Consider the following 57,671-nt stretch of genomic DNA (forward strand, 5'->3'; position numbering starts at 1 on the left):
CGTAATGCGATCGGTACACGGCGGTGGCGCAGTGCCCGGAAGATCAGCAGGAAGAAGTTGTCGGTTTTTACTGGCGTGGGCCGGTTCACTTGAGCTCGGCTCTTTAGTCCGTGAAGTTGACGCGCAGTATAGCGACAGGCCCAAGACCGGCAAAGCGCTGGCTGTGCCCGATGGTCACTGAAAGTGGGTAGAATGCGGTTTTTTTCCAGCCTGGGGGTGCGCTTTGCGCGAAATTGTCCTGATTAACATCACGGGGGAAGACCGGCCAGGTCTGACCGCCGCCATTACCGGGGTTCTGGCCCAGGGTGGTGTGAACATTCTCGACATCGGCCAGGCGGTGATCCACGACACCCTGTCCTTCGGGATTCTGGTGGAAATCCCCAGCACCGAGCAGGCGTCGTCTGTCCTCAAGGACATCCTGTTTACCGCGTACAAGCTGGATCAGCAGGTGCGTTTCACCCCGGTGTCCGAAGAGGATTACCGGCATTGGGTGTCCGGCCAGGGCAAAAAACGCCATATCGTGACCTTGCTGACCCGCAAGGTGACGGCCGAGCAGTTGCAGCGCGTCAGCTCGATCACCGCGCAATATGGCTTGAATATCGACCATATCGACCGTCTGTCGGGCCGCATGCCATTGGACACGCCAGATGACCAGGGCAAGGGCTGCATCGAGTTTTCCGTGCGCGGCGAACCGGCCGATCCCCAAGCCTTGCGTGCCGACTTCCTGAGCGTGGCCCAAGAGCTGAATGTCGATATCGCCTTCCAGGAAGATTCGCTGTTCCGCCGCAACCGCCGCCTGGCGGTGTTCGACATGGACTCCACGCTGATCGAAGCCGAAGTCATCGACGAACTGGCCAAGGCTGCCGGTGTGGGTGAGCAAGTCTCCGCGATCACCGAGCGCGCCATGGCCGGCGAGCTGGATTTCCGCGCCAGCTTCAAGGAGCGCCTGGCGTTGCTTAAGGGCCTGGATGTCAGCGTGCTGGATTCGATCGGCGCCTCCCTGCGCCTGACCGAAGGCGCCGAAACCCTGTTCGCCGAACTCAAGCGCCTGGGCTACAAGACTGCGATCCTGTCCGGCGGCTTCAGCTACTTCGCCAAGCAATTGCAGGCCAAGCTGGGCATCGACTATGTGTTCGCCAACGAGCTGGAAGTGGTGGATGGCAAGGTGACCGGCGTGGCCGTGGAGCCGATCGTCGACGCGCAGCGCAAGGCCGACTTGCTGCGGGAATTGGCTCACAAGGAAGGTTTGCGTCTGGAGCAGACCATTGCGGTCGGCGACGGTGCGAATGACTTGCCGATGCTGGCGATTGCCGGGTTGGGCGTGGCGTTCCGCGCCAAGCCGCTGGTCAAGCAATCGGCCAAGCAGGCGATTTCGACCCTTGGGTTGGACGGTGTGTTGTATTTGCTGGGCTTTCGCGACCGCGACGGGCAGCTCTAACTGAAACAATGCGCTTAAAAATGTGGGAGGGGGCTTGCCCCCGATGGCGGTGGTTCAGCTACAAATAAGTGACTGACCCACCGCTATCGGGGGCAAGCCCCCTCCCACATTGGATCTTTGCAGGTTTCGGATCAGGCTTTCGGCAATGCGATACCCTGGCCCATCTGCACTGGCGAACCCGCCACCAGTGTTTCTGCCCACTTCACCTGATCCGGCCCGAACAGCACGATCGCGGTCGAACCCAGCTTGAAGCGACCCAGCTCTGCGCCTTTCTCCAGGTGAATCGGCGCACGCGCGGCTTCGTCGTAGCGGAAGGTTTTCAGCTCGCGCTTGGGCGGCGTGACCAGGCCGGCCCACACGGTTTCGATCGACGCCACAATCATCGCGCCCACCAACACCACGGCCATCGGGCCGCGTTCGGTGTCGAACAGGCAGACAACCCGCTCGTTACGCGCAAACAGCTCCGGCACGTTTTCGGCGGTGGTCTGGTTGACCGAGAAAATCCGCCCTGGCACGTAGACCATCTCGCGCAAGGTGCCCGCCAGTGGCATATGCACCCGGTGGTAGTCTTTCGGCGACAGGTAAATGGTGGCGAAATCGCCGCCCATGAACGGTGCAGCCATGGCCGCATCGCCGCCCAGCAATTCCAGCACGCTGAAGCTGTGGCCCTTGGCCTGGAACACGCGACCATGCTCGATCGGGCCGAGCTGGCTGACTGCGCCATCGGCTGGGCTCAGCACGGCGCCCGGGGTTTGATCGAGTGGGCGCGCGCCGTCTTTCAGGGCGCGGGTGAAGAACGCGTTGAAGTGTTCGTAGGCGCTCAGGTCTTCAACCAGGGCCTGGGACATGTCCACTTGATAGCGCTTGGCGAACCAGGCGGTGAAGGCGTTCTTGAACCAGCGCACGCGGCACTCGGCAATGCAGCCGGCCAGGCGCGACAGCAAGTGGTGCGGCAGCAAGTACTGGCTGAGGATGAACAACTGCTTTTTCATTAACTGTCCTTAAACCTTAAATCTCGACGGGGGTGTCGGGGTGGTTGCCCCATTCGCCCCAGGAACCGGCATAACCTTTGACTCGCGGATAACCGAGCGCCTTGGCCACCAGGTAGGTGAAGCCAGAGCGGTGATGAGTCTGGCAGTGGGTGATGATTTCTTTGTCGCGGGTCAGCCCGAGGTTTTCGAGGATCTGCGGCATGTCGCGGCGGATGCGCAGGTTGCGCGCCTTGTCCATGCCGGCAGTCCACTCGAAGTTCACGGCGCCGGGGATGTGACCGCCCTTGGCTGCCAGGACCTTTTCGCCGGAATATTCCAGCGGGCCGCGTGCGTCCCAGATGCCCAGGTCGGCGGCGCCGAGACGGCTTTGCAGGTATTCGCGGGTCGCGGTGGGGCCGTCATGCAGGGTGAGGCTGACAGGCCCGCCAGCCGGGGCCGGCACCTCGGTGGACAGCGGGAGCGGGTCTGCCAGCCACGCCAGCAGGCCGCCGTCGAGGTAGTGGTATTTCGTGTGGCCGATCACGTCGAGCAGCCAGATGAAACGTCCGGCCCAGCCACCGCCTTCGTCGTCGTAGACCACGTAGGTCGCGTCCGGGGTGTGGCCCAGCTCTCCGAACAGTTTTTCCAGGTCTGCCTTGTTCGGCAACAGGCCGGGGGCTGGCGGCTGGCCCAGTTGGGTGCGCTTGGGGTCAACGAAATGCGCGCCGGGGATATGCCCTTCGGCGTAGCGGGCGGCGCTGGTGAGGTCCACCAGAATCAGTTGGTCGGCATCAAGGCGGCCAAGCAGGTCGCTGGGTTCGATCACCAGCGGCAAGCCAGAGAAGTCAGGCATGTGAGGTCTCCTGGGCACAAATGTTGGCGATAAAAGAGGGCGATTGTAGCGCAAGCATCAGCCGGTGCGGTTGGTAAAGCTGTGCAGGGCTTTCTCGATGCATTGAGCGGTTTTGCCGAAGGCCTGCACGGTGGTTTCCGAGAACGGCCCGCCGCCCTGGTCGGCGATCATCAGCATGACCACCCGGCCGTTGCAGCTCAGTGAGCGCAACAGCAGGTGTTCACCGTTGAACAGGCGACGCAGGATCGGCGGCAACAGGGCGGCAAATTGCGCGTGATTGTCGGGCATGAGGCGCACCTGGGCGGATTTTTCCAGCATGCGTTGCAGCAGCGTGCTGTTGACCACGTCGAGGCTCAAGTTGGCGGCGTCCTTCGGCAGGCCGGCGGCCTGGTGGACGCGCAGGGTGCTCAGGGCGCGATCGGCCATGAACAGCAAGACGCGCTGCATGCCGCTGGCCTCCAGGGCTTCCTTGGCGCAGGTGGTCAGGTGCATGGCGTTGGCGAAGCGGCTTGGCTCCACCAGCAGTTCGGTGCAACGGCTGCGCCAGACGGCCAGGGCCTCGGCGGTCGGCGGCGGTGCGGGCAGCAGGCCGCGATGGATTTTCTGTACATTCCACGGCCAGATCAGCGACAGCGCCGGGTGCCAGAGGTCGGGCATCAGGGTTGCGCGAGCGCTGATCACCGCTTGCTGGTGAACCTGTTGCTGCACCTCGCTCAACGGCTGTTGCAGGTACAGCGCGGTGAGGTATTGCCAGCGCTCGGTATGCGGGCAGGTCCAGGATTCCTGGGCCGACATCGCCAGGCCGTTGGCCAGCAACACCGTATTGGCCGGCTGGTTCAGCCAGCGCCGCAAACTGGGTTCGGCATCCAGCAGTTGTTGCTGGCGCAGTGGGTCGTCTTCCCGGGCGATGCGCAATGCCTTGACCAGCAAGCGTTGCTCGGTCAGCAGCAGGTGATAGCCCTGGGATACCCAGATCGGCAGGTGCCAGGTTTCGGTCAGGCCAAGGCACAGGTCGAGCAGGCGCACGCCGAACAATTCCTGTTCGACCTGACGCGCCGATTGGCCTTTGTGGATCACCCGCAGTTCCCATTCTTCCAGGAGCTTGGGGTAGGCCACCGCCATTGGCCACAACGGCGCCAGGAACAGCAGGCTGCCCCAATGAATGTCTTGCCACAACCGCGCCAGGCGGCTGGCGAACAAGCCGCTGGCTTGCTGCGACGCGTGGCGGCTGACCAGCACCAGTTGGCGAAAGGCGACGGGGATTTCATTCATCGGCACCGACGGCAGCCGTTCCAGCAGGTCCTCGGCGCGTTTGAGGCCGAGACGGTTAAGCGCCACCTCAAGGTTTTCTGCCGGTTCCGCCATGCTGCCATGGGTGTGGCTGTTGGCCTCGCGCATTACGCTGAGTACCAGCGACGGGCTGTTCTGCATCAGCTCGGCAATATCTCGCAAAGAACTGCGGCTATCGCGGATGGCTTTGCACACGCGCTCGTGGCTGGCCTGGGGGACGGGCAACCGGACTTCGTCCAGGCACTTGATCCAAGCGGCGAGAGAGATGGGTCTTACAGATGGGGCTGTCTTTTCATTGGCCATGATTGGGGCGCGATCATCACTTACTTCAACACGCCCTGAACGGGCCGAACTGGCTTTTCGCCTTGACGGCCTATAGTCTGGCGCAGTTTTGCCGATAAGTAGAACAAGAGTTTTTCAGTTACCCCAAATATGTCCATGAACCCGACGGCGCAAGTACAAAACCCCTATGGCTAAAATAATCGGCATCATCGTCGTCCTTGCAAGTGTGCTCGGTGGCTATGTCCTGTCTCACGGCAAGATTGCTGCGTTGATCCAGCCCTTCGAAGTGATGATTATTGGCGGCGCGGCATTCGGCGCATTCTTGCAGGCCAACCCCGGCTACATGACCATGCACGTGATCAAGAAGTCGCTGGGCATGTTCAGCTCGCGCTTCTCCCACACCTTCTACATGGAAGTGCTGGGCCTGGTTTATGAGATCCTCAACAAGAGTCGCCGTGAAGGCATGATGGCCATCGAAGCGGACATCGAAGACGCTGCAGCGAGCCCGATTTTCGCCAAATACCCGGCAGTGCTCAAAGACGAGCGCATGACCGCCTACATCTGCGATTACCTGCGCATCATGTCCTCCGGCAACATGGCTCCCCATGAGCTGGAAGGCCTGTTCGACATGGAACTGTTCAGCCTCAAGGAAGAGCTGGAGCACCCGTCCCACGCCGTCACCGGTATTGCCGACGGCATGCCCGGCTTCGGTATCGTTGCGGCGGTACTCGGTATCGTGGTGACCATGGCCTCCCTCGGCGAGGGCGACCAGGCGGCCATCGGCATGCACGTAGGTGCGGCGCTGGTGGGTACGTTCTTCGGTATTCTCGCGGCCTACGGTTTCTTCGGTCCGCTCGCCACCTCCCTGGCCCACGATGCCAAGGAAGAAGTCAATCTGTATGAAGCGATCAAGGCCAGCCTGGTGGCTTCGGCCTCCGGCATGCCGCCTTCGCTGGCGGTGGAATTCGGTCGCAAGGTGCTGTATCCGAAACATCGCCCGAGCTTTGCCGAGTTGGAACAAGCGGTTCGCGGTCGCTAAGCCATGGAAAACAACCAGCCGATAATCATCAAGCGCGTCAAGCGCTTCGCTGCGGGGCACCATGGTGGCGCCTGGAAAATCGCCTTCGCCGACTTTGCAACGGCGATGATGGCGTTCTTCCTGGTGCTGTGGCTGATGTCCACCGCGACCCCCGAGCAGAAGATCGCCATCGCCGGTTACTTCAAGGACCCGATTGGCTTCTCGGAAAGCGGTACGCCCTTCGTGATCGACCTGGGCGGTTCGCCGCAGTTGGCGCCGGAGCGCACCATCAACCCTGAGGTCAAGACCGAGGCGCCGCAGGAAAAAATTCCGATCGAGCGCGACACCGTCGAGAGCCTGGCCGAACAGGTCGAGCAGGAACGCCTCGAATTGTTGCTGAAGGAATTGCAGACCAAGGTCGAAGAAAACCCGCAGTTGCTGAAATTCAAGGACCAGATTTCCTTCGAGATCACGCCGGATGGCTTGCGCATCCAGATCACCGACGCCGCCAACCGGCCGATGTTCGACTCTGGCAGTGCGCGGTTGAAGCCGTACTTTGAAGACATCCTGCTGGCCATGGCCGATACCATCAAGGCGGTGCCGAACAAGATCAGCATCAGCGGCCACACCGATGCCAAGCCGTATTCGGGGCAGGGCGACTTCGGCAACTGGGAGCTTTCGGCCAACCGCGCCAACGCCGCCCGACGTGCGCTGGTGGCCGGCAGCTACCCGGACTCGCAGGTGGCGCGGGTGGTGGGTTTCGCCTCGTCGCAGCTGTTTGATCCGAAGGACCCGTTCAACCCGATCAACCGTCGGATCGATATCGTCGTGCTGACCAAAAAGGCCCAGCGCGCGATTGAAGGTGATCAGCCGCCACCGCCCCCAGATACGGGCACGCAGGGCGGTGCACCGGCCGACCCGAACGCGATCCCGCCGGGGCAGGAGCCGTTGCCGGCGCATGAGCTGCGGCAGAAGCTGAATCTGTTCGAAGGTGGCGGGATGAAAGACCCTACGGTGCCGGGTACGGGATCGTAAGCTGTATACGACAAGGCCGCGATAAACGCGGCCTTGTCGTATGTGCTGTTTAGTAACTGCTCTCGGGCAAACTCGCAATAATCGACCGATAGCTGTTCATCCGTTGCTGCTGCACGCGGCCATCTTCCAACGCCTTGAGCAGAGCACAACCGGGTTCGCGGTCGTGTTTGCAGTCGCGGAAGCGGCAGGTGCCGATCAGGTCGTTGAACTCGATGAAGCCGGCTTCCACGTCGCTGCGGCTGACATGGCCGAGGCCGAATTCACGAATGCCCGGGGAGTCGATCAGCTCACCGCCGCCAGGGAAGTGGAACAACCGCGCGGTGGTGGTGGTGTGGGTGCCCTGGCCGGACAGCTCCGACAGCGGGCCGACACGGGTGTCGACTTCCGGCAGCAGGCTGTTGACCAGCGAGGACTTGCCCACGCCAGACTGGCCGACGAACACGCTGATGCGCCCGTCCAACTGGTGTTGCAGCTGTTCCATGCCATTGCCGTGATGGGCCGACACTTCCAGCACCGGGTAACCCAGGGTGCGGTAGACCGCCAGCAACGCGTTGAGCGCCGGGGCGTTCTGTTCGTCGATCAGGTCGAACTTGTTCAGCAGCAACAGCGGGCGAATGCCGGCATGCTCGGCGGCGACCAGGTAACGGTCGATCAGGTTGGCATGAGGCTCGGGCAGTGGTGCGAAGACGATGACGATCATGTCGACGTTGGCCGCCACCGGCTTCAACTGGCCGCGGCTGTCGGGACGGCGCAGTTCGGTGGTGCGGGGCAGTTGCGCGACGATCACGCCGATGCCTTGGTTGCCGGCACGCCACACCACTCGGTCGCCGGTCACCAGCGCCGGCAGGTTGGCACGCAGGTGGCAGCGGAAGACCTGGCCGGCGAGTTCGCCTTCGAGCGCCTCGACCTCGACCTGCACACCAAAGTGCGCGATCACCAGGCCCGTTTGTTCGGGGCCCAGGTCGCCGCCCTCGAGCGCTTCCACGGCGGAGGATTCACGTTTGGCGGCGCGTGCGGCGCGTTCGCCCTGAATCTTTTCGATGCGCCAGTTTTGGCGACGGTTGAGCTGGCGTTTGGCCATTGGTGTTCCGTGTCGATAATGCAAAGGTTGGGTGAAACGGTCGCGAGTCTAGCACGGCCCCGCCTGCTAAACTGCGCAGCTACGCCAAGGTGCCAAGAGAATCAAGCCATGCAAAACCCACAGAATCTGATTTGGATCGATCTGGAAATGACCGGTCTGAACCCCGACACCGACGTCATCATCGAGATGGCGACCATTGTCACCGACAGCAACCTCAACACCTTGGCCGAAGGTCCGGTGATCGCCATCCACCACAGCGACGCTGTCCTCGCCACCATGGACGAGTGGAACACCCGCACCCACGGCAACTCCGGCCTGACCCAGCGCGTGCGCGACAGCCGTGTCAGCATGGCCGAAGCCGAAGCCGAAACCATCGCCTTCCTGGAAAAGTGGGTGCCCAAGGGCAAGTCGCCGATCTGCGGTAACAGCATCTGCCAGGACCGCCGCTTTCTTTATAACCACATGAAGGCGCTGGAAAGCTACTTCCACTACCGCAACCTGGATGTGTCCACGCTCAAGGAGCTGGCCGCGCGCTGGGCGCCGGAAGTCAAAGACAGCTTCCATAAAGGCAGCACTCATTTGGCGCTGGATGACATTCGTGAGTCGATCGCCGAGTTGCAGCACTACCGCAAGCACTTCATCAAGGCTTGATGCTGGGGGCGCCTCGGTCTTTCGCCAAGCGCCCTCTTTTGGTGCCGTCAGCAAATGATTAGACTGCGCGCCTCTTTGTAAGGATCGCCATCATGCTGCTGATGCTCTACCTCGTCGCCATCACCGCCGAAGCTATGACTGGCGCCTTGTCTGCCGGTCGGCGCGGCATGGATTGGTTTGGCGTGGTGCTGATCGCCTGCGTGACGGCGTTGGGTGGCGGTTCGGTGCGCGATGTGCTGCTCGGGCATTACCCGCTGACCTGGGTCAAGCACCCGGAATACCTGGTGCTGACCTCCGTCGCCGCGCTGGTGACGATCTTTATCGCGCCGCTGATGCGCCGCCTGCGCTCGCTGTTTCTGGCGCTGGATGCCGTGGGGTTGGTCGCCTTTACCCTGATCGGCTGCATGACCGCCCTGGAAATGGGCCACGGTATGTTGGTGGCGTCGGTCAGTGGCGTGATCACCGGGGTGTTCGGTGGGATCCTGCGGGATATTTTCTGCAACGACATCCCGCTGATCTTTCGCCGTGAGCTGTACGCCAGCGTGTCATTCCTCGCCGCTTGGTTCTACTTGCTGTGCCTTTACCTGCAATTGCCGGGCGAGCAGGCGATTATGCTCACCCTGTTCAGCGGCTTTCTCCTGCGCCTGCTGGCGATCCGTTTTCACTGGGAAATGCCCAAGTTCATCTACAACGACGACGTTCACTGACGCTCGGCGTGCTGTTTCAGCGCCCATTCCACATGTTCGCGCACCAGCTCCGACGGATAGTCCCGGCGCGCCTTCAAGGCTTCCAGCACCGGAATGCTCGATGGCGCATTGCCCAGGCCTACCGCCAGGTTGCGCAGCCAGCGCTCGTAACCTGCGCGGCGTAGGGGCGAGCCTTCGGTGCTGCTGAGGAATTTTTCCTCGTCCCACATGAACAGTTCGGCCAGTTGTGCGTTATCCAGGTTGTGTCGTGGCTTGAAATCGCTTTCGGCGGTGGTGCGGGCGAAACGATTCCATGGGCAAACGATCTGACAGTCATCGCAACCGAAAACCCGGTTGCCGATCAGCGGGCGCAAGTCTTCGGGGATCGCGCTCTTGAGTTCGATGGTCAGATAGGAAATACAGCGCCGCGCGTCCAGCACGTAGGGCCCGACGAACGCGTTGGTCGGGCAGATATCCAGACAGGCGGTACAGCGGCCGCAGTGCTCGGTGGCGTGGGGCGGATCGACCGGCAGCGGCAAGTCGACAAACAACTCGCTGAGGAAGAAGTAGCTGCCGGCCTTGCGATTGAGGACCAGGGTGTTTTTGCCGATCCAGCCCAGCCCGGCTTTCTCGGCGATGGCTTTCTCCAGCACCGGCGCGCTGTCGACAAAGGCGCGAAAGCCGAAGGGGCCGATTTGTGCCTGGATGCGTTCGGCCAGTTGCTGCACGCGCTTGCGGATCAGTTTGTGGTAGTCGCGGCCCAGGGCGTAACGGGAGATGTAGGCTTTTTCCGGTTGGGCCAGCCGTTGCGCCATGTGCGTGTCGCCGGGCAGGTAATCCATGCGCAGTGAGACCACGCGTAAGGTGCCCGGCACCAATTCATCGGGGTGCGAGCGTTTGCTGCCGTGGGCGCCCATGTATTCCATCTCGCCGTGGTAGCCCGCGTCGAGCCAGCGTTGCAGGTGCTGTTCATGCTCGGCCAGGTCCAGGCCGCTGATGCCGACTTGTTGGAAGCCCAGCTCGCGGCCCCAGTCTTTGATCGATTGGGCGAGCGCGGGCAGATCGGAAGTAATAGCAGGCATGAGACACGGGAAACCACAGGTTAGATGAGTATAATTCTGCCAGACATCGGAGCTTGAAGACGCATGCCGCAGACAAAACACGCAATAACCGACGTTCAGCCCCTGTTGCCCGGCAATTTGCCGCAACTGGCTGCGCGTTCCCCGGACGCCCATAAAGGCCGTTTCGGTCATCTGCTGGTCATCGGCGGCGACCGAGGCTTTGGCGGCGCTGCGTTGCTCAGTGCCGAAAGTGCGCTGCGCAGCGGGGCGGGCATGGTGTCCCTGGCGACTCGCCTTGAACATGTGCCCGCCGCGCTGGCGCGCCTGCCGGAAGTCATGAGCGTCGGCGTGAGTTCGGCCAACCAATTGATGGGTTTGCTCGAAAAGATCTCGGTTATCGTCATTGGCCCGGGCCTGGGCCATGCCGCCTGGGGCAAGAGCCTGCTGTCCGTCGCCGCCAACGCCAAGCAGCCGCAAGTCTGGGACGCCGATGCCTTGAACCAGCTGGCGACCGGCAGCGTCAGCCTTCCCGCCAACTGCGTGATCACCCCGCATCCGGGCGAAGCGGCGCGCTTGATGGGTATTTCGACAGCTGAGGTTCAGGCGGATCGTCTTAACGTGGCGCGCGCGTTGAGCCAGAAATTCAATGCAGTGGCTATTCTCAAGGGGGCGGGCAGTCTGATCGCCTGCCCGGACGGTCGCGTCGCGCGATGTGACCAAGGCCATCCGGCCATGGCGACCGCGGGGCTCGGCGACGTATTGGCCGGCCTGGTGGGCGCGTTACTGGCACAAGGCATGCCCGCTTATGAAGCCGGCTGCCTGGCCGTGTGGCTGCACGCCACGGCCGGAGCCCGGCAGGGCACCTTTGGCCGCGGCCTGGCGGCCAGTGACCTGATACCTGCCATCCGTCAATTGCTCGAGGAACAGTCGCCGTGTCTGAAGTAAACCTTTTCCTGGCGGATGAAGCGGCAATGGTCGCCTTCGGTCATCGGATTGCCCAGGTGACAGGCGGCGCGGGGCTGATCTTTCTCGAGGGCGACCTGGGGGCGGGCAAGACCACGCTGTCGCGGGGCATCATTCGCGGGTTGGGCCATGCTGGGGCGGTGAAAAGTCCGACCTTTACGCTGGTCGAGCCTTATGAGATCGGGGCGACAAGGGCCTTCCACTTTGATCTCTATCGTCTGGTGGACCCCGAAGAGCTGGAGTACATGGGGATTCGGGATTATTTCGAGGATGACGCGCTGTGCCTGATCGAGTGGCCAGATAAAGGCACAGGCTTTTTGCCAAAGCCGGACCTGACCATTACCATTACGCCGCATGAGCACGGACGTCGGCTGAAGTTGTTGCCCCAGGGTGCGCGCGGTGAGTCGTGGTGCGCTGCTCTGGCATTGGAATTCAAATAATTGGTGGGGTTAGGTATGCGCTTTCGCGCGTTGGTTGCTGTCGTAGGGGTGTTGCTTGCGGCAATGACTGTCAATGCTCTGGCTGCTTCACAGGTGAAGAGTGTTCGCCTGTGGCGAGCGCCGGATAACACGCGACTGGTGTTCGACCTGTCTGGCCCGGTCCAGCACAGCGTCTTTACCCTGACGGCGCCTGATCGCCTGGTGATCGACATCAACGGTGCGACCCTGGCCGCGCCGCTGAAAATCTCCACTGCCAACACGCCGATTACCAGCATGCGTTCGGCCCAGCGCACGCCGACCGATCTGCGCGTGGTCATCGACCTGAAAAAGGCCGTGACCCCGAAAAGTTTCTCCCTGGCGCCCAACGCCCAGTACGGCAACCGCCTGGTGGTCGACTTGTTCGACAACGCCGCCGATGCCGCACCGCCGCCCGCGCCGACGCCGAGCGTGGCGACCGTACCGGCCGTGCCGGTCAACCCGTCGCAACCGCAGGTCAAGTTGCCACCGCCGCCGCCGGCGCCAGCGGGTAAACGCGACATCATCGTGGTGATCGACGCCGGTCACGGCGGTGAAGACCCGGGCGCTTCCGGTTCGCGTGGCCAGCATGAAAAAGACGTGGTGTTGGCCATCGCCCGTGAACTGCAGCGCCAGGTCAGCGGTATGAAAGGCTATCGCGCCGAGCTGACCCGTACCGGCGACTACTTCATCCCGTTGCGTGGCCGCACCGAAATCGCGCGCAAGAAGGGCGCCGACCTGTTCGTCTCGATCCACGCCGACGCCGCGCCGTCGGCCGCCGCCTTCGGCGCCTCGGTGTTTGCCCTGTCGGATCGCGGCGCCACGTCCGAGACGGCCCGCTGGCTGGCCGACAGTGAAAACCGTTCCGACTTGATCGGCGGGGCCGGCAACGTGTCCCTCGACGACAAAGACAAGATGCTCGCCGGTGTACTGCTCGACCTGTCGATGACCGCCTCGCTGACCTCCAGCTTGAACGTCGGGCAGAAAGTCCTGAGCAACATCGGCCGTGTGACATCGCTGCACAAACAACGCGTGGAGCAGGCCGGGTTCATGGTGTTGAAATCGCCGGACATCCCGTCGATCCTGGTGGAAACCGGGTTTATCTCCAACTCCAACGAAGCCTCGAAACTGGCCAGCGCCAGCCACCAGCAGGCATTGGCACGTTCCATCAGCGCCGGCGTGCGCCAGTTCTTCCAGCAGAACCCGCCGCCGGGCACGTATATCGCCTGGCTGCGCGACTCCGGGAAAATCGCCCAGGGCCCGCGTGACCATCGCGTCCAGCCGGGCGACACCCTGGCGATGCTGGCGGTGCGTTTCCAGGTGTCGCCTGCGACGTTGCGCAGCGCCAACAACCTGAAAACCGATGAGCTGAAAGTCGGCCAGGTGTTGACCATCCCCGGCACTGAATTGGCGGCACAGTAATGAGCGAATCGATCCTCAACAGCGGCTCGCGCATCGAACTGCTCAGCCCGCGCCTTGCCAACCAGATTGCGGCGGGCGAGGTGGTCGAGCGGCCGGCGTCGGTGATCAAGGAGTTGCTGGAAAACAGCATCGACTCCGGCGCCAAGCGCATCGATGTCGACGTGGAGCAAGGCGGCGTCAAGCTGCTGCGGGTGCGTGACGACGGCAGCGGCATCTCCTCCGATGACCTGCCGCTGGCCCTGGCGCGGCACGCCACCAGCAAGATTCGCGACCTGGAAGACCTTGAGCGGGTGATGAGCCTGGGCTTTCGCGGTGAGGCCCTGGCCTCGATCAGTTCCGTGGCGCGCCTGACCCTGACCTCCCGCACGCGCAGCGCCGACCAGGCCTGGCAAGTGGAAACCGAAGGCCGCGACATGGCGCCTCGGGTCCAGCCGGCTGCGCATCCGGTGGGCACTTCGGTGGAAGTGCGTGACCTGTTCTTCAACACCCCGGCGCGGCGCAAATTCCTCAAGGCCGAGAAAACCGAATTCGATCACCTGCAGGAAGTCATCAAGCGCCTGGCCCTGGCGCGCTTCGACGTGGCATTCCACCTGCGCCACAACGGCAAGACCATCCTCAGCCTGCACGAAGCCAACGACGACGCCGCGCGCGCTCGGCGGGTGGCGGCGGTGTGCGGCGCGGGGTTCCTGGAGCAGGCGCTGCCGATTGAAATCGAACGCAATGGCCTGCGCCTGTGGGGTTGGGTGGGGTTGCCGACGTTCTCTCGCAGCCAGGCGGACTTGCAGTATTTCTTTGTGAACGGCCGGGCGGTGCGCGACAAGCTGGTGGCCCACGCGGTGCGCCAGGCGTATCGCGACGTGCTGTTCAATGGGCGGCACCCGACGTTTGTGCTGTTTTTCGAGGTCGACCCATCGGTGGTCGACGTCAACGTACACCCGACCAAGCATGAAGTGCGCTTCCGTGACGGGCGCATGGTGCATGACTTCCTCTACGGCACCTTGCACCGCGCGCTGGGCGATGTGCGCCCGGATGACCAACTGTCCGCGCCGATCGTGACGGCGGTGGTTCGTCCGAGCGGCCCGCAAGCCGGCGAGTTCGGCCCGCAGGGCGAAATGAGCCTGGCGGGCAACCTGCTGCAGTCGCCGCAACCCCAGCCGAGCTACACGGCGCCGGGCTCGGGTTCGGGGGCGGGCTATCAGTATCAATACACCCCGCGTCCGCAATCGGCGGTGCCGGCGGCCGAGGCCCAGGCGGCCTATCGTGAATTCTTTGCGCCGCTGCCGGGCGCCGAGCCGAGCGCGGTCGCGTTGCCCGAAGGTGGCGGGGATATTCCGCCGCTGGGTTATGCATTGGCGCAGCTCAAGGGCATCTACATCCTTGCGGAAAACGCCCACGGCCTGGTGCTGGTGGACATGCACGCGGCCCACGAACGGATCATGTACGAGCGTCTGAAAATTGCCATGGCCAGCGAAGGCCTGAGCGGTCAGCCGCTGTTGGTGCCGGAATCCCTGGCGGTCAGCCAGCGCGAAGCCGATTGTGCCGAAGAGCACGCCAGCGTGTTCCAGAAACTCGGTTTTGAACTGCAACGCCTGGGCCCGGAAACGCTGGCGATCCGCCAGATTCCCGCGTTGCTCAAGCAAGCCGAGGCCAACCGGTTGGTGGCCGACGTCTTGGCGGACCTGATGGAGTACGGCACCAGTGACCGTATCCAGGCGCACATCAACGAACTGCTCGGCACCATGGCCTGCCACGGCGCGATCCGCGCCAATCGCCGCCTGGCCTTGCCGGAAATGAACGGCCTGCTGCGCGACATGGAAAACACCGAGCGCAGCGGACAATGCAACCATGGCCGACCGACCTGGACCCAAATGGGCCTGGACGATCTGGACAAACTGTTCTTGCGCGGCCGCTGATGAGTGCCTTGCCCCCCGCGATCTTCCTGATGGGCCCCACGGCCGCCGGCAAGACCGACCTGGCTATCGAGCTGAGCAAAGTGCTGCCCTGCGAGCTGATCAGCGTCGACTCGGCCCTGGTTTATCGCGGTATGGACATCGGCACGGCCAAGCCTTCGAAGGAGTTGCTGGCGCAGTATCCGCACCGCTTGATCGACATCATCGACCCTGCGATGAGCTATTCGGCGGCGGATTTCCGCAGCGATGCCCTGGCGGCCATGGCCGATATCACCGCGCGCGGCAACATCCCGCTGCTGGTGGGCGGCACGATGCTCTACTACAAGGCTTTGCAGGAAGGCCTGGCGGATATGCCGCCGGCCGACGCCCAGGTGCGCGCCGAGCTTGAAGAAGAAGCGGCGCGCCTTGGCTGGCAAGCCCTGCACGAGCAACTGGCGGCGGTCGATCCGGTGTCCGCCGCGCGCATCCACCCCAACGATCCGCAGCGCCTCAGTCGAGCTCTGGAAGTCTGGCGGGTAAGTGGTCAGACCATGACCGAGCATCGGCAGCGACAATCTGCGCAAAGTGCTGACGCAGGCGCATCGGGGCGGTCACAATTGCCCTATACTGTGGCGAATCTGGCGATTGCTCCGGCAAATCGCCAGGTGCTGCATGAACGAATTGCACAAAGATTCACAATTATGTTGGAACAGGGGTTCGTGGAGGAGGTCGTAGCACTGCGTTCAAGAGGTGACCTGCATCCGGGGTTGCCTTCGATACGTGCTGTAGGCTATCGCCAAGTCTGGGATCATCTGGATGGCAAGCTGACGTCAGCCGAAATGCAGGAGCGCGGCATCATTGCCACGCGCCAATTGGCGAAGCGCCAGTTCACCTGGCTGCGCAGCTGGAGCGATTTGCACTGGCTGGACAGCCTGGACAGCGACAATCTGTCACGCGCCTTGAAATACTTGGGAACGGTCTCCATATTGAGCTGAGTCCTTGCAATTGCCGTCTATCCTTGGGGGTGTGACGGCCATAAGCTATTTATTTTCCGATTTTTTATTATTGATCCTTAAAGGAGTGCGGCACATGTCAAAAGGGCATTCGCTACAAGACCCTTACTTGAATACTTTACGTAAAGAGAAAGTGGGGGTTTCCATCTACCTGGTCAACGGTATCAAACTGCAAGGTACGATCGAATCGTTCGACCAGTTCGTTATCCTGCTGAAAAACACCGTCAGCCAAATGGTTTACAAGCACGCTATCTCGACAGTCGTTCCCGTCCGTCCAATCCGTCTGCCTAGCGCGACTGATGGCGAACAGGGTGACGCTGAGCCAGGTAACGCCTGATAGGAGTCTCCTTTGTTCTTTGAGCGCCACGGTGGTGGTGAGCGAGTGATCCTCGTTCACTTGGATGGACAGGACCCTGAGGCGCGCGAAGATCCGCAGGAGTTTCAGGAGTTGGCTAATTCGGCCGGCGCCGAGACCGTTGCGTTTTTTAACGTGCCGCGTCATCGGCCAACCGCCAAATACCTGATTGGCAGCGGCAAGGTCGAGGAACTGCGCGACCTGGTCCATGCCGAACAGGCCGATCTGGTGATCTTCAATCACATCCTCACGCCCAGTCAGGAGCGTAACCTCGAACGTGTTTTCGAGTGTCGCGTGATCGACCGTACCGGCCTGATTCTCGATATTTTCGCCCAACGCGCGCGTACCCATGAGGGCAAGCTCCAGGTTGAACTGGCCCAGCTTGACCACATGAGCACCCGGCTGGTGCGCGGCTGGACTCACCTTGAGCGTCAGGGTGGCGGTATCGGCATGCGTGGCCCGGGCGAGACCCAGCTGGAAACCGACCGGCGACTGTTGCGGGTTCGCCTGCGTCAGATCAAGGGCCGGCTGGAAAAAGTCCGCAGCCAGCGCGAACAATCGCGACGTGGCCGCAGCCGTGCGGATATCCCGACCGTTTCCCTGGTGGGTTACACCAACGCCGGCAAGTCCACGCTGTTCAACAACTTGACCAAGTCGGACGTGTACGCGGCCGACCAACTGTTCGCGACCCTCGACCCGACCCTGCGTCGCCTGGAACTGGCCGACCTGGGGCCGATCGTGCTGGCCGACACCGTGGGCTTCATTCGGCACTTGCCGCACAAGCTGGTCGAGGCGTTTCGGTCTACGCTCGAAGAGTCGAGCAACTCCGACCTGCTGTTGCACGTGATCGATGCGGCCGAGCCGGATCGCATGTTGCAGATTGAACAGGTGATGGTGGTGCTGGGCGAGATTGGTGCCCAGGACTTGCCCATCCTCGAGGTCTATAACAAACTCGATTTGCTTGAAGGCGTTGAGCCACAAATTCAGCGCGACGAGGACGGCAAGCCCCAGCGGGTCTGGCTGTCGGCGCGTGATGGCCGGGGCCTGGACTTGCTCGAGCAAGCGATTGCCGAGTTGCTCGGCAACGATTTGTTCGTCGGCACCTTGCGCTTGCCTCAGCGTTTTGCTCGACTGCGTGCACAGTTTTTCGAGCTGGGCGCGGTACAGAAAGAAGAACACGATGAAGATGGCGTCAGCTTGCTGGCCGTTCGATTGCCGCGCTCGGAGCTGAATCGGCTGGTCAGTCGCGAAGGCGTTGTACCGACAGAGTTCATCGAGCAACACACTTTGCAATAAAAGCCTGAGAAAGCGGTTGTGCCGCAGTAGCAGGCATTCTGTAGCATTGGTCGGCGCGCCGTGGGTGCGTCTTTGCTTTATCAGATGGAGAGCGCTATGGCTTGGAATGAGCCGGGTGGCAACTCGAATAATCAGGATCCTTGGGGTGGTAAGCGCCGCAATAATGGCGACCGCAAGGGGCCGCCGGATCTCGACGAGGCCTTCCGAAAGCTGCAGGAAAGCCTGAATGGGTTGTTCGGTGGTGGAAAAAAACGCGGTGGTGACGATGGCGGTCGCACAAGCAAGGGCGGCGGCTATGGCCTGCTGGGCCTTGGGCTTGTCGTGCTCGCGGCCGTGTGGCTGTACAGCGCGGTCTACGTGGTGGACGAGCAGGAGCAAGCCGTGGTGCTGCGCTTCGGCAAATACTACGAGACTGTCGGCCCGGGCCTGAACATCTACTTCCCGCCGATCGACAAGAAGTACATGGAGAACGTCACGCGTGAGCGTGCCTACACCAAGCAGGGCCAGATGCTGACCGAAGACGAGAACATCGTCGAAGTGCCGCTGACCGTGCAGTACAAGATCAGCAACCTGCAGGACTTCGTGCTGAACGTCGATCAACCTGAGATCAGTCTGCAGCAGGCGACTGAGAGCGCCCTGCGCCACGTGGTGGGTTCCACCGCGATGGATCAGGTGCTCACCGAGGGTCGTGAATTGATGGCCAGCGAGATCAAGGAGCGCCTGCAACGGTTCCTCGACACCTATCGCACCGGTATCACCGTCACCCAGGTCAACATACAGAGCGCAGCGGCACCGCGTGAAGTGCAGGAAGCCTTCGATGACGTGATCCGCGCCCGTGAAGACGAGCAGCGTTCGCGCAACCAGGCTGAAACCTACGCCAACGGCGTCGTGCCGGAAGCCCGTGGTCAGGCCCAGCGCATCCTTGAAGATGCCAACGGTTACCGCGATGAAGTGGTCTCCCGCGCCAAGGGTGAGGCGGATCGCTTTACCAAGCTGGTCGCCGAGTACCGCAAGGCACCGGAAGTCACGCGTGAACGTCTGTACCTGGACACCATGCAGGAAGTCTTCAGCAATACCAGCAAGGTTCTCGTGACCGGCGGCAAGGGTGGGCAGAACAACCTGCTGTACCTGCCGTTGGACAAGATGATCGAAGGTGGACGTAGTGGCGCCAGCGCACCGGCCACCGGTTCGAATGCCGCTGCCAACGAAGCGAGCGCCCGTGCGGCTGCTGACTTGCTGCAACAGCAAACACGTACCAGGGAGAGTCGTTGATGAACAATAAATCGCTGACCGCCCTGATTGTGGGCGTCGTCGTGGTCATCGCTGCCTGGAACTGCTTCTACATCGTCGCTCAGACCGAGCGTGCGGTGCTGCTGCAATTCGGTCGCGTGGTCCAGGCAGACGTCCAGCCGGGCCTGCATGTGAAAGTCCCCTACGTCAACCAGGTGCGCAAGTTCGACGCGCGCCTGATGACCCTGGATGCACCGACACAGCGTTTCCTGACCCTGGAAAAGAAAGCCGTGATGGTTGACGCCTACGCCAAGTGGCGCGTCAAGGATGCCGAGCGCTTCTACACCGCGACCTCCGGTCTCAAGCAGATTGCCGACGAGCGTTTGTCGCGTCGTCTGGAATCGGGCCTGCGTGACCAGTTCGGTAAACGCACCCTGCACGAGGTGGTGTCCGGTGAACGTGATGCGCTGATGGCGGATATCACCCGTTCGCTGAATACGATGGCGGAAAAAGAGCTGGGGATCGAAGTTGTCGATGTCCGGGTCAAGGCCATCGATCTGCCGAAGGAAGTGAACCGCAGCGTGTTCGAGCGCATGAGCACCGAGCGTGAGCGTGAAGCGCGTGAGCACCGCGCCAAAGGTAACGAACTGGCCGAGGGTATCCGTGCGGATGCCGACCGTCAGCGTCGCGTACTGCTGGCCGAGGCCTATCGCGAGTCTGAAGAGGCGCGTGGTGACGGTGATGCGCAAGCCGCGTCGATCTACGCCAAAGCCTACGGCCAGGACCAGGAGTTCTACGCGTTCTACCGTAGCCTGCGTGCCTACCGTGAAAGCTTTGCGAACAAAACCGACGTCATGGTGCTGGACCCGAGCAGCGACTTCTTCCGCTACCTGGAAAAGTCCAAGTAACTCATTGTTCACTCCCGTCGGGCGGCTAAAACGCCTGGCGGGGTGATCCTTTGAGAAAACGGGTGTATGATGCGGCAGCCGGGAAATTCCCGGCTTTTTTGCGTCTGCATGTTTGATTCGGCAGGCGCGACAGGTTTTTCGAGGAAAGTGCCCGACGAGGCCGTTTGCAGGCCGTTCGTCACGTCGCTCTTGCGCGTGGTTTATGCCGGGGGCGGGCATTTTCTGCTTCACTCAAGGCTCGGCCGAGGGCTGGCCGCCCGGATCATAGGGGAATGGCGTAATGGCAACGGTAGACCGCTGGCTGCTGCCAGATGGCATCGAAGAAGTACTGCCACCAGAAGCTGCGCGCATTGAAGTAGCGCGTCGCCAGGTGTTGGATCTGTTCCAGAGCTGGGGTTACGAGTTTGTCGTGACCCCGCATATCGAGTACCTGGAATCCCTGCTGACCGGCGCGGGCCAGGACCTCGATCTGCGCACGTTCAAGGTCATTGACCCGCAATCGGGCCGGCAAATGGGGTTCCGTGCCGACATCACGCCGCAAGTGGCGCGCATTGATGCACACACCCTGCGTCGCGAAGGCCCGAGCCGCCTGTGCTATGCCGGCAGCGTGCTGCATGCAAAACCGCGGGCGTTGTCGTCGTCGCGCAGCCCGATCCAGTTGGGCGCCGAGTTGTATGGCGATGCCAGCCCGAGCAGCGACGTGGAAGTCATCAGCCTGATGCTGGCCATGCTGCAACTGGCTGACGTGCCGGATGTCCACATGGATCTGGGCCACGTCGGTATCTACCGTGGCCTGGCGCGTGCGGCCGGTTTGTCCGGTGAAGTGGAGCAACAGTTGTTCGATGCCCTGCAGCGCAAGGCAATCGATGAAGTCGTCGCCTTGACCGAAGGCGTGCCGGCCGAACTGGCTGACATGCTGCGTGCGCTGGTGAACCTGTGCGGCGGCCGCGAAGTCCTGGACGCTGCCCGTGAGCGCCTGGCCAATGCGCCGGCGCCGGTATTGGCGGCACTGGATGACGTGCTGGCGATTGCCGCGCAGTTGTCGGCGCGGTTCCCGCAACTGCCGCTGTATTTCGACCTGGGCGAGTTGCGCGGTTACCACTACCACACCGGTGTGGTGTTCGCTGTGTTTGTGCCGGGTGTTGGCCAGGCCATCGCCCAGGGCGGTCGTTATGACGATATCGGCGCCGACTTCGGTCGTGCGCGTCCGGCCACCGGTTTTTCCACCGATTTGAAAACCCTGGTGACCCTGGGGCGTGCTGAGGTCGAGCTGCCGTCTGGTGGCATCTGGATGCCCGACAGTACGGACGCAGCACTCTGGCAGCAGGTTTGTCAGTTGCGCGGTGAGGGTCAGCGTGTCGTCCAGGCGTTGCCTGGGCAGCCATTGGCCGCCGCCCGTGAAGCGGACTGCGACCGGCAATTGATTCTGCAGAACGGGCTTTGGCAAGTATCGCCACTGGCTTCTTGAGTTTTCCTGCCGGCCATCGCCGGCACCAAGTTTGCGCGAATGAGGACAAGTGTTATGGGTAAGAATGTCGTAGTCCTGGGCACCCAATGGGGTGATGAGGGCAAAGGCAAGATCGTTGATCTGCTGACCGAACATGCTGCCGCCGTAGTGCGCTACCAAGGTGGCCACAACGCTGGCCACACCCTGGTCATCGATGGCGAAAAAACCGTCTTGCACCTGATCCCGTCGGGCGTCCTGCGCGAAGGCGTGCAGTGCCTGATCGGCAACGGCGTGGTGGTTGCACCCGACGCCCTGATGCGGGAAATCACCAAGCTGGAAGAGAAAGGCGTACCGGTGCGCGAGCGCCTGCGTATCAGCCCGGCCTGCCCGCTGATCCTGTCCTTCCACGTCGCGCTGGACCAGGCCCGTGAAAAGGCCCGTGGCGAGCTGAAGATCGGTACTACCGGTCGCGGTATCGGCCCAGCCTACGAAGACAAGGTTGCGCGTCGTGGCCTGCGTGTTGGCGACCTGCTCAACATGCCGCGCTTTGAAGACAAACTGCGTGAACTGGTGGATTACCACAACTTCATGCTGGTGGGTTACTACAAAGAGCCAGCCATCGAATTCGACAAAACCCTGGCCGAATGCAAGGAATACGCTGAGCTGCTCAAGCCGCTGATGCTGGACGTGACGGCCGAGCTGCACGACCTGCGTCGCGCTGGCAAAGACATCATGTTCGAGGGCGCCCAAGGTTCGTTGCTGGACATCGACCACGGTACCTACCCCTACGTGACCAGCTCTAACACCACCGCTGGTGGCGTCGCTACCGGTTCGGGTGTTGGCCCGATGTTCCTGGACTACATCCTGGGCATCACCAAGGCTTACACCACGCGGGTCGGTTCGGGTCCATTCCCGACTGAACTGTTCGACGAAGTGGGCGCGCACCTGGCTAAACAAGGTCACGAGTTTGGCGCGACTACTGGCCGTGCTCGTCGTTGTGGCTGGTTCGATGCCGTTATCCTGCGTCGCGCTATCGATGTGAACAGCATCTCGGGTATCTGCCTGACCAAGCTGGACGTACTCGACGGTCTGGAAACCATCAACATCTGTGTCGGCTACAAAGATGCAGAAGGTAAGGTCGTTGCCCCGACTGACGCTGACAGCTACGTGGGTCTGCAGCCGGTGTACGAAGAAGTGCCGGGCTGGGTCGAATCGACTGTGGGTGCCAAGACCCTGGAAGAGCTGCCCGCCAACGCTCGTGCGTACATCAAGCGCGTTGAAGAGCTGATCGGCGCACCGATCGACATTATTTCGACGGGCCCGGACCGCAACGAGACCATCGTTCTGCGTCACCCGTTCGCTTAATAAGCTGTTGATGTAAAACGCAAAGGGCTCCTCAGGGAGCCCTTTGTCGTTTAAGTTCGCCAAGCGGCACGACCCTTGCTGTGTTTCCTTCTTTCGCGGTGCTATCAAATTAATGGCACCCGTGGTGGAGGGATTCCCGATGTCTGCCGTTCTCTCATTGTTACAAAGTCGTCTGTTGCGGCCGGTGTTCGTTACCCTAGGTATCGCTCTTTTGGTGCAAGTGCTGGTGGCGGTCGCTCTTACTCGGAGCACAGTCACGGCGCTGGAAGCTGATTTGGGCAATCGCCTGGGGGTCGACAGTCAGAAACTGTCCGGCGAATTGGCCCAGGCCGGCAAGGAAGTCACATCCAGCCTGGACAGCTTGTCCAGCAGTACCCGTCAGCGTCTGACCGTCGGGCTTTCCACGCGCCTGCAGGAAGAGCAGAAGCAACTGCGTGCGACCCTGGAAAAAGACCTGCAGGACTCCGCTAACGACATGGCGCAACTGCTGGCCTCCGTGGCGCCTCGCGCCATGTGGGACAACGATGTGCCGACGCTGTCGGAGTTCGCCCGACGGGCCCAGCGCAATCCCAACGTGTTGTTCGTGGTTTACGACGACGCCGCCGGTGAGCATCTGACCCGCTATCTGAACCGGGAAAACCCGATCAACCAGGCGCTGCTGGAAAAGGGCAAGGGCGACCGCGCCCTGGATAAAGTGCTGGACGCCGCCAAGGCGGACCCTTCCGTGTACTACGTCGAAGCGTCCATCAGCCCCAACGGTGTCGAGATCGGTAAGGTTCGCATGGGGGTCTCGACCGCATCGGTGGAAGCCAACCTGCAGGCGCTGGATAAGCGCTTTGCGACACTGATCGCCAGCGGCGATCAGTTGGTGGGCGATAGCCTCAAAGGTGCGGCGGCCGATAGCGCGGCCGCCATGGGCGCAAGGCTGCAGTCGGCGCAGGCGACCGCTACCCAGATGACCGCCAACACCACCAATGCCGTGCAGGACGCGGCGGGCACCTTGCGCTGGCGCATTGGCATGGGGCTCGCGGCGGTCGGCTTCGGTGTGCTGCTGCTGATCGCGGTGGTGCTCGGGCGGCGGGTGGTCAATCGCCTGAAACTGTTGATCGCGGCCATGGATGATCTGGCGGCGGGCGAGGGCGACCTGACCAAGCGTGTGCAGATCAACAGCAAAGATGAGATCGGCGACATGGCGTCGGCGGTCAATCGCTTTGTGGATAAGTTGCAGCCCATCGTGCGCGAGGCCGGCGATGTGGCGCAGCGTACCGGTGTGGAAATCGGCGCGATGACCTTGCGCAATGCCGGCGCCGACGCGGCTGCCGGTTTGCAGCGCGACGAAGTGGCCGAGAGCCTGCGCGCGTTGTCGCAGATGGCGGATGAGGCGCAGGCCGAAAGCCATGCGATGCAGGCCGCGCTGCAGCAGGTGGTGGATATACGCCAGGCCACGGATGAAAACTCACGCACTTCGGCTGAAGTCGGCAGCTTGATCGAAGCGCTGGCGGGCCAGGTGCAGGCCGGTTCCAAGGTCATCGAGCGCCTCGCCGCGCAAAGCGAGCAGATCGAAGTGGTATTGACGGTGATCCATGGCATCGCCGAGCAGACCAACCTGCTGGCGCTCAACGCGGCCATCGAAGCGGCGCGTGCCGGTGAGACCGGGCGTGGCTTTGCGGTGGTGGCGGACGAGGTGCGTGCGCTGGCGAGTAAAACCCAAAGCTCCACCGGCGATATCCAGGCACATATCGTGGCGTTGCAGCAGGGCGCGCGCGAGGCGGTCGAAACCATTGGCAAGGCCGGGCGCCAGGCCAACGAAGGCTTGCTGGTGCTGCGCGACAGTGTGCGCTTGCAGCAGACGGTGCAGGCCTCGGTGGAGCAGGTACATGCGGCGATTGGCCTGGCCACTCGTGCGGCCGAGCATCAGGCCCAGGGCGCGCATGCGGTGCGTGGGCGGGTCGAGGTGATCCATGCCCAGGCCGAGCGTGCCGCACAGGCTGTGGTGGAAACCACGGCCAGCGGCAAGGTGCTGGATGGCTTGGCGGCGCAGTTGAAGGCGAGCCTGGGGCAGTTCCGGGCTTAGTGTGGTCTGTGCCGTCGCTATCGGGAGCAAGCTCCCTCCCACATTCGACTGCATTCCAAAGCTGGAACCCAGTCAACTGTGGGAGGGGGCTTGCCCCCGATAGCGGTTTCAGCGACTCAGATACATCCGCGTCGTGAGCAAATAAACCGGCAACCCCGACACCAGAATCAACAACGCCGCATACGGCGCCGCCGCCGCGAATTCAATATTCGAGGTGTGCGCCCACACCGCCGTCGCCAGGGTATTCAGCCCGGTCGGGCTGAGCAGTAATGTCGCGGTCAATTCCTTCATCGCATCGAGAAACACCAGCGCGAATGCCGCCCCCAAAGCCGGGAAAATAATCGGCAGGGTCACTCGGCAAAAGGCACTGAACGACGACGCACCCAGCGTGCGTGCCGCATCTTCCAACTGCGGTGCCGCCTTGTTCAAGGCTGTCCGGATCGGCGCCTGGGCCAGCGGCAGAAACAGCAGCGCATAGGCAATCAGCAGCAGTGCCGACGTCTGGTACAGCGCCGGCACGTAGTGCAAGGCGAAGTACACCAGCGTCAGCGCAATCACCAGGCCGGGCAGGGCGTGCAGCAAGTACGGCAGGCGCTCGGCCCAGAGCGCCAGCGGGCCTTTGTAGCGCACCACCAGCAACCCCACCGGCACCGCGAGTGCCAGGCACAGTGCCGCACCGCCCAGCGACAGCGCCAGGGAGGACAGCAGCGCCTCACCAATCTCGGCCACCGGGAACGCGGCCGACGAGCCCACCGCCAGCCAATAGCCGAGCATCCCCAGCGGAATGCCGCTGCCGATGATCGCCAGCGCCAGGCAATACAGCTGCCCCAATGGCGCCCACTTGCCCAGTCGGATCTGTTCCGCATGCCGCGCCGCGCCCTGGCCGATCCGCACATGTCGGCCCTTGCCGCGCACGCGCAGTTCCAGCCACAGCAGTGTCAGGCACATTGCCAGCAACACCGCCGACAGCATCGCTGCATTGGCGTTGCTGAATTCCAGTTCGAATTGCTGATAGATCGCTGTAGTAAAGGTCTGCAGGCCGATGATCGACAGCGCGCCGAATTCCACCAGCATATGCAGCGCGATCAACAATGCCCCGGCCAACAGCGACGGCCACAGCAAGGGCAGGGTGATGCGCCGGAACACGCCCCAGCGATTCAGCCCCAGGGTGCGCGCGGACTCTTCGAGGGAGGGGTCGAGATTGCGCAGGGTCGCCGCCACCGGCAGAAACACCAGCGGGTATTTCGACAGGGTCATCACCAGGATCGCCCCGCCGAGCCCTTCGAAGTTAGCGCTCAGCGACACCCAGGTGAAGCTGCTGACAAACGCCGGCACCGCAAACGGCAGGCACAGGATCACGCCCCAGAGACGGCGCCCCGCCAGGTTGCTGCGCTCCAGCAGCCAGGCGAGAGATAGGCCGATCACGCCGCACGCCAGCGTCACCCCGACCATCAGCGCCAGGGTGTTGCGCAGCAGCCCGAACACATACGGGCGCCACAGCAGATGCACGGCCTCCGCCCAGCCCGCTTGCCAGGCCTTGAGCCCGACATACGCCAGCGGCAACAGGCTCAAGCCCACCAGGAGCAGCACAGGCAGCAACAGCCAGATCGACGGGCGCTTGCGTCGCGGGCTGTAGCCCCCGCGCAGGGCGGGAGCGCGGAGCGATGGGTTCATCAGTTCAGGCCAACGTCACGTTCCAGGTCCAGGGCTTCTTGCGCGTTGCCCAGGTCGGCGGGGGTGACTTTCGGCGGTTGCAGCTCGCTGAACGGCTTCAGGCCGCGACTGGACTCCATGCCCTTGCGCAGCGGATATTCGGCCGAGGTGTTGGTGATTACGCGCTGGCCTTCTTCGCTGACCATGAACGCCAGCAGTTGCTGGGCTTCTTGCGGGTGCTTGCTGGATTTCAGTGCGGCAGCGGAAGACACGGTGATCAGGCCGCCGGCATCGCCGTTGGTGAAGTAGTGCAGTTGCGAGTCCAGGTTGGTTTTTTCCTTCTTCAGGGCAAACCAGTAGTAGTTGTTCACCAGCACGCTGGCGACTTCGCCGTTTTCCACGGCTTTGAGGGCGACCATATTGTTGCTGTACACCTTGCCGAAGGCGCGCAGGCCGGTCAGCCATTCTTCGGCGGCTTCGCGACCGTGCAGCTTGATGATCGCCACGGCTTGCTCCTGGAACGCGCCGCTGGTGGGCACGAAGCCGACCTTGCCTTGCCATTCGGGGCGGGCGAAATCCAGGACCGACTTGGGCAGGTCTTTCTCGGCGATCAGTTTCGGGTTGAAGGCCACGACGCGGGTGCGTGCGGTCACGCCCATCCAGTCGCCCTGGCTGCCGATGTAATCCTTGGGCAATACCTCAAGGGTGCCAGCGTCGATTTTCGCCAGCAGGCCTTGCTCGCCGAGTTTGTTCAACGGCGGCGATTCTTCGGTGTAGATCACATCGGCCGGGGAGCGCGCGCCTTCTTCGACGACCTGGCTGGCCAGCTGGTTGCTGCTGCCTTTGCGCACGTTGACGTGAATGCCGGTCTTGGCTTCGAAGGCTTTGGCGAGTTCATCGCCGACTTCTTTGTGTTGGCCGTTGTACAGGGTCAGGGCAACCTTGTCGGCGCAATAGGCGGTGGGCGAGAGCAGGGTCAGGCCGAGCAGAGTGAGGCTAAGGCCACGCAGAAGGGATGTCTTGAGATGGGTGCCACGGATCATCATCCGGAAGTTTCCTCGCTTGAGTGCAACAAATCGTTGCAAGGATAAACGATAAAGCTTCTCAAGTGCGGATGAAGGAGAAATCCATGGGGCGGTTTTCACACCCCGGAAACGAAAAAACCCGCTTTCGCGGGTTTGATCTGAATTTGGTGCCCAGGAGAAGACTCGAACTTCCACGACCTTGCGATCACCAGCACCTGAAGCTGGCGTGTCTACCAATTTCACCACCTGGGCATTATCAAGCAACGTTGCCGCTGTTGATGGAGCGAACTATACGGAGCGCTTTTTGATCTGTAAACCCCTGATTCGAAAATATAAATCAGTTTTTCGTTAAGAATCAAAGGACTGTAACGCAAAAACCCGCTTTCGCGGGTTTCTGGATAACTCAAGGCTGACCTCGAGTTTTGAATTGGTGCCCAGAAGAAGACTCGAACTTCCACGACCTTGCGGTCACCAGCACCTGAAGCTGGCGTGTCTACCAATTTCACCATCTGGGCAGTATCTTCAACGTTGCCGTCGTCGATGGCGCGCACTATACGGAGTGGCTTTTGAACTGTAAACCCCTGCCATGAAAAAAGCCTGGAAAATTTCGCCAATGGTCGTACAAGGTGCGTGTTGGGGGTCACAAAGTGCTTTAAAACGCTTGTTGACGCCTGAAATTTCCCGTTTCAATACGCGTATGCCAAACTAACCCGCATATAGACAAGGTGAAAACTCTCTAATGGCCGATTGGCAGTCCCTCGATCCCGAGGCCGCTCGTGAAGCGGAAAAATATGAAAACCCTATTCCTAGCCGCGAACTGATCCTGGCGCATCTCGCCGATCGTGGTTCGCCTGCTAGCCGCGAGCAGCTGGTTGAAGAATTCGGTCTGACCACCGAAGACCAGCTCGAAGCCCTGCGCCGCCGTCTGCGTGCCATGGAGCGCGATGCTCAGTTGATCTACACCCGCCGTGGCACCTATGCGCCCGTGGACAAGCTCGACCTGATCCTGGGTCGCATTGCTGGCCACCGTGACGGCTTTGGCTTCCTGATCCCGGATGACGGCAGCGACGACCTGTTCATGAGCCCGGCGCAAATGCGCCTGGTGTTCGATGGCGACCGTGCGCTGGCGCGCGTGTCGGGCCTGGACCGTCGCGGCCGCCGTGAAGGCGTGATCGTCGAAGTGGTGTCCCGTGCCCATGAGTCCATCGTCGGGCGTTACTTCGAAGAAGGCGGCATCGGCTTCGTCATTCCGGACAACCCGAAGGTCCAGCAGGAAGTGCTGGTGACCCCGGGCCGCAATGGCGCGGCCAAGGTCGGTCAGTTCGTGGAGGTGAAAATCACCCACTGGCCGACCCCGCGCTTCCAGCCTCAGGGCGATATCATCGAAGTGGTCGGCAACTACATGGCGCCGGGCATGGAAATCGACGTCGCGCTGCGCACCTACGATATTCCTCACGTCTGGCCCGAAGCCGTGCTCAAGGAAGCCGCCAAGCTCAAGCCGGAAGTCGAAGAGAAGGACAAGGAAAAGCGCATCGACCTGCGCCATCTGCCGTTCGTCACCATCGACGGCGAAGACGCCCGCGACTTCGACGATGCGGTGTATTGCGAAGCCAAGCCTGGCAAGTTGCGCCTGTTCTCCGGCGGCTGGAAGTTGTACGTGGCGATTGCCGACGTCTCCAGCTACGTGAAGATCGGTTCGGCGCTGGATAACGAAGCCCAGGTGCGCGGCAACTCCGTGTATTTCCCTGAGCGCGTGATCCCGATGCTGCCTGAGCAGTTGTCCAACGGCCTGTGCTCGCTGAACCCTAAAGTCGACCGTTTGGCCATGGTGTGCGAGATGACCCTCTCGAAAACCGGCGAAATGACCGACTACCAGTTCTACGAAGCGGTGATCCACTCCCAGGCGCGCCTGACCTACAACAAGGTCAGCACCATCCTGGAAACGCCGAAGACCAGCGAAGCCAAGGCCCTGCGTACCGAGTACGCCGGTGTGGTGCCGCATCTCAAGCAGCTGTATGCGCTGTACAAGGTGCTGCTGGGCGCACGTCATGTGCGTGGCGCGATCGATTTTGAAACCCAGGAAACCCGGATCATCTTCGGTTCCGAGCGCAAGATCGCCGAGATCACCCCGACCACCCGCAACGACGCGCACAAGCTGATCGAGGAATGCATGCTGGCGGCCAACGTGGCCACCGCTGAATTCCTGAAGAAGCACGAAATTCCTGCGTTGTACCGGGTACACGACGGCCCGCCGCCGGAGCGTCTGGAAAAACTGCGCGCCTTCCTCGGCGAGCTCGGCCTGTCCCTGCATAAAGGCAAGGACGGCCCGTCGCCGAAGGATTACCAGGCACTGCTGGCCAGCATCAAGGACCGTCCGGATTTCCACCTGATCCAGACCGTGATGCTGCGTTCGCTGAGCCAGGCGGTGTACAGCGCCGACAATCAGGGCCACTTCGGCCTGAATTACGAGGCGTACACCCACTTCACCTCGCCGATCCGTCGTTACCCGGACTTGCTCACGCACCGCGCGATCCGCAGCGTGATCCACTCCAAGCAGGACACCCCGCACGTCAAGCGCGCCGGTGCCATGACCATTCCGAAGGCGCGGATCTATCCTTACGACGAAGCGGCCCTGGAACAGCTCGGCGAGCAGTGCTCCATGAGCGAGCGCCGTGCCGACGAAGCCACCCGCGACGTCGTGAACTGGCTCAAGTGCGAGTTCATGAAGGACCGCGTGGGCGAGTCGTTCCCTGGCGTGATCACGGCCGTGACCGGCTTTGGTCTGTTTGTCGAGCTGACCGATATCTACGTCGAGGGCCTGGTGCATGTCACCGCCTTGCCGGGTGACTACTACCACTTCGATCCTGTGCATCACCGCCTGGCGGGCGAGCGTACCGGTCGCAGTTTCCGCCTGGGCGACACGGTCGAAGTGCGCGTCATGCGCGTCGACCTGGACGAACGCAAGATCGACTTCGAGATGGCTGAAAAAACCATCGCCGCGCCGATCGGCCGTAAAAAACGTGGCAGCGAAACCGCCGCGCCGGCCACCCAAGGCAAGGGCGCTCCTGCGAAAGCAGCGGTTGCCGAGCCTGCGCCGGCCAAGGCCAGTCGTCGTCCGGCGGCCAAGGACAAGGTTCCCGAGGCCTACCGCCCAAGCGATGCAGCGGCGAAAAACGCCGAACTGCGCAGAAGCCGTGAGTTGAAGCAGCAGTTGCTCAACGAAGCCAAAAGCGGTGGTAAAGCGGCGTCTGGGGGAAAGCCCCACACGGCGGAAAAGCCGTCGAGCAAGCCCAGTAAACACCGTAAAGGCCCGCCAAAAGCGGGTTCGGCCCCCGCGAAAAGCGGCGGGTCGCGTAAACCTAAGGCCAAGTCATGAGTCTGGAAAAAATCTACGGCGTCCACGCCGTAGAAGCACTGCTGCGTCATCACCCTAAGCGCGTCAAACAGGTTTGGCTGGCGGAAGGTCGCAGCGAGCCGCGCGTGCAGGCGCTGGTCGAGCTGGCCAACGAAAACCGCGTGGCGATCGGCCAGGCCGAGCGTCGCGAAATGGACGTGTGGGTTGAAGGCGTCCACCAAGGCGTCGTCGCGGATGTCAGCCCGAGCCAGGTATGGGGCGAGGCGATGCTCGACGAGCTGCTCGACCGCACCGAAGGCGCACCGCTGTTGCTGGTGTTGGACGGCGTGACCGACCCGCACAACCTCGGCGCCTGCCTGCGTTCTGCGGATGCTGCCGGTGCGCTGGCGGTGATCGTGCCCAAGGACAAGTCGGCCACGTTGACGCCAGTTGTGCGTAAAGTCGCATGCGGCGCGGCGGAAGTGATTCCGTTGGTGGCCGTGACCAACCTCGCGCGCACCCTGGAGAAACTCCAGCAGCGCGGCCTGTGGGTCGTGGGCACGGCGGGGGAGGCCGAGGTCAGCATTTATGACCAGGACCTCACTGGCCCGACCATCCTGATCATGGGCGCCGAAGGCAAGGGCATGCGTCGCCTGACTCGCGAGCATTGCGATTACCTGGTTCATCTGCCGATGGCTGGCAGCGTCAGCAGTCTCAACGTGTCGGTCGCTACCGGCGTGTGCCTGTTCGAAGCCCAGCGCCAGCGCGGTGCGAAGGCCAAGACCAAGAAGTAATGTCGGGCCTGGCATAGATGCAAAATGTGGGAGGGGGCAAGCCCTCTCCCACTTTTGTTTTGTGGTGCCTGGAAGATTGTTCAAATAATCACCAATCACCTTGCGCCCTTCCTCCCCCTTCTCTACAATTGCGCCCCTTGCCTTCCTGGCAGGCACCGATGTGCCTCCCTGCGGCAAGATCCATAAGTGTCATTCACTCCTTGTCTGACCGTTTTTGAGCGGCAGGCTACAACCCGTAAGGAGCATTCATGCGTCATTACGAAATCATCTTTTTGGTCCACCCGGATCAAAGCGAGCAAGTCGGCGGCATGGTAGAGCGTTACACCAAGCTGATCGAAGAAGACGGCGGCAAAATCCACCGTCTGGAAGATTGGGGCCGTCGTCAACTGGCCTACGCAATCAACAATGTTCACAAGGCTCACTACGTGATGCTGAACGTTGAATGCACTGGCAAGGCCCTGGCCGAGCTGGAAGACAACTTCCGCTACAACGATGCTGTGATCCGTAACCTGGTCATCCGTCGCGAAGAAGCCGTTACCGGCCAATCCGAGATGCTCAAGGCTGAAGAAAACCGCAGTGAGCGCCGTGAGCGTCGCGACCGTCCTGAGCACGAAGGCGCTGAAAGCGCTGATAGTGATGACAGCGACAACAGCGATAACGCTGACGAGTAATCCACGGACCTTTTAAGGAGCCTATCAAATGGCACGTTTCTTCCGTCGTCGTAAATTCTGCCGCTTCACCGCTGAAGACGTGAAAGAGATCGATTACAAAGATCTCAACACTCTGAAAGCCTACGTATCCGAGACCGGCAAAATCGTTCCAAGCCGTATCACCGGTACCAAAGCACGTTATCAGCGTCAGCTGGCCACCGCTATCAAGCGCGCCCGCTTCCTGGCCCTGCTGGCCTACACCGACAGCCACGGCCGCTGAGACCGGGCAGTCGACAAGTAGTAAGGGATTGAATGCATGCGCGCCTTAGCTGAGTTCATCATGCGCGGTCGCGTGCAGGCCACTCTGGTAGTGGCTGGATGTGCAGCATTGCCGTTGTTGTATTGGTTGGGTGCTGCCGCGGGATGCCTTGTGCTTCTGCGGCGCGGTTTGCAGGATGCCGTTGGCGTCCTGGCCCTGGGGTTGCTGGCTGCCTTGATCTGGTGGCTGCAATTGGGCGAACCCAAAGTGCTTATGGTGCTGCTGGGGTCGTCGAGCCTTGCGTTGGTTTTACGCGCAAGTGAGTCCTGGGTCCGCACGCTGCTGGTCAGCGTGGCATTGGGGTTGGTGTTTTCAGTGTTGCTCGGCGCGGCTTTCCACCCGCAAATCGAGGCGCTGGCGCAAGAGATCGTCAAGGTCCTGCCGCTGGCTCTCGGGGAGCTCTACCAGCAATTGTCGGTAGACGAGCGAGCGCGCCTTGCGGCGCTGATAGCACCGGCCCTGATCGGCCTGATGGCGGTGGTGTTGCAGATTGTCAGTGTGCTGAGCCTGATGCTTGGGCGTTACTGGCAGGCGTTGTTGTACAACCCGGGTGGTTTTGGTCGCGAGTTTCGCAGTATCAGAATACCCGCGGGCCCGGCGATGTTGCTGCTGGCATGCATGGTGGTCGGACCGAACTTCGGTCCAGAGGCGGCCTTGTTATTGCTGTTTTGCAGCGTACCGCTGGTGTTCTCCGGGCTGGCCCTGATTCACGGGCTGGTGGCGCAGAAGCGCCTGGCCAGGTTCTGGTTGGTGGGGTTGTACGTCACGCTGATGCTGTTCATGCAGCTGATCTATCCGTTACTCGTGGTTTTGGCCATTGTCGACGGCCTGATTGATTTTCGCGGTCGTCTGGCGCCGAAAGACGCCGATAACGCGAACGGTGAAGGTTAAAAGTTAGAGGATTTTCACATGCAACTGATCCTTCTGGAAAAAGTCGCCAACCTGGGCAACCTGGGCGACAAAGTGAACGTTAAGGCCGGCTACGGTCGTAACTACCTGCTGCCATACGGCAAAGCCACCGCTGCAACCGCTGCCAACCTGGCTGCGTTTGAAGAGCGTCGTGCTGAGCTGGAAAAAGCAGCAGCAGACAAAAAAGCTTCGGCCGAAACTCGCGCTGCCCAACTGGCTGAGCTGGAAGTGACTATCACTGCCACCGCCGGTGACGAAGGCAAGCTGTTCGGTTCGATCGGCACCCACGACATCGCTGACGCACTGACCGCCTCTGGCGTTGAAGTTGCGAAAAGCGAAGTTCGTCTGCCGAACGGCACCATCCGCAACGTAGGTGAATTCGACGTAGCCGTGCACCTGCACGCTGAAGTTGAAGCCACTGTACGCGTTGTCGTGGTAGCAGCTTAAGTCGCACCTAACTGACTGGCACCTCGCGTGCCAGGCGGTTAACATCGGGCACGATCCTGTTTACAGGTCGTGCCTTTTGTTTTTTACACATCCCCCTAATTCCAAGTGGCCATGAACGATATTTCAGCTCCTGAGCAATACGATCTGCAAACCGCTGCCCTGAAGGTGCCGCCGCATTCCATCGAGGCCGAACAGGCCGTGCTCGGTGGTTTGATGCTGGACAACAACGCCTGGGAACGCGTGCTGGATCAAGTCTCGGACGGTGATTTCTATCGTCATGACCACCGCCTGATCTTCCGCGCCATCGCCAAGCTGGCCGACCAGAACTCACCGATCGACGTGGTGACCCTGGCCGAGCAGCTGGACAAGGAAGGCCAGACCTCCCAGGTCGGCGGCCTGGGCTACCTCGGTGAGTTGGCCAAAAACACGCCGTCCGTCGCCAACATCAAGGCGTATGCCCAGATCGTTCGCGAGCGCGCCACCTTGCGCCAGTTGATCGGCATCAGCACCGAAATCGCCGACAGCGCCTTCAACCCCGAAGGTCGCAGCGCCGCCGAGATCCTTGACGAGGCCGAGCGCCAGATCTTCCAGATCGCCGAAGCCCGGCCGAAAACCGGCGGCCCGGTCAGCGTCAACGACCTGCTGACCAAGGCCATCGACCGTATCGATACGCTGTTCAACACCGACAATGCCATCACCGGCATCTCCACCGGTTACACCGACCTCGACGAGAAGACCAGCGGCCTGCAGCCGTCCGACCTGATCATCGTCGCCGGCCGTCCATCCATGGGTAAAACCACCTTTGCGATGAACCTGGTGGAAAACGCCGTGTTGCGCAGTGACAAGACCGTGCTGGTGTACTCCCTGGAGATGCCAGGCGAATCGCTGATCATGCGGATGCTCTCGTCCCTGGGCCGTATCGACCAGACCAAAGTGCGCGCCGGTCGCCTGGAAGACGACGATTGGCCGCGCCTGACCTCGGCGGTCAACCTGCTCAACGACCGCAAGCTGTTCATCGATGACACCGCGGGCATCAGCCCGTCGGAGATGCGCGCGCGTACCCGCCGCCTGGTGCGTGAACACGGCGATATCGCCCTGATCATGATCGACTACCTGCAACTGATGCAGATCCCGGGTTCCAGCGGCGACAACCGGACCAACGAGATTTCCGAGATCTCCCGGTCCTTGAAAGCCCTGGCCAAGGAATTCAACTGCCCGGTGGTGGCGCTGTCGCAGCTCAACCGTTCCCTGGAACAACGCCCCAACAAGCGCCCGGTGAACTCCGACTTGCGTGAATCCGGAGCGATCGAGCAGGATGCCGACGTGATCATGTTCGTCTACCGCGACGAGGTGTATCACCCGGAGACCGAGCACAAAGGCATTGCCGAAATCATCATCGGCAAGCAGCGGAACGGCCCGATCGGCTTTATCCGCCTGGCGTTCATCGGTAAATACACGCGTTTCGAGAACCTTGCGCCGGGCAGTTACAACTTCGACGACGACGAATAATCCTTCTGTTCAATTCCTACTGTTATCGTCGGAATTGGTCAAAATTTGTGCTATATTCCGCGCCCGCGATTTTTCATCTCAACACCGGTCACCGTCATGCAAACAGCCAAGCCGTTATTTGACTATCCCAAGTACTGGGCCGAATGTTTCGGTCCTGCGCCATTCCTGCCGATGAGCAGGGAGGAGATGGATCAGCTTGGCTGGGATTCCTGCGACATCATCATCGTCACCGGTGATGCCTACGTTGACCATCCGTCGTTCGGCATGGCGATCATCGGCCGGCTGCTGGAGTCCCAGGGCTTCCGCGTCGGGATCATTGCCCAGCCGAACTGGCAGTCCAAAGACGACTTCATGAAGCTCGGCGAGCCGAACCTGTTCTTCGGCGTCGCGGCCGGCAACATGGACTCGATGATCAACCGCTACACCGCCGACAAGAAAATCCGCTCCGACGACGCCTACACCCCTGGCGGCATGGCCGGCAAACGCCCGGACCGCGCGAGCCTGGTGTACAGCCAGCGGTGCAAGGAAGCCTACAAGAACGTGCCGATCGTGCTCGGTGGCATCGAAGCGTCCCTGCGCCGCATCGCCCACTACGACTACTGGCAGGACCGGGTGCGCAACTCGATCCTGATCGACGCCACCGCCGACATCCTGCTGTACGGCAACGCCGAGCGGGCCATCGTCGAAGTGGCCCAGCGCCTGTCGTGGGGCCACAAGATCGAAGACATCACCGATGTGCGCGGCACCGCGTTCATTCGCCGTGATACGCCCGAAGGCTGGTATGAGGTGGACTCCACCCGTATCGACCGTCCGGGCAAGGTCGACAAGATCATCAACCCATACGTGAATACCCAGGACACCCAGGCCTGCGCCATCGAGCAGGAAAAGGGGCCGGTTGAAGATCCGCAGGAAGCCAAGGTCGTGCAGATCCTGGCCAGCCCGCGCATGACCCGTGAGAAGACCGTGATCCGCCTGCCATCGGTGGAAAAAGTCCGTGGTGACGCGGTGCTTTATGCCCACGCCAACCGCGTGTTGCACCTGGAAACCAACCCAGGCAACGCCCGGGCCCTGGTGCAGAAACACGGCGAAGTGGACGTGTGGTTCAACCCGCCGCCCATTCCGATGACCACCGAAGAAATGGACTACGTGTTTGGCATGCCTTACGCACGTGTCCCGCACCCGGCGTATGGCAAGGAAAAAATCCCGGCCTACGACATGATCCGTTTCTCGGTGAACATCATGCGTGGCTGCTTCGGCGGCTGTACCTTCTGCTCGATCACCGAGCACGAAGGCCGCATCATCCAGAACCGTTCCGAAGAGTCGATCATTCGCGAGATCGAAGAAATCCGCGACAAGGTTCCGGGTTTCACCGGCGTGATTTCCGACCTCGGCGGCCCGACCGCGAACATGTACCGCATCGCCTGCAAGAGCCCGGAAATCGAATCCGCGTGCCGTAAGCCGTCGTGCGTGTTCCCTGGCATCTGCCCGAACCTGAACACCGACCACTCGTCGCTGATCCAGTTGTATCGCAGCGCCCGTGCGTTGCCGGGTGTGAAGAAGATCCTGATCGCCTCCGGCCTGCGCTACGACCTGGCCGTTGAGTCGCCAGAGTATGTGAAGGAACTGGTCACCCACCACGTCGGTGGTTACCTGAAGATCGCCCCGGAACACACCGAGGAAGGTCCGCTCAACCAGATGATGAAACCGGGCATCGGCAGCTATGACAAGTTCAAGCGCATGTTCGAGAAGTACACCAAGGAAGCGGGCAAGGAGCAGTACCTGATCCCGTACTTCATCGCCGCCCACCCCGGCACCACCGATGAAGACATGATGAACCTGGCCCTGTGGCTCAAGGGCAACGGCTTCCGCGCCGACCAGGTGCAGGCGTTCTACCCGTCGCCGATGGCCACCGCCACCGCGATGTACCACTCGGGCAAGAACCCGCTGCGCAAGGTCACCTACAAGAGCGACGCGGTGACCATCGTCAAGAGCGAAGAACAGCGCCGTCTGCACAAGGCGTTCCTGCGCTACCACGACCCGAAAGGCTGGCCGATGCTGCGCGAAGCACTGACCCGCATGGGCCGCGCCGACCTGATCGGGCCGGGCAAGGATCAACTGATCCCGTTGCACCAGCCGGCCACCGACAGCTACCAGAGCGCGCGTCGCAAGAACTCGACGCCGGCCGGCAGCCACAAGGTCGCCAAGGAAACCACCACCAGGATCCTCACCCAGCACACCGGCCTGCCGCCCCGTGGCAGCGACGGCAGCAACCCGTGGGACAAGCGCGAGCAAGCCAAGGCCGCGGCCATGGCGCGCAACAAGCAGGCCGCCAAGGAGCGCGCTGATGCGGCCAAGGGCAAGGGTGGCAAGCCAGCCCGCAAGCCGGTGGTACCGCGTTGATCGTTGCCTGAATATGCCAAACGCCAGCCTCGTGCTGGCGTTTTGCTTTCTAGCCGGTGGGGAGTCTGTTTGTTAAGGTGGCGGCCATTAAATCGCTATCGGGAGCAAGCCGAATCGTCGCACCGGCCCTCCCACATTTTGAATGTATTCACACTTCAAATGTGGGAGGGGGCTTGCCCCCGATGGCGTCAGTCCAGTCCCCAACTTTTCAAGGAAGAACACCCCCATGAGCAACCCCCTGCTCAACATCGGCATGGACTCCAACCGCTCGCAGTTCATGGCGCGCCAGCGCATCGAGAGTGAAGTCGACCTGCCTCGGCTGTTTGCCATCATCGACGCCGACCCCGGCATCGTCGGCGCGGGCGTGGTGTATATCGACGCTGACTTCAACGTCGTGACCCTGCGCGAGTTCAAGCCGATCTGCAGCATTCGACCCAAGCGCATCATTGTGCGCGAGGCGCAGAAATACATCGCCCCGGCGCAGTTCGCCGACCAAGTGCTGAACAACCCGCGCGAGTCGCGACTGGTGAGTGAAGCCTTCAACACCACGTTGTCCTGCGGCGGCGCGGTCATTGGCTGGCTGGTGGTGTTGAGCGGCACCATCGCTATCCCGTTCACCGCCGGCGCCAGCACGGTCGTGACGGCCATCGGCTATACCGCCGCCTCGGCGAGCACCGTGTCGTGCCTGGTCGGTGGGTTCCGCACGCGCAACGAAATCGTCAACCCGTCGATGAATGATTACCTGGATAACGAAGAGTGGTACCAGACGGCGACCAAAGTCCTCGACGGTGCCGCCTTGGTCGGCGTGGGCGCCTCGGCGCTGACGACAGTCAAGCTGGTCAACGTCACTCGTGCGGCCACGGGTAAAAGCCTGCGTCAGGTGCTCAAAGGCCTGAACGGGCAGGAGCGGGAGAAACTCACCAAAGAGCTGCTGAAAGTGGCCGACCCGCAAATGTCGAACAAGATGCGCAAGCTGCTGCAACTGAGCGGCGAGTTGCCCAAACGCTTTACGCCGACCCAGCTCAAGCACGCCACCTATGTCCAATTGGGCGATGCCTTCAGTGCGGGGCTGAGCGTCTGGGGCTTGAAGCGTTCGGATAACTACAAACAGGCCAAGACCTTCGCGATTGGCTTGTACGAAGAGGCCGAGTGATGGGTGGTGTTCCTTCGCTTAAACCGTTTTTGCTGGAGCATTTTCCCGCATTCATCGGCGTGATTCTCGCTGGTTGCCTCGGCGGTTCGGCGGCGATTTCCCTGGCGGCCAGCACCTATTTTTCCGACGTGCCCATGGCAACCAATGCCACTGTGTCGTGGTTCGTGGTGATAGCCGCCGCACTGTTCGTGGCCAACAGCAACTTCCTGGTGGTGCGCGGCCGAGCCTGGGGCGTGTGGGCGATGGTGGCGTTTTTCGCGGTGTGCCTGTTGGTCGTGCTGCCGACACTGCTCTACCGGCCGCACTGGTTTATCTACAGTGAAAGCCTGTTCTGGCCATTGCTGGGGTTGTTGCTGATCAACAGCAAGGGCTATCGGTCGATGGTCAAGAAGTTGGTTGAAGTGCGGCGGTTGCGGGAGGCGGCCAAGGCGGGGCTGTAGCCTCGGCACGTGGTTTCAGATTTTGACGTTCTGGCGAATGTTCCAGCCGTATTTGACGGCGCCGCCGTCCTTGCCGCCGTCGGATTTCTGCGGCTGGTAGCTGACTTCGACCGTGGCGAAGTTCAGGGCTATCACCTCAGTCAGCACATCGCTGCTGGTCACCGCGTCGGTTTGGTAAGACGTGACCATCACTTCCTTCAGCGTGATCACCAGATACTCCACGGCATTGCTGCCACCGGCCTTGCGCACCACCAACCGTGCCTCCGGGTAATGCTTGCCGGTGGAGCAGGCCATCATCAGGTTGGGTGAAGACTTGTCCATGACCTTGGAGACAGACAGGTTTTCAATATTGACCTTGCCGGCACCACCGCCGCTGCCGGTATGCATCGAACCGGTCTGGGACATGCCCCAGCCCCATCGGCTGATCTCGATTTCGTCGCGATGGGCCTGGTCTTTGGACTCGCCCTTGATGTCCCCCAGCTTCAAAAACATATCAGTTGCCATTGTCACTCCCTGTTTTGGTGTGCGCCGGTAGTGGCGCGGGGCGTACTTTTTCTTATTCGGGATATGGCTTACAAGGTGCGGCATCACGATCAGGAAGTGCCTGTCCGGATAAAGCGAAGCTTCTGACATTTTTCGGGGATAGGCAGTCTTTACCCTCTGCGCTCTTGTGAACCTCAGGAGTAAAGGGATGACTTCCAGCGTATTCAGAGACAGTTTCCTCAGTCCCAATTACATGACGCGGCAGCGGCTGGAAAGCAGTATTGATCTGCGCAAGTTATTTGCGGCGATTGATGCTGATCCGGCCATCGTCGGTGCCGGCGTGGTGTACATCGACGCGCAGCTACGGATGGTTGTGCTGCGTGAATTTCAGCCGATTTGCAGTATCGCGCCGAAGAATGTGATTTTGCGCGAGGCGCCCAGCTATGTCGGGCGGGTGGAGTTCGCTCGGCAACTGGCGAATGAACCGCGAGAGTCGCAGGTGGCGTTTGAGGCGGTGAATACAGCTTTGGCGTGTACTTCTGCGGTGATCAGTTGGATCAGTGGTACTGAGTGGATCGGCGCTCAGTCCGTTCAGCTTTGGGGTTACTGGGGTGGTAGCTGCGATAAGCTTTACATCAGCAACAGCCAGTTCAATTCAGTGCTTAGTTGGCGGCCAGAGGACTCGCAACGAAATTATTGACCCGGCTCTTAACGATGCTCTGGATAGCGAGCCATGGTATCAGGCTGTGACGATTGGTTTGGACGCTGTTTCGCTACTGGGCGCTAGTGTCTCGGCACTGGCAACTATACGACTGGTTAATGCGACAAGAAAATCTACCGGAAAAACTTTGCCGCAGGTGTTGAAAGGACTGAGTCGTCAAGAGCGAGCAAAGTTGACCCAGGAGTTGTTGAGTATTCGGCACCCGGAAATGACCCGGAAAATGATCAGGTTGAAGCAACTCGCTGGAAAAATGCCAAAGCGTTTTACGCCCGCAGAAGTAAAACAGGGCACTGTTTTGCAGATTCAAGACGCTCTAGGTGCTGCCTTAGGGGTTGCTAGCAGTTCGATGTCTGGGAATATTCGCACTGTCGCGGTCGGAATTTATGAGGAGATGACCGAGTGATATTGCTGCTGCCCCTTCGCCCTTTTCTCAAGCGTTATTTACCCGTGTTTCTCGGGGGGATTTTTTCAAGCATTTTTGCTGGATCTTCCGTAGTGGTGGTAGTGCAAAATTACTATCTCAAAGCCATTTCTTTAGCTATTTCGGCACAAGTAGCGTGGTGGGCATGTGTCGTTCTGGCATGCGCCTTGAGTCTTAGCAACATTATGATTGTCCGTGGGCGACGAGACTGGGTGTGGGTCATGGTTGTCTATTTTGGAGCCTGCCTGGTTACCGCTCTTCCGGCCATTCGTTATTCCGCTCATCTGTTCATCTATGCCGAAAGTTTGTTTTGGCCATTGCTTGGTCTGCTGATTCTCAACAGCAAGCGTCATCGTGAGATGCGTGGGAAGCTTGTTGAACTTCGTTTTAGGCGAAAACGGATACAGAAAATTGCTGACAGGCTACAAAAAAGGTGATTTTGCTTTGATTAATTGGGAGCGTTGCCTCATTCCCGACAACTTACTGTTCGGGAACATCCGGATCGTCGCGGTTGGGCTGTATGAGGATATATCAGAGTGAGACTTCTCGGACGGAAACCTCTCATACCGGTGCGCCCTTTTCTTTTGCGCTACTTTCCCGTGTTTATCGGCGTAATTTTAGCGGGCATCTTCGGCAGTTCTTCTGTTGTTGTGCTGGTGGAAAACTATTATTTTCCATCGTTATCGAACGCGGCAGCTAAAAGTGCCGGCGTGCTCTTGGTCTGGTTTATCACCCACTGCAATTTCATGATCGCCTACGGGCGACCGAAGTGGGTCTGGGGAATGTATGGCCTTTTCATCGCCTGCCTGTTGGTCGCTGTGCCAGGTTTTCATTTTTCACCGAACCCATTCATTTACGCGGAATGCTTCTTTTGGCCGGTACTCGGCCTGCTGCTGCTTCGCAGCAAACGCCACCGGGAACTGCGTGCCAAATGCGTAGAACTTCGCCATATGCGCGGGAAGGTAAGGGTGGCCATTGAAAAGCGGCGTAAACACGAGCGCGCAATAATCAGAATAAAGAAATCGAGGTAATTCCCCACCCCGCCCCCAAAACCGATACCGCCCCACCCACTCCCCGCCACATATATGTGCAGCTCTTGCACCATTGCACCAACGTTGGCGCCGTTTTGGTGCTGTACTGCACCGGGTCTTACGATAAAGCGCAATGACTGCCGCTCTGGCATAAGTCTTGCGCGCGTTGTGTCCATGCCCTGGCTTGCAGGAGGCCGCCGTGTCGATTCATGTCGCGTTGCACCACGTTACGCATTACCGCTACGACCGCGCTGTCGAACTCGGCCCACAGATCGTGCGTTTGCGCCCGGCGGCCCATAGCCGCACGCGGATTTTGTCCTACGCACTGAAAGTGCTGCCCGAGCAGCACTTCATCAATTGGCAGCAGGACCCTCAGGGTAATTACCTGGCGCGCCTGGTGTTCCCGGAAAAGACTGACGAACTGCGTATCGAAGTCGACCTGGTCGCCGAGATGGCGGTGTTCAACCCGTTCGATTTTTTCCTTGAACCCTACGCGGAAAAAATCCCGTTTCGCTACGCCGCCGACGAGCAGCGCGAGCTGGCGCCGTACCTGGAAACCTTGCCGCTGACGCCGAGGTTCGCCGCTTACCTGGCGGGTATCGACCGCACGCCGCTGCCGGCCGTGGATTTCCTGGTGGGCCTCAACCAACGCCTGGCCGCCGATATCGGTTACCTGATCCGCATGGAACCCGGCGTGCAGACCCCGGAATTCACCCTGGAAAATGCCTCCGGCTCGTGCCGCGATTCGGCTTGGCTGCTGGTGCAATTGCTGCGCAACCTGGGGCTGGCGGCGCGGTTTGTGTCCGGCTATCTGATCCAGCTCACCGCCGACGTCAAAGCCCTCGATGGCCCGTCTGGCACCGAGGTGGACTTCACCGACCTGCACGCCTGGTGCGAAGTGTATTTGCCCGGCGCCGGCTGGATCGGCCTGGATGCCACCTCCGGGTTATTCGCCGGTGAAGGCCATATTCCGTTGGCCTGTAGTCCCGATCCATCGTCTGCCGCGCCGATCAGTGGCCTGGTGGAGCCGTGCGAGTGCGAATTCACCCACGAGATGTCGGTAGAGCGCATCTGGGAAGCGCCACGGGTAACCAAGCCCTACACCGAAGAACAGTGGCTGGCGATCCAGGCCCTGGGGCGGCAGATCGATGGCGACCTGCTGGCGGACGACGTGCGCCTGACCATGGGCGGCGAACCGACCTTCGTCTCCATCGACGACCCCGACGGCGCCGAGTGGAACACCGCTGCCCTGGGGCCGGACAAGCGTCGCCTGTCCGCCGAACTGTTCCAGCGCATGCGCAAGCACTACGCGCCCAAGGGCCTGGTGCATTTCGGCCAGGGCAAGTGGTACCCCGGCGAGCAACTGCCGCGCTGGTCGCTCAACTGTTACTGGCGCCGCGATGGCGAGCCGATTTGGCACAACAGCGCGCTGATCGCCGATGAGCAACAGGACTACGGCGCCGACGGCGTGCTGGCCGGGCGTTTCCTGGGCAGTGTTGCCGAGCGCCTGAAGTTGCCGGCGCGCTTTGTGTTTCCGGCCTTTGAAGACAACTTCTATTACCTGTGGCGCGAAGGCGCGCTGCCGCAAAACGTCACCGCCCTTGACCCGCGCCTGAGCGATGAGCTGGAACGCGAGCGTCTGCGCAAAGTGTTCAGCCAGGGCCTGGACAAGGTCATCGGCCAAGTGCTGCCGCTGGCGCGCACCGCTGCCAATGACCGCTGGCAGAGTGGGCGCTGGTACCTGCGCGACAATCACTGCCGACTGGTGCCGGGGGATTCGCCGCTGGGTTATCGCCTGCCGCTGGCCTCGCAGCCCTGGGTGACGGCGGCAGAGTACCCGTTTGTCCACCCGACCGACCCCAACCAGGACTTGCCCGAGCTGTCGAGCACGGCGCAATTGCAACGCCATGGCGAAGCGGCGCCGAGCGTTGAGCGCCTGCCGAAGATCGACGAGTCCGCCGACTGGTTGACCCGCACCGCACTGTGCGCCGAAGCGCGCGAAGGCCGCCTGTATCTGTTCATGCCGCCGCTGGAGCGCGTCGAGGACTACCTGGAGCTGGTGGCCGCCATCGAAGCCACCGCCGAAGAGCTGCACTGCCCGGTGCTGCTGGAGGGCTACGAGCCGCCGGCGGATTACCGTCTGAGCAACTTCCGGGTCACGCCCGACCCGGGTGTGATCGAGGTCAACGTGCAGCCGTCCGCCACCTGGGACGAGTTGGTGGAACGCACCGAATTCCTCTACGAAGAGGCGCGACAAACCCGCCTGACCACAGAAAAATTCATGATCGACGGGCGCCACACTGGCACCGGTGGCGGTAACCACTTCGTGCTGGGCGGCGCGACACCCAAGGACTCACCGTTCCTGCGGCGTCCCGATCTGCTGCGCAGTTTGATCAGCTACTGGCACAACCATCCGTCATTGTCCTACCTGTTTTCCGGCTTGTTCATCGGCCCGACGTCCCAGGCGCCCCGGGTCGATGAAGCGCGTAACGATGCGCTGTATGAGCTGGAAATCGCCTTCGCGCAAATGCCCGCGCCAGGCGAAGAATGCCCGCCGTGGTTGGTCGACCGCCTGCTGCGCAATCTGCTGATCGACGTGACGGGCAACACCCACCGCGCCGAATTCTGTATCGATAAGCTCTACTCGCCCGATGGCGCCACCGGGCGCCTGGGCCTGCTGGAGTTGCGCGCCTTTGAAATGCCGCCCCATGCGCGCATGAGCCTGACCCAGCAACTGCTGCTGCGCGCGCTGGTGGCGCGCTTCTGGCGCGAACCCTATGCGCCCCCGAAACTGGCGCGCTGGGGCACTGAGCTGCATGACCGTTTCCTGTTGCCGCACTTCATCGAGCAGGATTTTGCCGACGTGATCGTCGAACTCAACGCCGCCGGCTACCCGTTGCGCGCCGAATGGTTTGCCGCGCACCTGGAATTCCGCTTTCCCAAAGTCGGCGACTACGCCGTCAGCGGTATCGAGCTGGAACTGCGCCAGGCCCTGGAACCCTGGCATGTGCTGGGCGAGGAGGGCGCGGTGGGCGGCACGGTGCGTTATGTGGATTCGTCCCTGGAGCGCCTGCAGGTGAAGTTGAGCGGGCTGCCACCGCAACGCTATTTGCTCACCTGCAACGGCATCCCGGTGCCGCTGCAAGCGACCGGGCGCATCGGCGAGTTCGTCGCCGGCGTGCGGTATCGCGCCTGGCAACCGGCCAACTGCCTGCAGCCGACCATCGCGGTCCACGCGCCGTTGGTGTTCGACCTGCTGGACACCTGGATGCAGCGCTCCCTGGGCGGTTGCCAGTATCATGTGGCGCATCCGGGCGGGCGTAACTACGACAGCCTGCCGGTGAATGCCAATGAAGCCGAGAGCCGGCGCATGGCGAGATTTTTCCGCTTGGGGCATACCCCGGGCAAGCTCCCTGTGCCGACCGTCGTGATCAATGACGAATTGCCGATGACTTTGGATTTGCGACGTTTCCCCAATAAAAATGACTGAATGCAAGCCAAAATGTGGGAGGGAGCTTGCTCCCGATTGCGGTAAATCAGCCGATACATGAGTTGACTGACCCACCGCAATCGGGAGCAAGCCCCCTCCCACAAAGGAATTGCAGTGTTTGTTAGGTTAATCTGAGCCCCCTTGCCCCTGCCGAGCGTTCCATGTCCGACTTGCTCGACCGTTACCCGCTGACCGCGGGCACTTATCACGAACTGCTGGACGACAGTGGCGCGGTGCGTGCCCATTGGCGGCGCCTGCTCGACCATCTGCAACGCAGCACCCCCGCGCAACTGGCCCAGCGCCAGGCGTTGCTGACCCGGCAGATCCAGGAAAACGGCGTGACCTACAATGTCTACGCCGACCCCAAGGGCGCTGATCGCCCGTGGGAACTGGACCTGCTGCCCCATGTGCTGGCGGCCGATGAATGGCAGCACCTGTCGGCCGGCATCGCCCAGCGTGCGCGGCTGCTCAACGCGGTGCTGGCAGACCTCTACGGCCCGCAACGCCTGATCAAGGAAGGCCTGCTGCCGGCCGAACTGGTGTTCGGGCATAACAATTTTCTGTGGCCGTGCCAGGGCATCCAGCCGCCCGACGGTACGTTCCTGCACCTGTACGCCGTCGATCTGGCGCGCACCCCGGATGGTCGCTGGTGGGTCACTGCCGACCGCACCCAGGCCCCTTCAGGCGCCGGTTATGCGCTGGAAAACCGCACCATTGTGTCCCGCGCCTTTCCGGATCTGTACCGCGACCTGCAGGTGCAGCACCTCACCGGTTTCTTTCGCACCCTGCAGGAAACCCTGGCGCGCCAGGCGCCCAGCGATAGTCAGCCGCCGTTGATCGTGCTGCTCACCCCTGGGCGTTTCAACGAAAGCTATTTCGAACATCTGTACCTCGCCCGTCAGCTCGGCTACCCGCTGGTGGAAGGCGGCGACCTCACTGTGCGCGACAGCACGGTGTTCCTGAAAACCCTCAGTGGCCTGCGTCGGGTACACGCGATCATGCGCCGCCTCGACGACGACTTCTGCGACCCCCTCGAACTGCGCACCGACTCGGCCCTCGGCGTGCCCGGCCTGCTCGACGCCGCGCGCCAAGGCAACGTGCTGGTGGCCAATGCCCTGGGCAGCGGTGTACTGGAATCCCCCGGCCTGCTGGGCTTTCTGCCGAAGATCAACGAATTTTTGTTTGGCGAAGAACTGCTCCTGCCGTCCATTGCGACGTGGTGGTGCGGCGAAGCGCCGGTGCTTGCCGAAGCGCTGGAGAAACTGCCCGAGCTGCTGATCAAACCGGCATTTCCGTCACAGAGCTTCAACCCGGTCTTCGGCCGTGACTTGAACGACGCACAACGCGAGGCCCTGGCCGAGCGCATGCGCGCGCGGCCTTACGCGTATGTCGCCCAGGAGCTGGCGCAGCTGTCCCAGGCGCCGGTGTGGCACACCGTCGAAGACCACCTGCAACACCGCGCCATCGGCATGCGCGTCTACGCCGTGGCCAGCGCCGACGGTTACCGGGTATTGCCCGGCGGCCTGACCCGCGTGGCTGCCGAGGCCGATGCCGAGGTGGTGTCGATGCAACGCGGCGGCGCGAGCAAGGACACCTGGGTGCTCGGCGAACGCGCCGCCGGCGGCGAGCAGTGGCGCGCGCAGCGGCCGATAGGTGCCCATGACCTGGTGCGCCGCGACCCTTATCTGCCGTCGCGGGTGGTGGAAAACCTGTTTTGGTTTGGCCGTTACTGTGAACGCTGCGATAACAGCGCGCGCTGGCTGCGCATCGTGTTGGCGCGCTATGTCGACGGCGACGATCCGCTGGCGTTGCAAGCGGCGGTCGAACTGGGCGAAAACCTGCGCCTGTTGCCGGAGGAGGGCGAGTTGCCCGAACGCCTGCTCGCGGCCTTGCTTGGCGACGACTGGCCGTCGAGCCTGCGCGCCAACCTGCAGCGCTTGCAGTGGGCGGCGTCCCAGGTGCGCGGCAAGTTGTCCCGAGAGAACTGGCAGGCCCTGGTGGAGCTGCAACGCGAAGCGCTGGAACTGGAGAGCGAAAGCCCCGACTTTGGCGAGTTGCTGGACTTCCTCAACCGCCTGGTGATGTCCCTGGCGGCGCTGTCCGGGTTTGCCCTGGACGACATGACCCGCGACGAAGGCTGGCGCTTTCTGATGATGGGCCGGCGCATCGAGCGCCTGCAGTTTCTCAGCAGCAGCCTCGCGGCGTTCCTGCGCGGCGTGGCGGTGTTCGATCAGGCCGGGCTGGAATGGTTGCTGGAACTGGGCAACAGCAGCATCACCTACCGCTCGCGCTACCTGGCGGTGCCGCAACTGATTCCGGTACTCGACCTGTTGCTGCTGGATGAGCAGAACCCCCACGCCGTGTTGTTCCAGTTGAAGCTGGTGAGCCGCACCTTGCGTCGTCTCAACGATGATTTCGCGGTGCCCCGGGAAACCGGTCTGGCGCCGTTGGTCGAGCGCCTCGCGCGGTTCGACCTGGGTTGCCTGGAGAACCCGCTGTTTGGCGAGGCCAGCGTGCGTGCCGCGCTGGACGGCCTGGCCGACCTGCTGCAAGCGGTCGCCGATGAGAGCGGGCAAGTGTCGGATCGCCTGGCCTTGCGCCATTTTGCCCATGTGGATGATGTCAGCCAACAAACGGTGTCGGTGTGATGAGTGCGCGCTATCAGATTTTTCACGATACCCATTACCACTACGACAGCCCGGTGTCCCTGGCCCAGCAGTTGGCGCATCTGTGGCCACGGCCATGTGCCTGGCAGCGCTGCACCTCGCAGCAACTGGATATCAGCCCGTTGCCGTCCTCGCGCCGCGATGAGCTGGACGTGTTCGGCAACCCGATCACCCGCCTGGCGTTCGAGCGGCCCCATGATGAGTTGTTGGTGAATGCCGGGCTGACCGTGGAAGTGCTGGCGCGGCCGCTGCTGGATTTCCAACAGTCGCCGGCCTGGGACCAGACTCGCGACAGCCTGACCTACAGCAGCCAGCCGCTGTCATCGGCGTTGATCGAAGCCTGTCGCTTTCGCTTCGAATCGCCCTACGTGCATCTGAAGAAAACCTTCGTCGAGTTCTCCGAAAGCTGTTTCCCGCCCGGGCGTCCGCTGTTGCTGGGCGCTCAGGCCCTGATGGAAAAAATCTTCGGCGAATTCACCTTCGATGCCGAAGCCACCCAAGTCGCCACGCCGCTGGTGGAGGTGCTGGAGCGCCGTCGCGGCGTGTGCCAGGACTTCGCTCACCTGATGCTCGCCTGCCTGCGCTCACGGGGCCTGGCGGCGCGCTATATCAGCGGCTACCTGCTGACCCAGCCGCCGCCCGGCCAGCCACGGCTGATCGGCGCCGATGCGTCCCATGCGTGGATTTCGGTGTACTGCCCGATGTCGGGCTGGGTGGATTTTGATCCGACCAACAATGTGCAGCCAGCACTGGAACACATCACCCTGGCCTGGGGCCGGGATTTCTCCGATGTTTCGCCGTTGCGTGGGGTGATTCTGGGGGGAGGCAGCCATGACCCGGAAGTGCGGGTGACGGTGATGCCGCTCTTGTAGGAGCGAGCTTGCTCGCGAAAAAACCGAGGGCGCCGCGTTGAACCAGGCACCCCGCGTTATCGTTAACGCACTTCGCGAGCACGCTCGCTCCTACAGTGATGCTTACTCGGCCGGGTCTTTCGGTGTCTCGGTGTCGTCGGTTGCCACTTCGCCTTCCGCATCCGGGTTCAGTGCGCCGGTCTCTTCGTCTGCAGCGGCTTTCTTGCGTTGCAGCTTTTCCTCTTTCTTCTGTTCCTTGGCCAAGTCTCTTTGACGTTTGGCGAAGGAGTAATTAGGTTTGGCCATGGGCGATCCTCTAGGGTCGAAGGTGAGGGTGGGCGGCGCGCAGCTGCCTTGGGTCGCTATGGTAGCAGCTTAGCGGCGCGCTTGGCCTTCACTTACCGCAGGCGTATGCGGCCAACAGACCGCTGAACAGATGATTGAGGTGCATGGTCCGGACTCCAGTGGGTGATGGACCGATCATAGGCGGGGCGTGGCACTTTGGCTGGTTGATTGTATCGATAAGTCTGATAGCCTAAAGTTGTATACAATTTGTTGATTCAGGTCATAAGACTTTCTGCCCGCCTCGGGCACCCTTGTCGCACTATGCGTTGTTTAAACCCTGCCTTGGAGAATCACATGTTTGCCAAACTCGTTGCTGTTTCCCTGCTGACTCTGGCAAGTGGCCAGTTGCTTGCTGCAGAGTGCAAGGTCACCGTCGACTCTACCGACCAGATGTCCTACAACACCAAGGAAATCGTGATCGACAAGAGCTGCAAGACGTTCACCGTCGAGTTGACTCACTCCGGCAGCTTGCCGAAAAACGTCATGGGCCATAACTGGGTGCTGACCAGCGCAGCCGACATGCAACCGGTCGCGACCGATGGCATGGCTGCCGGCCTCGACAAGAACTACCTGAAAGACGGCGACGAGCGCATCATCGCCCACACCAAAGTCATTGGCGCTGGCGAGAAAGACGCGGTGACCTTCGATGTGTCCAAGCTGAAAGCGGGCACTGACTATGCGTTCTTCTGCTCGTTCCCAGGCCACATCTCGATGATGAAAGGTACTGTGGTCGTCAAGTAAGACCGCATTATCGTTCATCGGGGGCAAGCCCCCTCCCACATTCGACCGCATTCTCATATGGGAACTCGGTCAACTGTGGGAGGGGGCTTGCCCCCGATGGCTACCTCACAATCAACACAACACTATCTGGTTCACCTCACGGCGCAAACGGCATGACCCGCTTGTGCTCGGTCTTGCGATACGTCTCGCAAATGATCCTGAACGCTTCTTCCCGCACCGGCTCGCCGTGCAGGAACGCATCGATTTCGGCATAGGTCACGCCATGTGACGCCTCGTCCGGCTTGCCCGGCGAGAGGTCTTCCAGGTCGGCGGTCGGGATTTTCTCCACCAGCGACTCCGGTGCACCGAAGTGCCGCGCAATCGATCGCACCTGGTTCTTCACCAGCCCGCTCAACGGTGCCAGATCGCAGGCGCCATCACCGAACTTGGTGAAAAAGCCCATCACCGCTTCCGCCGCATGGTCGGTGCCGATCACCAGGCCGCTGGCCGCGCCGGCGATGGTGTACTGCGCGACCATCCGCATGCGCGCCTTGGTGTTGCCCAGCACGAAATCGCGGGACACCGCCGCCTTGCCTTCAAATGCCGCTACTTCATTGGCCAGGGATTTCACCGCTGGGCCGATGTTTACGGTGTGGCGCTCATCCGGCTCGATAAAGTCCACCGCGGCCTGGGCGTCGATTTCATCGAACTGGGTTTCGTAGGGCAGGCGCACCGCGATAAAACGATAGGCCTCGTCGCCGGTGCTGGAGCGCAGCTCCTGCATGGCGCGTTGGGCGAGCAGGCCTGCGGTCAGGGAGTCGACGCCACCGCTGATGCCCAACACCAATGTCTTGAGCCCTGAATTGCGCAGGCAGTCCTGGATAAAGGTCACGCGCCGGGCGATTTCGGCCTCAAGGGCGGCCTGGTCTTTGAACGGCGCTTGAACCTTGAGCTGCTGCGCAATCTCACGCTGTACGGCTTGCATGATTCACTCCTTGCTGGAAAGGGCAGGTACTTTGAAAACGTGTCGCAAATAGGCGACGAAATTCGGGTCCGTGCAGTGGGTCTTGCCCGCTTCATCGGAGATCTTCGCGACGGGCTGGCCATTGCAGGCCGTCATTTTAAGCACAATGCTCATCGGTTCCACACCTGGAATATCGCAGGTCAGGTTGGTGCCGATGCCAAAGCTCACATTGATCCGACCACGCAGCGCCCGGAATATCTCCAGGGCCTTGGGCAGCGACAGGCTGTCGGAGAACACCAGGGTCTTGCTCATCGGCTCGATGCCCAGCTTGTGATAGTGGGCGATGGCTTTTTCCGCCCACAGCACCGGGTCACCGGAATCGTGGCGCAGACCGTCGAACAGCTTGGCGAAGTACAAGTCGAAGTCGCTGAGGAAGGCGTCGGTGGTGATGCAATCGGTCAGGGCAATACCCAGCAGGCCGCGGTATTCGCGGACCCAGCAGTCGAGGGCGGCGATCTGGCTGTCGATCAGGCGCGGGCCGAGTTGCTGGTGGGCCATGATCCATTCATGGGCCATGGTGCCCAGCGGTTTCATATCGAACTCGCGAGCCAGGTGGACGTTGCTGGTGCCGACAAACCGGCCGGGGAAGTCGTGCTTGAGCACGCTCACCACTTCTTCCTGCACGCGGTAGGAGAAGCGTCGGCGAGTGCCGAAGTCCGCCACCTGCAGCTCGGCGAGCTCGTCGCTGCTGGCGTTTGCGATCAGCCAGTCGAACTTGCGGTACAACTGCTCGCGGGCCTGTTCGAGGACCACGGTCTGGTAGCGATAGCGGTTGCGCACTTCGCTGATGATGGCGAGCATCGGCACTTCAAACAGGATCACATGCAGCCACGGCCCGCGCAGGCGGATAAACAGCTCGCCGTTTTCGATGCCGGTGTGGACATAGCGCAGGTTGAAGCGGAACAAGCCGAGAAAGCGCAAAAAATCCGGCTTCATGAAGCTGATGCGCTCCAGGAAACTCAGTTGGTCCGCGCTCAGGCTCAACTCGGCGAGGCGCTCGAACTGGTAACGGATCTCCGCCAGGTATGGGCGCAGGTCTTCACTGTTGCGGCAACGAAACTCCCATTCAACTTCCACATTGGGGTAGTTGTGCAGCACCGCCTGCATCATGGTCAGCTTGTAGAAGTCGGTGTCGAGCAGGTTCTGCACGATGCGATCGGCAAACACACTCTCGCTCATAACGGGAATCTCCAGACAGGACGGCGATGGGCGCCGGCCTTTACGCACAAGAAAGGAAGGGGGCTAGTGGCGCATAGACCTGTGGGGTTTTGCCAGTGATTTTTTCAGTGAGGCCACTGGCCCTATCGGGGGCAAGCCCCCTCCCACACTTGGAATGCATTTCAAATGTGGGAGGGGGCTTGCCCCCGATAGCGGTATTCCAGGCACTAAATAACCTGCTCCATCATCCACTTCACAAACTCCCGCACCTTGGGCACCTCCGCCGAATGCTCGGGGTACGCCAGGTAATACGCATCCTGGCTCGGCATTGCATGCTGCCAAGGGATCACCAGCTTGCCGTCGGCCAGTTCCTCCTCCACCAGGAAGCGCGGTAGCAACGCCACGCCACAGCCCACCTGCGCCGCCCGAATGCACATATAGAACGTGTCGAAACGCGGCCCGTGATAGCTGTGCTCGGTGTGAAACCCCTGGTCGGCGAACCAGTCATGCCAGCCCTGGGGGCGCGAGGCGTTTTGCAGCAGGACCAGGTTGCTCAGTTGCGTGGGGTCGGTGAACGGCTGCGCGGGCAGGCTTTCCGGGGCGCACACCGGGATCAGTTCTTCACTGAACAGTTTCAGGCTCTCGGTGCCGGGGCGTGAGCCTTGGCCGAAGTAGAACGCCATGTCGGCCTTGCCTTGCAGCAGCTCGTCCGGTTCCTGTTCGTTGCACAGGTCCAGGTGGATTTGCGGATGACGCAAGCGCCAGCCCTTGAGGCGCGGCACCAGCCAGCGTGCGCCGAAGGTGTAGGGCGTAGACACGCGTAATACTTCGGTCTCGCCACCGTAGGAGCGCAGGTAATGGGTGGACATCTCCACCTGGGTGAGGATTTTGCGCACTTCCACCAAATACAAATCGCCCGCCGGGGTCATCTGCAAGCGTCGGCGTACCCGGCGAAACAGCAGGTGCTGCAGCAGTTCTTCCAGTTGCGCGACCTGTTTGCTCACCGCGCTTTGCGTGAGGTTCAGCTCCTCGGCGGCGCGGGTGAAGCTCAGGTGGCGGGTGGCGGCTTCGAAACACTGCAGGGCAGTGATCGAGGGCAAATGTCTTTTGTTCAGCACGGCATGCCTCTTTTTATGCTTTGCATGAATAAACGGAATGATATCTCGCCTAATCGTCGTTTGTTGGCAAGTCTTGGGCCAGCTACAAATAAGCCCTAGATCGCCGTGCGGGCCGCGGCGCAATTTTTTCTGTATAGATTGAAGGAGTGACCCATGGTTGCCGCATTGCTTGATCGTCTCGGGGTAAACCCGGCGCTGTACCAAGCGGGGAAACAACCCGTGCATTCGCCGATCGATGGCCGCCGTATCGGCAGTGTGAACTGGGAAGGTGCCGCCGAGGTGGAGCAACAGGTCAGTCGCGCCGAGCATGCATTCGAGGCCTGGCGCAAGGTGCCGGCACCGCGTCGCGGCGAGTTGGTGCGCCAGTTCGGCGACGTGTTGCGCGAATACAAGGCCGACCTGGGCGAGCTGGTCTCCTGGGAAGCCGGCAAGATCACTCAGGAAGGCCTGGGTGAAGTGCAGGAAATGATCGACATCTGCGACTTCGCCGTCGGCCTGTCGCGCCAGTTGTATGGCTTGACCATCGCCTCCGAGCGCCCGGGCCACCACATGCGTGAAACCTGGCACCCGCTGGGCGTGGTCGGTGTGATCAGCGCGTTCAACTTCCCGGTGGCCGTGTGGGCGTGGAACACCACCCTGGCCCTGGTGTGCGGCAACGCCGTGATCTGGAAGCCGTCGGAAAAGACCCCGCTCACCGCCCTGGCCTGCCAGGCGCTGTTCGAGCGCGTGCTGAAAAAATTTAACGATGCGCCGCAATACCTGAGCCAGGTGATCATCGGTGGCCGCGATGCCGGTGCCGCGTTGGTGGATGACCCGCGTGTCGCACTGATCAGCGCCACCGGCAGTACGCGCATGGGCCGTGAAGTGGCGCCGAAAGTCGCCGCGCGCTTTGCCCGCAGCATCCTCGAGCTGGGCGGCAACAACGCGATGATCCTCGGCCCAAGCGCCGACCTGGACATGGCGGTGCGCGCCATCCTGTTCAGCGCCGTCGGCACCGCCGGGCAGCGTTGCACCACGCTGCGCCGGCTGATCGCCCATGAGTCGGTCAAGGAAGAAATCGTCACGCGCCTCAAGGCCGCCTATTCCAAGGTACGCATCGGCCACCCGCTGGAAGGCAACCTGATCGGCCCGCTGATCGACAAGCACGGCTTCGACGCGATGCAGGATGCGCTGGAGCAGGCCCTGAGCGAAGGCGGCAAGGTGTTCGGCGGCAAGCGCCAACTGGAAGACAAATTCCCGAATGCCTACTACGTGTCGCCGGCGATTGTGGAAATGCCGGAGCAAAGCGACGTGGTCTGCACTGAGACCTTCGCGCCGATCCTGTACGTGGTCGGCTACAGCGACTTCGCCGAAGCCCTGCGCCTGAACAACGCCGTGCCGCAAGGCCTGTCGTCATGCATCTTCACCACCGATGTGCGCGAAGCCGAGCAGTTCATGTCGGCGGTGGGCAGCGACTGCGGCATTGCCAACGTCAACATCGGCCCGAGCGGCGCGGAAATCGGCGGCGCGTTTGGCGGTGAGAAAGAGACGGGCGGCGGGCGTGAGTCGGGCTCGGATGCGTGGCGCGGGTACATGCGTCGCCAGACCAATACCGTGAACTACTCGCTGGAACTGCCGCTGGCCCAGGGCATTACCTTCGACTGATTACCTTAAGTCGAAGTGCGGTCAAAATGTGGGAGGGGGCTTGCCCCCGATGGCGGTGTGTCAGTCAACAGATGTCCAGCTGATCCACTGCCATCGGGAGCAAGCCCCCTCCCACAGTTGAGCTATATGCAGTTCGGAATAGATGTTTGTTAGGTCTCATCGGAGTCTGGCAATGGCACTACGCGAAACATGTTTGTGGGAACAACTCACCCCTGGCCGGCCGGATCGCGCTGCGCTCAAGGGCGAAGTGAAGGTGGATGTGTGCGTGATCGGCGCCGGGATTACCGGTTTGTCGGCGGCCATTCACTTGCTGGAACAAGGCAAGACTGTCGCCGTGCTGGAAGCCCATCGCACCGGCCATGGCGGCTCGGGGCGCAATGTCGGGCTGGTCAACGCCGGCTTGTGGATTCCGCCGGACGAGATCGAAGCCGGTTTCGGCGAGGCGGTGGGCAGCCAGCTCAACCGCATGCTGGGCGCGGCGCCGTCGCTGGTGTTCAGCCTGGTCGACAAATACAACATCGATTGCCAATTGCGCCGCGAGGGCACTTTGCACATGGCGCACAACGCCCGGGGCGAGGCGGATTTGCGCAGTCGTGAAGAACAATGGAAGCGCCGCGGCGCGCCGGTCGAACTGCTCACCGGTTCGGCCTGCGAGCAAGCCACCGGCACTCAAAAGATCTCCGCCGCACTGCTGGATAGACGTGCCGGCACCTTGAACCCGATGGCCTACACCAGCGGCCTGGCCAATGCGGCCGTGGGGTTGGGCGGGCAGCTTTTCGACCATTCCCCTGTTGCGCGCCTGGAACGCCAAGGTGCGGAGTGGTCGGTGCAGACCGCGAACGGTGCGGTGCAGGCTGCACAAGTGGTGATCGCCTCGAATGCCTACACCGAAGGCGAATGGACCGAACTGCGGCGCAATTTCTTCCCTGGCTATTACTACCAGGTCGCCTCCGCACCGCTGACCGACGACGCGGCCCAGCGAATCCTTCCCGGTGGCCAGGGTTCGTGGGACACGCGCCAGGTGCTCAGCAGCATCCGCCGCGACGCCGATGGCCGCCTGTTGCTCGGCAGTCTGGGCAACGGCAACCAGAAACCGACGTGGTTTCTCAAGGCGTGGGCCGATCGGGTGCAGCAGCACTACTTCCCATACCTCAAATCGGTGCAGTGGGAATGCACCTGGACCGGCTGCATCGCGTTCACCCCGGACCACTTGATGCGCTTGTTTGAACCCGCGCCCGGCCTGGTGGCCGTGACCGGCTACAACGGCCGCGGCGTGACCACCGGCAGCGTGGTCGGCAAGGCCTTTGCCGACTACTTGTGTCACCAGAATCCCCAGGCCCTGCCGATTCCGTTCGCGCCGATGCAACCGCTGGCCGGGGTGGGCCTGCGCAGTTGCCTGTATGAAGCCGGATTCTCGCTGTATCACGCCGGCCAATGCTTGCGGATCGTGATCTGATCAGCGAAATAGCCTTCAGAAGCCGGCACGTTCTTCGCCGACGACTAATCTGTATTGGTGCAAGTTGTAGCAATCACGCACTGTAAATGTGCAGTTCCGTTACGTGCATTGTTACAGCTGTAGGAAGTGTCGTTTGACGGTCTGGTTGCAGGTGCGACCCATGAAGGTTGTACTTTTTTGATCCATGGGTTGCACCTATTGAAGTTAGAGGGTTGCACGTCCCGACGAACGGAGCCGAAACACCTGCAATAACAATGACACCGTGTCTTTTTGAAGAATAAAAACGTAATGGCACGCGGCTTGCTCTGGGCTTTCAGTGAAAGTTTTGGTTGAAGGTTTGCAGTGAATACTTAGTGCCAATAAACAAAAACCTCGGAGCACCACTCATGTCCCAGACGTTTTACAAGAAAGGTTTTCTGGCCCTCGCCGTTGCAGCGGCGCTGGGTGTTTCTACGTTTGTTCAAGCTGATGTGAAGATTGGCGTAGCGGGGCCGATGACGGGCGCCAACGCCGCTTTCGGTGAGCAGTACATGAAGGGCGCCCAGGCGGCAGCCGATGTCATCAACAAGGCTGGCGGCATCAACGGTGAGCAGATCAAGCTGGTCGCCGGTGACGATGCCTGTGAACCCAAGCAGGCCGTGGCCGTGGCCAACCGCCTGGCCGACCAGGACAAAGTGATCGGCGTGGTCGGGCACTTCTGCTCGTCCAACACCATCCCGGCGTCCGAGGTCTACGACGAAGCCGGCATCATCGCCATCACCCCAGGCTCGACCAACCCGCAGGTCACCGAACGCGGCCTGGGCGCCATGTTCCGTATGTGCGGGCGTGACGACCAGCAAGGCATCGTGGCCGGCGACTACATCGTCGACGTGCTCAAGGGCAAGAAAGTCGCGGTCATCAACGACAAGGACACCTACGGCAAGGGCCTGGCCGACGCCACCGCTGCCCAGTTGACCAAGCGCGGCGTGAAACCGGTGCTGGAAGAAGGCCTGACCCGGGGCGAGAAAGATTTCAGCGCCCTGGTCACCAAAATCCGCTCCCTGGGCGCCGACGTCGTGTACTTCGGCGGCCTGCACCCGGAAGCCGGTCCGCTGGTTCGCCAGATTCGTGAAGCAGGCCTCAAGGAC

At 61.6% G+C, this 57,671-nt stretch carries 49 protein-coding genes, 2 tRNA genes and 1 pseudogene (2 of these 52 cut by a window edge); 37 read left to right on the top strand and 15 right to left on the bottom strand.

Annotated elements, in window-relative coordinates; all coding sequences use genetic code 11:
- On the bottom strand, positions 1-89 hold the 5' portion of the coding sequence (locus C8K66_RS23665) for an AhpA/YtjB family protein (protein ID WP_057003671.1). Its footprint begins 1,447 nt before the window's first position; the window shows 89 of its 1,536 coding nt (coding positions 1-89); it begins with the start codon at positions 87-89; its stop codon lies off the left edge, out of view.
- Positions 90-223: 134 nt separating this feature from the next.
- Here C8K66_RS23665 and serB point away from each other — a divergent pair, with 134 nt between their 5' ends.
- Positions 224-1,438: a phosphoserine phosphatase SerB gene (serB, locus tag C8K66_RS23670; protein ID WP_017849771.1), complete on the top strand. Its 1,215-nt coding sequence runs from the start codon at positions 224-226 to the stop codon at positions 1,436-1,438.
- 131 nt (positions 1,439-1,569) lie between these two features.
- Here serB and asd read toward each other — a convergent pair whose 3' ends face one another.
- Genes asd through C8K66_RS23685 form a run of 3 tightly spaced genes read right to left on the bottom strand, consistent with a single transcriptional unit; the run spans position 1,570 to position 4,855 of the window.
- Positions 1,570-2,430: an archaetidylserine decarboxylase gene (gene asd, locus C8K66_RS23675; protein ID WP_108526098.1), complete on the bottom strand. Its 861-nt coding sequence runs from the start codon at positions 2,428-2,430 to the stop codon at positions 1,570-1,572.
- 16 nt (positions 2,431-2,446) lie between these two features.
- Positions 2,447-3,262, bottom strand: coding sequence for a thiosulfate sulfurtransferase (gene rhdA / locus C8K66_RS23680; RefSeq protein WP_017849769.1), 816 nt, complete (start codon positions 3,260-3,262; stop codon positions 2,447-2,449).
- 57 nt (positions 3,263-3,319) lie between these two features.
- Positions 3,320-4,855, bottom strand: a complete 1,536-nt coding sequence (locus C8K66_RS23685) for an HDOD domain-containing protein (protein ID WP_108526100.1) — start codon at positions 4,853-4,855, stop codon at positions 3,320-3,322.
- Between the two features lie 166 nt (positions 4,856-5,021).
- Between C8K66_RS23685 and motA the strand changes: the two genes are divergently transcribed.
- Positions 5,022-5,873: a flagellar motor stator protein MotA gene (gene motA, locus C8K66_RS23690; RefSeq protein ID WP_046384911.1), complete on the top strand. Its 852-nt coding sequence runs from the start codon at positions 5,022-5,024 to the stop codon at positions 5,871-5,873.
- A 3-nt stretch (positions 5,874-5,876) separates the two neighbouring features.
- On the top strand, positions 5,877-6,887 hold the full coding sequence (motB, locus tag C8K66_RS23695; protein ID WP_046384910.1) for a flagellar motor protein MotB: 1,011 nt from the start codon (positions 5,877-5,879) through the stop codon (positions 6,885-6,887).
- Positions 6,888-6,936: 49 nt separating this feature from the next.
- On the opposite strand, the gene rsgA is transcribed toward motB, so the two are convergent.
- The gene (gene rsgA, locus C8K66_RS23700) at positions 6,937-7,968 is read right to left on the bottom strand and encodes a small ribosomal subunit biogenesis GTPase RsgA (RefSeq protein WP_017849765.1); all 1,032 of its coding nucleotides are present in this window, start codon (positions 7,966-7,968) and stop codon (positions 6,937-6,939) included.
- A gap of 108 nt (positions 7,969-8,076) precedes the next feature.
- On the opposite strand from rsgA, the gene orn reads away from it, so the two are divergent.
- Together orn and C8K66_RS23710 are read left to right on the top strand one after the other, a co-directional pair.
- Positions 8,077-8,619 carry an oligoribonuclease gene (orn, locus tag C8K66_RS23705; RefSeq protein ID WP_017849764.1) on the top strand — a complete coding sequence of 181 codons (543 nt, stop codon included), beginning with the start codon at positions 8,077-8,079 and terminating at the stop codon, positions 8,617-8,619.
- Positions 8,620-8,708: 89 nt separating this feature from the next.
- Positions 8,709-9,326: a trimeric intracellular cation channel family protein gene (locus C8K66_RS23710; protein ID WP_169850564.1), complete on the top strand. Its 618-nt coding sequence runs from the start codon at positions 8,709-8,711 to the stop codon at positions 9,324-9,326.
- Here C8K66_RS23710 and queG read toward each other — a convergent pair.
- Positions 9,320-10,387, bottom strand: a complete 1,068-nt coding sequence (gene queG, locus C8K66_RS23715) for a tRNA epoxyqueuosine(34) reductase QueG (RefSeq protein ID WP_046490718.1) — start codon at positions 10,385-10,387, stop codon at positions 9,320-9,322. The two genes, C8K66_RS23710 and queG, sit on opposite strands and share 7 nt — an antisense overlap.
- Positions 10,388-10,450: 63 nt before the next feature.
- On the opposite strand from queG, the gene C8K66_RS23720 reads away from it, so the two are divergent.
- From C8K66_RS23720 to C8K66_RS23775, 12 genes are all read left to right on the top strand, one after another.
- Positions 10,451-11,311: an NAD(P)H-hydrate dehydratase gene (locus C8K66_RS23720; protein ID WP_108526103.1), complete on the top strand. Its 861-nt coding sequence runs from the start codon at positions 10,451-10,453 to the stop codon at positions 11,309-11,311.
- Positions 11,299-11,769 carry a tRNA (adenosine(37)-N6)-threonylcarbamoyltransferase complex ATPase subunit type 1 TsaE gene (tsaE, locus tag C8K66_RS23725; RefSeq protein WP_046490714.1) on the top strand — a complete coding sequence of 157 codons (471 nt, stop codon included), beginning with the start codon at positions 11,299-11,301 and terminating at the stop codon, positions 11,767-11,769. Before C8K66_RS23720 ends, tsaE begins: the two co-directional genes overlap by 13 nt.
- Positions 11,770-11,784: 15 nt before the next feature.
- Positions 11,785-13,206, top strand: coding sequence for an N-acetylmuramoyl-L-alanine amidase (locus C8K66_RS23730; protein ID WP_057003674.1), 1,422 nt, complete (start codon positions 11,785-11,787; stop codon positions 13,204-13,206).
- On the top strand, positions 13,206-15,119 hold the full coding sequence (gene mutL / locus C8K66_RS23735; RefSeq protein WP_017849758.1) for a DNA mismatch repair endonuclease MutL: 1,914 nt from the start codon (positions 13,206-13,208) through the stop codon (positions 15,117-15,119). The genes C8K66_RS23730 and mutL overlap by 1 nt, the downstream gene beginning before the upstream one ends.
- On the top strand, positions 15,119-16,090 hold the full coding sequence (gene miaA, locus C8K66_RS23740; RefSeq protein ID WP_017849757.1) for a tRNA (adenosine(37)-N6)-dimethylallyltransferase MiaA: 972 nt from the start codon (positions 15,119-15,121) through the stop codon (positions 16,088-16,090). The genes mutL and miaA overlap by 1 nt, the downstream gene beginning before the upstream one ends.
- Positions 16,091-16,184: 94 nt before the next feature.
- Positions 16,185-16,445, top strand: coding sequence for an RNA chaperone Hfq (gene hfq / locus C8K66_RS23745; RefSeq protein ID WP_017849756.1), 261 nt, complete (start codon positions 16,185-16,187; stop codon positions 16,443-16,445).
- A gap of 12 nt (positions 16,446-16,457) precedes the next feature.
- On the top strand, positions 16,458-17,759 hold the full coding sequence (gene hflX, locus C8K66_RS23750) for a ribosome rescue GTPase HflX (protein WP_046384903.1): 1,302 nt from the start codon (positions 16,458-16,460) through the stop codon (positions 17,757-17,759).
- Positions 17,760-17,855: 96 nt separating this feature from the next.
- Positions 17,856-19,031: an FtsH protease activity modulator HflK gene (gene hflK, locus C8K66_RS23755; protein ID WP_017849754.1), complete on the top strand. Its 1,176-nt coding sequence runs from the start codon at positions 17,856-17,858 to the stop codon at positions 19,029-19,031.
- A complete protein-coding gene (gene hflC, locus C8K66_RS23760; protein WP_046384902.1) occupies positions 19,031-19,897 on the top strand; it encodes a protease modulator HflC in 867 nt (288 codons plus the stop codon). Before hflK ends, hflC begins: the two co-directional genes overlap by 1 nt.
- Before the next feature lie 280 nt (positions 19,898-20,177).
- Complete coding sequence (locus tag C8K66_RS23765) at positions 20,178-21,365, top strand: ATP phosphoribosyltransferase regulatory subunit (protein WP_017849752.1); 1,188 nt, start codon at positions 20,178-20,180, stop codon at positions 21,363-21,365.
- 54 nt (positions 21,366-21,419) lie between these two features.
- Entirely contained in the window at positions 21,420-22,709 is a 1,290-nt protein-coding gene (locus C8K66_RS23770; RefSeq protein ID WP_017849751.1) for an adenylosuccinate synthase, read from the top strand.
- 139 nt (positions 22,710-22,848) lie between these two features.
- A complete protein-coding gene (locus C8K66_RS23775; protein WP_057003675.1) occupies positions 22,849-24,783 on the top strand; it encodes a methyl-accepting chemotaxis protein in 1,935 nt (644 codons plus the stop codon).
- A gap of 108 nt (positions 24,784-24,891) precedes the next feature.
- On the opposite strand, the gene C8K66_RS23780 is transcribed toward C8K66_RS23775, so the two are convergent.
- The 4 genes from C8K66_RS23780 to C8K66_RS23795 all read right to left on the bottom strand — a co-directional run bounded on the left by C8K66_RS23780 (position 24,892) and on the right by C8K66_RS23795 (position 27,976).
- Positions 24,892-26,457 carry an iron ABC transporter permease gene (locus C8K66_RS23780; protein ID WP_108526105.1) on the bottom strand — a complete coding sequence of 522 codons (1,566 nt, stop codon included), beginning with the start codon at positions 26,455-26,457 and terminating at the stop codon, positions 24,892-24,894.
- Entirely contained in the window at positions 26,457-27,482 is a 1,026-nt protein-coding gene (locus C8K66_RS23785; protein WP_046384898.1) for an extracellular solute-binding protein, read from the bottom strand. Before C8K66_RS23785 ends, C8K66_RS23780 begins: the two co-directional genes overlap by 1 nt.
- A 144-nt stretch (positions 27,483-27,626) precedes the next feature.
- Positions 27,627-27,713: transfer RNA gene (locus tag C8K66_RS23790), tRNA-Leu, on the bottom strand.
- A gap of 176 nt (positions 27,714-27,889) precedes the next feature.
- Positions 27,890-27,976 (bottom strand) — tRNA-Leu (locus C8K66_RS23795).
- 224 nt (positions 27,977-28,200) lie between these two features.
- On the opposite strand from C8K66_RS23795, the gene rnr reads away from it, so the two are divergent.
- From rnr to C8K66_RS23845, 10 genes are all read left to right on the top strand, one after another.
- Positions 28,201-30,837 (top strand): ribonuclease R, encoded by a 2,637-nt coding sequence (gene rnr, locus C8K66_RS23800; RefSeq protein WP_046384897.1) that lies wholly within the window; start codon positions 28,201-28,203, stop codon positions 30,835-30,837.
- Positions 30,834-31,589 (top strand): 23S rRNA (guanosine(2251)-2'-O)-methyltransferase RlmB, encoded by a 756-nt coding sequence (rlmB, locus tag C8K66_RS23805; protein ID WP_046384896.1) that lies wholly within the window; start codon positions 30,834-30,836, stop codon positions 31,587-31,589. The genes rnr and rlmB overlap by 4 nt, the downstream gene beginning before the upstream one ends.
- A 248-nt stretch (positions 31,590-31,837) precedes the next feature.
- Positions 31,838-32,260: a 30S ribosomal protein S6 gene (gene rpsF, locus C8K66_RS23810; protein ID WP_003217491.1), complete on the top strand. Its 423-nt coding sequence runs from the start codon at positions 31,838-31,840 to the stop codon at positions 32,258-32,260.
- 28 nt (positions 32,261-32,288) lie between these two features.
- Positions 32,289-32,519, top strand: coding sequence for a 30S ribosomal protein S18 (rpsR, locus tag C8K66_RS23815; protein WP_002551829.1), 231 nt, complete (start codon positions 32,289-32,291; stop codon positions 32,517-32,519).
- Positions 32,520-32,555: 36 nt separating this feature from the next.
- The gene (locus C8K66_RS23820; protein WP_057003678.1) at positions 32,556-33,449 is read left to right on the top strand and encodes a hypothetical protein; all 894 of its coding nucleotides are present in this window, start codon (positions 32,556-32,558) and stop codon (positions 33,447-33,449) included.
- A gap of 18 nt (positions 33,450-33,467) precedes the next feature.
- Positions 33,468-33,914: a 50S ribosomal protein L9 gene (gene rplI, locus C8K66_RS23825; RefSeq protein ID WP_010563337.1), complete on the top strand. Its 447-nt coding sequence runs from the start codon at positions 33,468-33,470 to the stop codon at positions 33,912-33,914.
- A gap of 111 nt (positions 33,915-34,025) precedes the next feature.
- Positions 34,026-35,423, top strand: a complete 1,398-nt coding sequence (gene dnaB / locus C8K66_RS23830; RefSeq protein WP_017849744.1) for a replicative DNA helicase — start codon at positions 34,026-34,028, stop codon at positions 35,421-35,423.
- A gap of 96 nt (positions 35,424-35,519) precedes the next feature.
- Positions 35,520-37,823 carry a YgiQ family radical SAM protein gene (locus tag C8K66_RS23835; RefSeq protein WP_026140380.1) on the top strand — a complete coding sequence of 768 codons (2,304 nt, stop codon included), beginning with the start codon at positions 35,520-35,522 and terminating at the stop codon, positions 37,821-37,823.
- A gap of 226 nt (positions 37,824-38,049) precedes the next feature.
- Positions 38,050-38,976, top strand: a complete 927-nt coding sequence (locus C8K66_RS23840; RefSeq protein ID WP_046384895.1) for a hypothetical protein — start codon at positions 38,050-38,052, stop codon at positions 38,974-38,976.
- Positions 38,976-39,416: a hypothetical protein gene (locus C8K66_RS23845; RefSeq protein ID WP_046384894.1), complete on the top strand. Its 441-nt coding sequence runs from the start codon at positions 38,976-38,978 to the stop codon at positions 39,414-39,416. Before C8K66_RS23840 ends, C8K66_RS23845 begins: the two co-directional genes overlap by 1 nt.
- A 15-nt stretch (positions 39,417-39,431) precedes the next feature.
- Here the strand turns inward: C8K66_RS23845 and C8K66_RS23850 are convergent, their stop codons facing one another.
- Entirely contained in the window at positions 39,432-39,920 is a 489-nt protein-coding gene (locus tag C8K66_RS23850; protein WP_046384893.1) for a type VI secretion system tube protein Hcp, read from the bottom strand.
- 187 nt (positions 39,921-40,107) lie between these two features.
- Here C8K66_RS23850 and C8K66_RS23855 point away from each other — a divergent pair.
- The 6 genes and pseudogenes from C8K66_RS23855 to C8K66_RS23880 all read left to right on the top strand — a co-directional run bounded on the left by C8K66_RS23855 (position 40,108) and on the right by C8K66_RS23880 (position 49,100).
- Positions 40,108-41,023, top strand: a pseudogene (locus tag C8K66_RS23855) (NAD synthetase).
- Positions 41,020-41,478 carry a hypothetical protein gene (locus tag C8K66_RS23860; RefSeq protein WP_082643793.1) on the top strand — a complete coding sequence of 153 codons (459 nt, stop codon included), beginning with the start codon at positions 41,020-41,022 and terminating at the stop codon, positions 41,476-41,478. The pseudogene C8K66_RS23855 and the gene C8K66_RS23860 overlap by 4 nt, the downstream one beginning before the upstream one ends.
- Before the next feature lie 99 nt (positions 41,479-41,577).
- A complete protein-coding gene (locus tag C8K66_RS23865; RefSeq protein WP_104904047.1) occupies positions 41,578-42,072 on the top strand; it encodes a hypothetical protein in 495 nt (164 codons plus the stop codon).
- Positions 42,073-42,271: 199 nt separating this feature from the next.
- On the top strand, positions 42,272-45,562 hold the full coding sequence (locus C8K66_RS23870) for a DUF2126 domain-containing protein (RefSeq protein WP_108526107.1): 3,291 nt from the start codon (positions 42,272-42,274) through the stop codon (positions 45,560-45,562).
- 161 nt (positions 45,563-45,723) lie between these two features.
- Positions 45,724-48,210, top strand: coding sequence for a circularly permuted type 2 ATP-grasp protein (locus C8K66_RS23875; RefSeq protein ID WP_046384889.1), 2,487 nt, complete (start codon positions 45,724-45,726; stop codon positions 48,208-48,210).
- A complete protein-coding gene (locus C8K66_RS23880) occupies positions 48,210-49,100 on the top strand; it encodes a transglutaminase family protein (protein WP_108526109.1) in 891 nt (296 codons plus the stop codon). The genes C8K66_RS23875 and C8K66_RS23880 overlap by 1 nt, the downstream gene beginning before the upstream one ends.
- A 102-nt stretch (positions 49,101-49,202) precedes the next feature.
- Here the strand turns inward: C8K66_RS23880 and C8K66_RS23885 are convergent, their stop codons facing one another.
- Entirely contained in the window at positions 49,203-49,385 is a 183-nt protein-coding gene (locus C8K66_RS23885) for a hypothetical protein (RefSeq protein ID WP_017849733.1), read from the bottom strand.
- 333 nt (positions 49,386-49,718) lie between these two features.
- On the opposite strand from C8K66_RS23885, the gene azu reads away from it, so the two are divergent.
- Positions 49,719-50,165, top strand: coding sequence for an azurin (gene azu / locus C8K66_RS23890; RefSeq protein ID WP_046384887.1), 447 nt, complete (start codon positions 49,719-49,721; stop codon positions 50,163-50,165).
- 136 nt (positions 50,166-50,301) lie between these two features.
- On the opposite strand, the gene nadE is transcribed toward azu, so the two are convergent.
- The 3 genes from nadE to C8K66_RS23905 form a co-directional block, all read right to left on the bottom strand.
- The gene (nadE, locus tag C8K66_RS23895) at positions 50,302-51,129 is read right to left on the bottom strand and encodes an ammonia-dependent NAD(+) synthetase (RefSeq protein ID WP_017849731.1); all 828 of its coding nucleotides are present in this window, start codon (positions 51,127-51,129) and stop codon (positions 50,302-50,304) included.
- A gap of 3 nt (positions 51,130-51,132) precedes the next feature.
- The gene (pncB, locus tag C8K66_RS23900; RefSeq protein ID WP_017849730.1) at positions 51,133-52,347 is read right to left on the bottom strand and encodes a nicotinate phosphoribosyltransferase; all 1,215 of its coding nucleotides are present in this window, start codon (positions 52,345-52,347) and stop codon (positions 51,133-51,135) included.
- 206 nt (positions 52,348-52,553) lie between these two features.
- Positions 52,554-53,444, bottom strand: a complete 891-nt coding sequence (locus C8K66_RS23905) for a LysR family transcriptional regulator (RefSeq protein ID WP_057003683.1) — start codon at positions 53,442-53,444, stop codon at positions 52,554-52,556.
- 153 nt (positions 53,445-53,597) lie between these two features.
- On the opposite strand from C8K66_RS23905, the gene C8K66_RS23910 reads away from it, so the two are divergent.
- The 3 genes from C8K66_RS23910 to C8K66_RS23920 form a co-directional block, all read left to right on the top strand.
- Entirely contained in the window at positions 53,598-55,088 is a 1,491-nt protein-coding gene (locus C8K66_RS23910; RefSeq protein WP_108526112.1) for an aldehyde dehydrogenase family protein, read from the top strand.
- A gap of 172 nt (positions 55,089-55,260) precedes the next feature.
- Positions 55,261-56,544, top strand: coding sequence for an FAD-binding oxidoreductase (locus tag C8K66_RS23915; RefSeq protein ID WP_046384886.1), 1,284 nt, complete (start codon positions 55,261-55,263; stop codon positions 56,542-56,544).
- Positions 56,545-56,930: 386 nt separating this feature from the next.
- Positions 56,931-57,671: the 5' portion of a branched-chain amino acid ABC transporter substrate-binding protein gene (locus tag C8K66_RS23920; protein WP_057003686.1), read on the top strand. Its footprint extends 396 nt past the window's final position; 741 of the gene's 1,137 nt are visible here — the first part of the coding sequence; it begins with the start codon at positions 56,931-56,933; the stop codon falls past the right edge of the window.

Origin of the sequence: Pseudomonas sp. GV105, from assembly GCF_003058185.1 — a bacterium.
GTDB lineage: Bacteria > Pseudomonadota > Gammaproteobacteria > Pseudomonadales > Pseudomonadaceae > Aquipseudomonas > Aquipseudomonas veronii.

What these genes read in the sequence shown, in the direction of transcription:
- C8K66_RS23885 (WP_017849733.1), bottom strand. Translation starts at nt 49,385, where the DNA reads ATGGCCAAACCTAATTACTCCTTCGCCAAACGTCAAAGAGACTTGGCC.
- C8K66_RS23765 (WP_017849752.1), top strand. Translation starts at nt 20,178, where the DNA reads ATGGCAACGGTAGACCGCTGGCTGCTGCCAGATGGCATCGAAGAAGTA.
- C8K66_RS23880 (WP_108526109.1), top strand. Translation starts at nt 48,210, where the DNA reads ATGAGTGCGCGCTATCAGATTTTTCACGATACCCATTACCACTACGAC.
- orn (WP_017849764.1), top strand. Translation starts at nt 8,077, where the DNA reads ATGCAAAACCCACAGAATCTGATTTGGATCGATCTGGAAATGACCGGT.
- nadE (WP_017849731.1), bottom strand. Translation starts at nt 51,129, where the DNA reads ATGCAAGCCGTACAGCGTGAGATTGCGCAGCAGCTCAAGGTTCAAGCG.
- C8K66_RS23785 (WP_046384898.1), bottom strand. Translation starts at nt 27,482, where the DNA reads ATGATGATCCGTGGCACCCATCTCAAGACATCCCTTCTGCGTGGCCTT.
- C8K66_RS23875 (WP_046384889.1), top strand. Translation starts at nt 45,724, where the DNA reads ATGTCCGACTTGCTCGACCGTTACCCGCTGACCGCGGGCACTTATCAC.
- C8K66_RS23730 (WP_057003674.1), top strand. Translation starts at nt 11,785, where the DNA reads ATGCGCTTTCGCGCGTTGGTTGCTGTCGTAGGGGTGTTGCTTGCGGCA.
- C8K66_RS23915 (WP_046384886.1), top strand. Translation starts at nt 55,261, where the DNA reads ATGGCACTACGCGAAACATGTTTGTGGGAACAACTCACCCCTGGCCGG.
- rhdA (WP_017849769.1), bottom strand. Translation starts at nt 3,262, where the DNA reads ATGCCTGACTTCTCTGGCTTGCCGCTGGTGATCGAACCCAGCGACCTG.
- C8K66_RS23780 (WP_108526105.1), bottom strand. Translation starts at nt 26,457, where the DNA reads ATGAACCCATCGCTCCGCGCTCCCGCCCTGCGCGGGGGCTACAGCCCG.
- rpsR (WP_002551829.1), top strand. Translation starts at nt 32,289, where the DNA reads ATGGCACGTTTCTTCCGTCGTCGTAAATTCTGCCGCTTCACCGCTGAA.
- mutL (WP_017849758.1), top strand. Translation starts at nt 13,206, where the DNA reads ATGAGCGAATCGATCCTCAACAGCGGCTCGCGCATCGAACTGCTCAGC.
- hflK (WP_017849754.1), top strand. Translation starts at nt 17,856, where the DNA reads ATGGCTTGGAATGAGCCGGGTGGCAACTCGAATAATCAGGATCCTTGG.
- asd (WP_108526098.1), bottom strand. Translation starts at nt 2,430, where the DNA reads ATGAAAAAGCAGTTGTTCATCCTCAGCCAGTACTTGCTGCCGCACCAC.
- rlmB (WP_046384896.1), top strand. Translation starts at nt 30,834, where the DNA reads ATGAGTCTGGAAAAAATCTACGGCGTCCACGCCGTAGAAGCACTGCTG.
- azu (WP_046384887.1), top strand. Translation starts at nt 49,719, where the DNA reads ATGTTTGCCAAACTCGTTGCTGTTTCCCTGCTGACTCTGGCAAGTGGC.
- C8K66_RS23850 (WP_046384893.1), bottom strand. Translation starts at nt 39,920, where the DNA reads ATGGCAACTGATATGTTTTTGAAGCTGGGGGACATCAAGGGCGAGTCC.
- C8K66_RS23770 (WP_017849751.1), top strand. Translation starts at nt 21,420, where the DNA reads ATGGGTAAGAATGTCGTAGTCCTGGGCACCCAATGGGGTGATGAGGGC.
- C8K66_RS23720 (WP_108526103.1), top strand. Translation starts at nt 10,451, where the DNA reads ATGCCGCAGACAAAACACGCAATAACCGACGTTCAGCCCCTGTTGCCC.
- hfq (WP_017849756.1), top strand. Translation starts at nt 16,185, where the DNA reads ATGTCAAAAGGGCATTCGCTACAAGACCCTTACTTGAATACTTTACGT.
- motB (WP_046384910.1), top strand. Translation starts at nt 5,877, where the DNA reads ATGGAAAACAACCAGCCGATAATCATCAAGCGCGTCAAGCGCTTCGCT.
- rplI (WP_010563337.1), top strand. Translation starts at nt 33,468, where the DNA reads ATGCAACTGATCCTTCTGGAAAAAGTCGCCAACCTGGGCAACCTGGGC.
- miaA (WP_017849757.1), top strand. Translation starts at nt 15,119, where the DNA reads ATGAGTGCCTTGCCCCCCGCGATCTTCCTGATGGGCCCCACGGCCGCC.
- pncB (WP_017849730.1), bottom strand. Translation starts at nt 52,347, where the DNA reads ATGAGCGAGAGTGTGTTTGCCGATCGCATCGTGCAGAACCTGCTCGAC.
- dnaB (WP_017849744.1), top strand. Translation starts at nt 34,026, where the DNA reads ATGAACGATATTTCAGCTCCTGAGCAATACGATCTGCAAACCGCTGCC.
- C8K66_RS23845 (WP_046384894.1), top strand. Translation starts at nt 38,976, where the DNA reads ATGGGTGGTGTTCCTTCGCTTAAACCGTTTTTGCTGGAGCATTTTCCC.
- C8K66_RS23775 (WP_057003675.1), top strand. Translation starts at nt 22,849, where the DNA reads ATGTCTGCCGTTCTCTCATTGTTACAAAGTCGTCTGTTGCGGCCGGTG.
- queG (WP_046490718.1), bottom strand. Translation starts at nt 10,387, where the DNA reads ATGCCTGCTATTACTTCCGATCTGCCCGCGCTCGCCCAATCGATCAAA.
- rnr (WP_046384897.1), top strand. Translation starts at nt 28,201, where the DNA reads ATGGCCGATTGGCAGTCCCTCGATCCCGAGGCCGCTCGTGAAGCGGAA.
- motA (WP_046384911.1), top strand. Translation starts at nt 5,022, where the DNA reads ATGGCTAAAATAATCGGCATCATCGTCGTCCTTGCAAGTGTGCTCGGT.
- rsgA (WP_017849765.1), bottom strand. Translation starts at nt 7,968, where the DNA reads ATGGCCAAACGCCAGCTCAACCGTCGCCAAAACTGGCGCATCGAAAAG.
- C8K66_RS23910 (WP_108526112.1), top strand. Translation starts at nt 53,598, where the DNA reads ATGGTTGCCGCATTGCTTGATCGTCTCGGGGTAAACCCGGCGCTGTAC.
- C8K66_RS23685 (WP_108526100.1), bottom strand. Translation starts at nt 4,855, where the DNA reads ATGGCCAATGAAAAGACAGCCCCATCTGTAAGACCCATCTCTCTCGCC.
- hflC (WP_046384902.1), top strand. Translation starts at nt 19,031, where the DNA reads ATGAACAATAAATCGCTGACCGCCCTGATTGTGGGCGTCGTCGTGGTC.
- rpsF (WP_003217491.1), top strand. Translation starts at nt 31,838, where the DNA reads ATGCGTCATTACGAAATCATCTTTTTGGTCCACCCGGATCAAAGCGAG.
- C8K66_RS23840 (WP_046384895.1), top strand. Translation starts at nt 38,050, where the DNA reads ATGAGCAACCCCCTGCTCAACATCGGCATGGACTCCAACCGCTCGCAG.
- C8K66_RS23820 (WP_057003678.1), top strand. Translation starts at nt 32,556, where the DNA reads ATGCGCGCCTTAGCTGAGTTCATCATGCGCGGTCGCGTGCAGGCCACT.
- C8K66_RS23835 (WP_026140380.1), top strand. Translation starts at nt 35,520, where the DNA reads ATGCAAACAGCCAAGCCGTTATTTGACTATCCCAAGTACTGGGCCGAA.